This is a genomic window from Streptomyces sp. NPDC051907, assembly GCF_040681075.1.
Classification (GTDB): Bacteria; Actinomycetota; Actinomycetes; order Streptomycetales; family Streptomycetaceae; genus Streptomyces.
Genome location: NZ_JBFAYB010000071.1, coordinates 1 through 46,962, shown reverse-complemented (window position 1 = coordinate 46,962; position 46,962 = coordinate 1). Strand labels below are relative to the sequence as shown.

42 protein-coding genes are annotated in these 46,962 nt (G+C 71.2%); 21 read left to right on the top strand and 21 right to left on the bottom strand.

What is annotated here, in order from left to right; translation table 11 throughout:
* Positions 1–418 precede the first annotated feature (418 nt).
* The 3 genes from AB0M39_RS29575 (at position 419) to AB0M39_RS29565 (ending at position 3,726) form a co-directional block, all read left to right on the top strand.
* Positions 419–1,198: an alpha/beta hydrolase gene (locus tag AB0M39_RS29575; RefSeq protein ID WP_365369017.1), complete on the top strand. Its 780-nt coding sequence runs from the start codon at positions 419–421 to the stop codon at positions 1,196–1,198.
* Positions 1,199–1,267: 69 nt separating this feature from the next.
* Positions 1,268–2,062 carry an SMI1/KNR4 family protein gene (locus AB0M39_RS29570; protein ID WP_365369016.1) on the top strand — a complete coding sequence of 265 codons (795 nt, stop codon included), beginning with the start codon at positions 1,268–1,270 and terminating at the stop codon, positions 2,060–2,062.
* A 206-nt stretch (positions 2,063–2,268) separates the two neighbouring features.
* Entirely contained in the window at positions 2,269–3,726 is a 1,458-nt protein-coding gene (locus AB0M39_RS29565) for a DUF1996 domain-containing protein (protein WP_365369015.1), read from the top strand.
* Positions 3,727–3,824: 98 nt separating this feature from the next.
* On the opposite strand, the gene AB0M39_RS29560 is transcribed toward AB0M39_RS29565, so the two are convergent.
* The 3 genes from AB0M39_RS29560 to AB0M39_RS29550 all read right to left on the bottom strand — a co-directional run bounded on the left by AB0M39_RS29560 (position 3,825) and on the right by AB0M39_RS29550 (position 6,258).
* On the bottom strand, positions 3,825–4,427 hold the full coding sequence (locus AB0M39_RS29560; RefSeq protein ID WP_365369014.1) for a hypothetical protein: 603 nt from the start codon (positions 4,425–4,427) through the stop codon (positions 3,825–3,827).
* An 88-nt stretch (positions 4,428–4,515) separates the two neighbouring features.
* The gene (locus AB0M39_RS29555; RefSeq protein WP_365369013.1) at positions 4,516–5,382 is read right to left on the bottom strand and encodes an AraC family transcriptional regulator; all 867 of its coding nucleotides are present in this window, start codon (positions 5,380–5,382) and stop codon (positions 4,516–4,518) included.
* A gap of 111 nt (positions 5,383–5,493) precedes the next feature.
* Complete coding sequence (locus AB0M39_RS29550; protein WP_365369012.1) at positions 5,494–6,258, bottom strand: class I SAM-dependent methyltransferase; 765 nt, start codon at positions 6,256–6,258, stop codon at positions 5,494–5,496.
* Positions 6,259–6,416: 158 nt separating this feature from the next.
* Here AB0M39_RS29550 and AB0M39_RS29545 point away from each other — a divergent pair, with 158 nt between their 5' ends.
* Positions 6,417–7,016: a TetR family transcriptional regulator gene (locus AB0M39_RS29545; RefSeq protein WP_365369011.1), complete on the top strand. Its 600-nt coding sequence runs from the start codon at positions 6,417–6,419 to the stop codon at positions 7,014–7,016.
* Between the two features lie 56 nt (positions 7,017–7,072).
* Here the strand turns inward: AB0M39_RS29545 and AB0M39_RS29540 are convergent, their stop codons facing one another.
* Entirely contained in the window at positions 7,073–7,573 is a 501-nt protein-coding gene (locus AB0M39_RS29540) for a hypothetical protein (protein ID WP_365369010.1), read from the bottom strand.
* 159 nt (positions 7,574–7,732) lie between these two features.
* Here AB0M39_RS29540 and AB0M39_RS29535 point away from each other — a divergent pair, with 159 nt between their 5' ends.
* Positions 7,733–8,353: an L-threonylcarbamoyladenylate synthase gene (locus AB0M39_RS29535; protein ID WP_365369009.1), complete on the top strand. Its 621-nt coding sequence runs from the start codon at positions 7,733–7,735 to the stop codon at positions 8,351–8,353.
* A 144-nt stretch (positions 8,354–8,497) separates the two neighbouring features.
* Here the strand turns inward: AB0M39_RS29535 and AB0M39_RS29530 are convergent, their stop codons facing one another.
* Positions 8,498–9,694, bottom strand: coding sequence for a DUF418 domain-containing protein (locus tag AB0M39_RS29530; protein WP_365369008.1), 1,197 nt, complete (start codon positions 9,692–9,694; stop codon positions 8,498–8,500).
* Between the two features lie 415 nt (positions 9,695–10,109).
* Between AB0M39_RS29530 and AB0M39_RS29525 the strand changes: the two genes are divergently transcribed.
* Complete coding sequence (locus tag AB0M39_RS29525) at positions 10,110–11,525, top strand: DUF2079 domain-containing protein (RefSeq protein ID WP_365369007.1); 1,416 nt, start codon at positions 10,110–10,112, stop codon at positions 11,523–11,525.
* Between the two features lie 41 nt (positions 11,526–11,566).
* On the opposite strand, the gene AB0M39_RS29520 is transcribed toward AB0M39_RS29525, so the two are convergent.
* Both AB0M39_RS29520 and AB0M39_RS29515 read right to left on the bottom strand, forming a co-directional pair.
* Complete coding sequence (locus tag AB0M39_RS29520) at positions 11,567–12,400, bottom strand: SGNH/GDSL hydrolase family protein (RefSeq protein WP_365369006.1); 834 nt, start codon at positions 12,398–12,400, stop codon at positions 11,567–11,569.
* Positions 12,387–12,977 carry a PadR family transcriptional regulator gene (locus tag AB0M39_RS29515; protein ID WP_365369005.1) on the bottom strand — a complete coding sequence of 197 codons (591 nt, stop codon included), beginning with the start codon at positions 12,975–12,977 and terminating at the stop codon, positions 12,387–12,389. The genes AB0M39_RS29520 and AB0M39_RS29515 overlap by 14 nt, the downstream gene beginning before the upstream one ends.
* Before the next feature lie 223 nt (positions 12,978–13,200).
* On the opposite strand from AB0M39_RS29515, the gene AB0M39_RS29510 reads away from it, so the two are divergent.
* Positions 13,201–13,737 (top strand): hypothetical protein, encoded by a 537-nt coding sequence (locus AB0M39_RS29510; protein WP_365369004.1) that lies wholly within the window; start codon positions 13,201–13,203, stop codon positions 13,735–13,737.
* A 32-nt stretch (positions 13,738–13,769) separates the two neighbouring features.
* Positions 13,770–14,318: an HAD domain-containing protein gene (locus AB0M39_RS29505; protein WP_365369003.1), complete on the top strand. Its 549-nt coding sequence runs from the start codon at positions 13,770–13,772 to the stop codon at positions 14,316–14,318.
* 35 nt (positions 14,319–14,353) lie between these two features.
* Here AB0M39_RS29505 and AB0M39_RS29500 read toward each other — a convergent pair whose 3' ends face one another.
* Positions 14,354–14,866: a hypothetical protein gene (locus AB0M39_RS29500; protein ID WP_365369002.1), complete on the bottom strand. Its 513-nt coding sequence runs from the start codon at positions 14,864–14,866 to the stop codon at positions 14,354–14,356.
* Positions 14,867–15,073: 207 nt separating this feature from the next.
* Between AB0M39_RS29500 and AB0M39_RS29495 the strand changes: the two genes are divergently transcribed.
* The 3 genes from AB0M39_RS29495 (at position 15,074) to AB0M39_RS29485 (ending at position 16,611) form a co-directional block, all read left to right on the top strand.
* Positions 15,074–15,457, top strand: coding sequence for a hypothetical protein (locus AB0M39_RS29495; protein ID WP_365369001.1), 384 nt, complete (start codon positions 15,074–15,076; stop codon positions 15,455–15,457).
* Between the two features lie 98 nt (positions 15,458–15,555).
* On the top strand, positions 15,556–15,921 hold the full coding sequence (locus AB0M39_RS29490; RefSeq protein WP_365369000.1) for a DUF4180 domain-containing protein: 366 nt from the start codon (positions 15,556–15,558) through the stop codon (positions 15,919–15,921).
* A gap of 132 nt (positions 15,922–16,053) precedes the next feature.
* Positions 16,054–16,611: a DinB family protein gene (locus AB0M39_RS29485; protein WP_365368999.1), complete on the top strand. Its 558-nt coding sequence runs from the start codon at positions 16,054–16,056 to the stop codon at positions 16,609–16,611.
* A 132-nt stretch (positions 16,612–16,743) separates the two neighbouring features.
* Here the strand turns inward: AB0M39_RS29485 and AB0M39_RS29480 are convergent, their stop codons facing one another.
* From AB0M39_RS29480 to AB0M39_RS29465, 4 genes are all read right to left on the bottom strand, one after another.
* Entirely contained in the window at positions 16,744–17,604 is an 861-nt protein-coding gene (locus AB0M39_RS29480) for a hypothetical protein (protein WP_365368998.1), read from the bottom strand.
* Positions 17,605–17,990: 386 nt separating this feature from the next.
* Positions 17,991–19,781 (bottom strand): immunity 49 family protein, encoded by a 1,791-nt coding sequence (locus AB0M39_RS29475; protein WP_365368997.1) that lies wholly within the window; start codon positions 19,779–19,781, stop codon positions 17,991–17,993.
* A 148-nt stretch (positions 19,782–19,929) separates the two neighbouring features.
* Complete coding sequence (locus tag AB0M39_RS29470) at positions 19,930–21,948, bottom strand: SpoIIE family protein phosphatase (RefSeq protein WP_365368996.1); 2,019 nt, start codon at positions 21,946–21,948, stop codon at positions 19,930–19,932.
* Positions 21,949–22,345: 397 nt separating this feature from the next.
* Positions 22,346–22,894 carry a hypothetical protein gene (locus AB0M39_RS29465; protein ID WP_365368995.1) on the bottom strand — a complete coding sequence of 183 codons (549 nt, stop codon included), beginning with the start codon at positions 22,892–22,894 and terminating at the stop codon, positions 22,346–22,348.
* A 411-nt stretch (positions 22,895–23,305) separates the two neighbouring features.
* On the opposite strand from AB0M39_RS29465, the gene helR reads away from it, so the two are divergent.
* From helR to AB0M39_RS29435, 6 genes are all read left to right on the top strand, one after another.
* Complete coding sequence (gene helR / locus AB0M39_RS29460; protein ID WP_365368994.1) at positions 23,306–25,498, top strand: RNA polymerase recycling motor ATPase HelR; 2,193 nt, start codon at positions 23,306–23,308, stop codon at positions 25,496–25,498.
* A gap of 186 nt (positions 25,499–25,684) precedes the next feature.
* On the top strand, positions 25,685–26,485 hold the full coding sequence (locus tag AB0M39_RS29455) for an N-formylglutamate amidohydrolase (RefSeq protein WP_365368993.1): 801 nt from the start codon (positions 25,685–25,687) through the stop codon (positions 26,483–26,485).
* Between the two features lie 195 nt (positions 26,486–26,680).
* Positions 26,681–27,277: a TetR/AcrR family transcriptional regulator gene (locus AB0M39_RS29450; protein WP_365368992.1), complete on the top strand. Its 597-nt coding sequence runs from the start codon at positions 26,681–26,683 to the stop codon at positions 27,275–27,277.
* A 233-nt stretch (positions 27,278–27,510) separates the two neighbouring features.
* Positions 27,511–28,221: an SUMF1/EgtB/PvdO family nonheme iron enzyme gene (locus tag AB0M39_RS29445; protein WP_365368991.1), complete on the top strand. Its 711-nt coding sequence runs from the start codon at positions 27,511–27,513 to the stop codon at positions 28,219–28,221.
* A gap of 416 nt (positions 28,222–28,637) precedes the next feature.
* Positions 28,638–30,350 (top strand): lysyl oxidase family protein, encoded by a 1,713-nt coding sequence (locus AB0M39_RS29440; RefSeq protein ID WP_365368990.1) that lies wholly within the window; start codon positions 28,638–28,640, stop codon positions 30,348–30,350.
* Positions 30,351–31,384: 1,034 nt separating this feature from the next.
* Complete coding sequence (locus AB0M39_RS29435; RefSeq protein ID WP_365368989.1) at positions 31,385–32,098, top strand: hypothetical protein; 714 nt, start codon at positions 31,385–31,387, stop codon at positions 32,096–32,098.
* A 34-nt stretch (positions 32,099–32,132) separates the two neighbouring features.
* On the opposite strand, the gene AB0M39_RS29430 is transcribed toward AB0M39_RS29435, so the two are convergent.
* On the bottom strand, positions 32,133–32,549 hold the full coding sequence (locus tag AB0M39_RS29430) for a LuxR C-terminal-related transcriptional regulator (protein ID WP_365368988.1): 417 nt from the start codon (positions 32,547–32,549) through the stop codon (positions 32,133–32,135).
* Between the two features lie 705 nt (positions 32,550–33,254).
* On the opposite strand from AB0M39_RS29430, the gene AB0M39_RS29425 reads away from it, so the two are divergent.
* A complete protein-coding gene (locus tag AB0M39_RS29425; RefSeq protein ID WP_365368987.1) occupies positions 33,255–34,301 on the top strand; it encodes a methyltransferase in 1,047 nt (348 codons plus the stop codon).
* A 290-nt stretch (positions 34,302–34,591) separates the two neighbouring features.
* On the opposite strand, the gene AB0M39_RS29420 is transcribed toward AB0M39_RS29425, so the two are convergent.
* Entirely contained in the window at positions 34,592–35,143 is a 552-nt protein-coding gene (locus AB0M39_RS29420) for an RNA polymerase sigma factor (RefSeq protein ID WP_365368986.1), read from the bottom strand.
* 77 nt (positions 35,144–35,220) lie between these two features.
* Between AB0M39_RS29420 and AB0M39_RS29415 the strand changes: the two genes are divergently transcribed.
* Together AB0M39_RS29415 and AB0M39_RS29410 are read left to right on the top strand one after the other, a co-directional pair.
* Positions 35,221–36,684: a serine/threonine-protein kinase gene (locus AB0M39_RS29415; protein ID WP_365368985.1), complete on the top strand. Its 1,464-nt coding sequence runs from the start codon at positions 35,221–35,223 to the stop codon at positions 36,682–36,684.
* 322 nt (positions 36,685–37,006) lie between these two features.
* Entirely contained in the window at positions 37,007–37,633 is a 627-nt protein-coding gene (locus tag AB0M39_RS29410) for a DUF4232 domain-containing protein (protein ID WP_365368984.1), read from the top strand.
* Between the two features lie 64 nt (positions 37,634–37,697).
* Here AB0M39_RS29410 and phzG read toward each other — a convergent pair whose 3' ends face one another.
* The 6 genes from phzG to AB0M39_RS29380 all read right to left on the bottom strand — a co-directional run bounded on the left by phzG (position 37,698) and on the right by AB0M39_RS29380 (position 43,966).
* Entirely contained in the window at positions 37,698–38,348 is a 651-nt protein-coding gene (gene phzG, locus AB0M39_RS29405; RefSeq protein WP_365368983.1) for a phenazine biosynthesis FMN-dependent oxidase PhzG, read from the bottom strand.
* The gene (locus tag AB0M39_RS29400; protein ID WP_365368982.1) at positions 38,341–40,389 is read right to left on the bottom strand and encodes an anthranilate synthase family protein; all 2,049 of its coding nucleotides are present in this window, start codon (positions 40,387–40,389) and stop codon (positions 38,341–38,343) included. The genes phzG and AB0M39_RS29400 overlap by 8 nt, the downstream gene beginning before the upstream one ends.
* A complete protein-coding gene (locus AB0M39_RS29395) occupies positions 40,386–41,009 on the bottom strand; it encodes an isochorismatase family protein (RefSeq protein WP_365368981.1) in 624 nt (207 codons plus the stop codon). Before AB0M39_RS29395 ends, AB0M39_RS29400 begins: the two co-directional genes overlap by 4 nt.
* A complete protein-coding gene (locus AB0M39_RS29390; RefSeq protein WP_365368980.1) occupies positions 41,006–42,244 on the bottom strand; it encodes a 3-deoxy-7-phosphoheptulonate synthase in 1,239 nt (412 codons plus the stop codon). The genes AB0M39_RS29395 and AB0M39_RS29390 overlap by 4 nt, the downstream gene beginning before the upstream one ends.
* 51 nt (positions 42,245–42,295) lie before the next feature.
* Complete coding sequence (locus AB0M39_RS29385; protein WP_365368979.1) at positions 42,296–42,829, bottom strand: PhzA/PhzB family protein; 534 nt, start codon at positions 42,827–42,829, stop codon at positions 42,296–42,298.
* A 432-nt stretch (positions 42,830–43,261) separates the two neighbouring features.
* On the bottom strand, positions 43,262–43,966 hold the full coding sequence (locus tag AB0M39_RS29380; RefSeq protein WP_365368978.1) for a response regulator transcription factor: 705 nt from the start codon (positions 43,964–43,966) through the stop codon (positions 43,262–43,264).
* 22 nt (positions 43,967–43,988) lie between these two features.
* Between AB0M39_RS29380 and AB0M39_RS29375 the strand changes: the two genes are divergently transcribed.
* Complete coding sequence (locus AB0M39_RS29375) at positions 43,989–46,094, top strand: histidine kinase (protein ID WP_365368977.1); 2,106 nt, start codon at positions 43,989–43,991, stop codon at positions 46,092–46,094.
* 548 nt (positions 46,095–46,642) lie between these two features.
* Here AB0M39_RS29375 and AB0M39_RS29370 read toward each other — a convergent pair.
* Positions 46,643–46,962 (bottom strand): asparagine synthase-related protein (locus tag AB0M39_RS29370; RefSeq protein ID WP_365368976.1); only part of this gene is annotated, 320 nt, incomplete at its 5' end.

Sequence of the window (46,962 nt, the reverse complement as noted above, 5' to 3'; positions counted from 1 at the left end):
GGGGTGACACGCCCGCGGGCCCCCGGCGCGGGATCGGGGTCCGGGGGCACCGGCAGCCTGTGGGGGGCGGCCCCTCGCCGGCGCCCGGCTGCGGCGGACTCAGAGTCCACCGCAGCCGGGCGCATGGCCGCGGTCAGCGGCCGGACAGCGGCAGCCCCCTCGTGCTCGGGGCCCGGACGGCGGCGACAACTGGATCGACGGCGTGCCGGCCCGGACGGCTGCTGCGGCGACCCGGACGGCTGCGGAGGGCTGCGGCTGCGGCTGCGCGATGGCAGGCGGCTGACCCGGCCCCACGCCGACAAGGCAGTCGACGCGCTGCCGTGAGGCAGCGGAAGCCCAAGAGCCCCCAGCGGCCCGGTGTCGAGCCGCGCGGCTACCCTCGACACACCATCGATCTTGACTGCAGGGGGAGCAGACTATGCGCAACGCAGCCGTGACGGCCGGCGGCGACCAGATCCGCTGGGTGGAGCTGCCTGGCCAGGAGCCGCCCCGCGTCTACATCCACGGCCTCGGTGCGACGTCCCCGGCCTACTTCGCCGAGGTCGCGGTCCACCCGCTGCTGGCCGGCCGTCGTTCGCTGCTGATCGACATGCTCGGGCACGGCATCAGCGACCGGCCGACGGACTTCGACTACACACTCGAGTCGCACGCGGACGCCCTCGCCACCGCCCTCGACGCCGCAGGCGTCGACGGCGCCGAGCTCATCGCGCACAGCATGGGCGGCTCCGTGGCCATCGTCCTGGCCGCCCGTCACCCCCGTCTCGTCTCCCGTCTGGTCCTGGTGGACGCCAACCTCGACCCGCTCCCCCGCACGCCGGGCTCGAGCGGCAGCAGCGGCATCGGCGCGTACACCGAAGAGGAGTTCCTGGCAGGCGGCTGGGCCGAGGTCCGCGACCGGGTCGGCCCCCACTGGTGGTCCACCATGCGTCTCGCCGGCCGGGAGGCCCTCCACCGCAGCGCCACCCATCTCATCCGCGGAACGGTCCCCACCATGCGCGAACTCCTCGTGGAGCTGAAGATCCCGCGCGCCTTCCTGCTGCCCGGGGCCGACGGCCCGCTCCCGGGCGCGGCCGCGCTGGCCGACGCCGGGGTGTCCGTCGTCGCGATCCCGGACTGCGGGCACAACATCATGCTCGACAATCCGCAGGCCTTCGTACGCGCCACCGCCGCGGCGCTCGCGGACGGTTCCGAGGCCTGAACCGGTTCCGGAAACCCCTCCAGGTCACCGCGGTGCGGCACATGACGGGATGTATGCAGGGTGGATGCCATGTTCGCTGATCATCAGGAGTACGACGTCGTCGTCAAGGCCGTGGCCCCGGTGGGCGCGCTCGTCGACGCGGACGGACTCGAAGGCTTCATCGACCAGGCCAAACACCCCTCGTGGTGGTCGGATACACCGCGCGCCGCGGTCGGCGACCGGATGCGCGCGGTGGTCCTGGACGCCTCCAGGACCCCGGCACGGCTCAGCGCCCTGCCGATCGACATCCGGATCGCCCGGAGCCTGCGCCACACCGATCCGCTGCGGCGCCTCTGCCCACCGCCCGGGGCCATCCGTGACGTGGAGTGGGCTGCCGTGGAGGAGGCGCTGGGCGCCGTGCTGCCCGCCGACTACAAGCGGCTCGTCCAACGGTATGGCGGCGGCGTCTTCGCCGGGACGATCTGGCTGCTGGAGCCCGACTGCCCTGATCCGATGTACGACCTCGTCGTCCAGACCGCGGAGCACGAGGAGATGCTCGCCACGCTCTGGACCCGCGGCGTGGACAGTCCCCCAGAGCTTCGGGAGGGCGATGTCCGGCTGGTGCCCTGGGGGTATGTAGAAGGCGCGGGACACTGGCTCTACTGGCTGGCCCGGCCGGACGTGGAGCCGGAGGAGTGGACCGTCGTCCTCAACGAGGGCCGCGGTCCTCTCTGGGAGGCTCATCCGGCCTCGTGCAGCCAGTTCCTCCTGGACGTGGTCGCCGGCACGACGACGTCGTACTACTTCGCCGACCTCGACGAGGTCGTCGACCCGGATGACAGGTATCGCTTCATTCCCCACTCCGAGATCCTCAGCCAGGAGTAGGGCTCTGCCAGGTGGGTTGTCTGGTCGGGTCCGGGGCCGGGCGCTGCCAGGGACTGCCCAGGTCGGCCTTACGAGACTGTGACGCCTCTGAGTCGGGTGGTGCGGACGGGTCTCTGTGTTGCCAGAGTGACCGGGCAACGGGGGTCCGGCGTCCGGGAGTTCACTCCCGGGGCGTCCGCCGAGCCCATCAGAAAGCGAGCACATTCATGAATCAGCGGCACAAGGTGAACCGCACCAGGCGAAAGGCCCTCATCGCAGTGGCCGGCCTCGTGCTGGGAGGCGGCGGCCTGGCGGCCGTCAACGCCGGGGCCAATGCCACCAGCCCCGGCGGGCAGCAGGCCGCGTCGGTCGTCTGCCCCTCGGTGGAGGAACGCCTGCCGGACATTCCGGCCGAGGCCCGCGCCGAGGTGAGCCGGGATCTGCGGCAGATGCAGCAGGACGTCGAGGCGGCCGACGCACGGCTGTCCTCCGGGAAGGGCGTGTCCTCCCATACCGTCCTCGACCCCCTGTGGTCCAAACGCTCCGCCGCTCTGGAGCGGATCGAGGTCGCCGTGGAACGGGCCGGCTCACCGCGTCCGCAGAACCTCGCGAGCCTCACAGCGTGCACCGTCGGCAGAGCGGGCGCCTCCGAGACGAAGGCCGAGGGCGACCAGCAGCAGGGCACGGGACAGCCGCAGGCCACCCCGAGCGGCCCGGGCGCCGGACAGCAGGGGGCCGGTCAGCCGCCCGCCGGCGAGCAAGGCGCCGGACAGCAGGGCGCCGGTCAGCAGGTCGACAACGGTCCGTCCCCCGAGGACTACGTGGACATCACCACCGTCCGGTGGAACGTCCCGAAGGCCCGCAACGGCCGCTCGGCCTCCACGGGCGCCTTCCAGTCGCTGTGCGGTGTGAACGAGGAGGGGCGGTTCAACTCCGACAACGTCATCGCAGCTCCCGGAGTGGCCAACGGCGCCCACCACAACCACGACTACGTGGGAGCGGTCGGCGTCAACGCGTTCACCACGAACGAGTCGCTGGCGGCAGCCCAGACGACATGCACCAACGGCGACCAGTCCACCTACTACTGGCCCGTGCTGCGCGACCGCGACGGCGTCCAAGAGTCCGACGCCGACCAGCAGGGCGGAGGCGCCGAGGGCAACATCGGCAGGATCCTCACGCCCGTGTCCGTCTCCCTGCAGTTCGTCGGCAACCCTCAGTCCAAGGTGAGCCCCATGCCGCGGTTCCTGCGCATCATCACCGGAGACGCGAAGGCCAACGCGAACGGCGGCGCCAACGCCAACGCCCGCTACACCTGCACCGGCTTCGAGAACCGCGTCGAGCTGAGGGACAAGTACCCGATCTGTCCTGAGGGCAGCAATCTGATACGCGTGGCCAAGTTCCAGAACTGCTGGGACGGACGGAACACCGACAGCGCCAACCACCGCACCCATGTCGCCTTCGCCGATGCGCGCGGCAGGTGCCCGGCCGGCTTCCGGCCGATCCCGCAGCTGGTGCAGCGCGTGGTGTACAGCGGTCTGTCCGGGAGCACCAGCTTCGCCGTCGACAGCTTCCCCGAGTCGTTCCACAAGCCGATCACCGACCACGGCGACTTCATCAACGCCATGTCGGACCGGATGATGAAGCAAGCCGTGAAGTGCATCAACACCGGCCGCCGCTGCGGCTGATCCCTCACCGGCACGGGCCCGGCAGCGCACCGCGCGCTGCCGGGCGCCGGCTGGGCGGCCGACTGCGGGATCGCCTGGGCTGAGGGGAGCAGTCAGGCTCAGCAGCGGAGTCCCAGAAGGCCCCAGCCGCGGCGGTCGGCTTCCACGACGACCTCGCCCCACCCCATGAGCAACTCGGCAAACGACTCGAAGTCGCAGATCCAGCCCTGTGGAACTGCGGCGTGCTGGTCGAACGGCTCTCGCAGGGTCTTGAGTTGGGGCTCCGCCTCGCCCCAGAAACCCTTCAGCGCGGCGACGTCCTCCGGTGGGCGCCACACCAGCAGGCCCCCGTGCCAGGCGCCTTCCCGTTCGGGAACAGCTCCGGCGTCCTCGCCGACGAAGTACTCGAAGCCGTCCCAGAACAGGGGCGCCGTAAACCGGTCCAAGGCTGTACGCAGGCGGGGAGCGGCGTAGTCCCGGATGTGCTCCCACCGCTCACCGGCCCAGAAATGGGGCTTGTAGGAGCCATTTGTGCGACGGAAGGCGTATCTGCCGTACCAGTCGGCATCCGCTGGAGAGGGCCAGATCCAGCCCTCCTCGTCGAGGTCGCCGTAGTCCTCGTCTCCGCAGGCGGCATCGATCAGCATCTCTTCCCGCCGACTGGCCGGCATGGCCTCGACCTTGTCCCAGTCGACGATCATTACCTCGATGCACACTCCCATTGCGGAAGCGTACCCACCGCCTCACAGCCCCCGGGCCTCATGACGCCGGCGACCTCGGTCATGCGTCAGGGTGCGGAGGGGGTTGCCGTCACACCGCCGTCCGCTCCACGGGGATCCACAGCTGCGCGTCCGCCTCCGTCGCGTCCGGCGAGAGCTGCGTCCGCAGGATCTCGGGTCCCGGCCTGCTCGCGTACGGGTTGGAGGGGAACCACTGCGTGAACACGTCCCGCCACAGGTACTGGAGCGCGTGCGGGAACGGTCCGGTGTTCTCGAACACCGCCCATGTGCCCGCCGCGACGACGCGGACGTCAAGGTCCTCCGGGGCCTCGGCGCTGGTCACCACGGCGTGGTAGTAGTCGAGTTCGGCACCCTCTTCACGACTGTCGGAGACAAGCTCCGACACCGAGAGGAGTCCCTCCGGCTCCTGGTCGGACAGCTGTGTGACGCGCTGCACGGTCTCCGCTTCGATGCTTCTGACGAACGCGACGATCGCCGGGTTCATCCCCTCGTGGACGAGGGGGACGCGAGCCTTCTTGCCGACGACGCGGAACTCCTCCTTCTCCACGATCCGGTACGTCATGGCGGTGCTCCCCTCGACGACGAGGCGGAAGGAGATCAGTGGCTGGGCGCGCAGAGCCGCACCCGTACGCCTGGCCTCGCCAGGCCCGATGCCGTGCATGGCGCGGAACGCTCGGGCGAACGCCTCGGCCGATCCGTAGCCGTAGCGCACCGCGATGTCCAGCAGCGTCCGCTCTCCGGCGAGCACCTCGGCCCCGGCGACGGTCAGCCGCCTGCGCCGGATGTACTCCGACAGCGGCATCCCGGCCAACGCGGAGAACAACCGCCGTAGGTGGTACTCGGACGTCAGGGCGATCCGCGCCAGCTCGGCCGCGTCGATGTGCTCGTCGAGGCGGCCCTCGATGTGTTCCATGGCCTGGTTCAGCCGATCCAGCACTCCGGTCTCCTGCCCTGTGGATCACTCATCCTAGGAACGACCCGCCCGGGGCGCGCACACCGCGTCCTCGGCGGGCAGGCCCGCGTCTGCGGGTCAGGCCGGGTCCGCGGGTCAGGCCGTGTCGGTTCGCGCCGCGACGACTGCCAACGTCGCGTAGCGCATCGTGAATCCGCCTCCTCGCGCGTCGACGGCGGCCCCGACTCCCGCCAGCAGCTCCGCCAGCTGGGCCGGCGGGAACTGGCTGTGGTCGCCGGTGGTGGGCAGTTGGTCGAGCCATTCGTCCCGGGTGTAGGACCGCTCCCAGTCGAATCGCCACTGCTCCGGCTCGTCGAACCCGCCTGCCGCTCGCATCCCGTCGGCCGCCCTGGTGCAGAGCGTCGCGTACCCGTCCGAGCCGGCCGTCCACCGGCGGGCGGCGAGCGAGTCGGGCATCACCCGGCGGTAGACCGCGGCGAAGGCCTCCGCCAGGTCCGGCGGCGGCTGGTCCACGTTCCAGAACGCGGCCAGCGTGCCGCCCGGCCGCAGCGCCTCGGCCGCCTTCGCCGCGCCCGCGACCGGGTCCACCCAGTGCCAGGTCTGCCCGGAGACGACGGCGTCGACCGCCCGGCCGCGGGTGTCCCAGGCTTCGAAGGCCGCTACCTCGACCTCGAGCCCGCGGTGCCGCCGCGCCCACTCGGCCATGCGCTCGTCGACGTCGACCCCGAGCACCGTGCAGCCGGCCGCCTGGAACTGCCGGGCGACGATTCCGGTGCCGATGCCGACGTCGAGCACGTCGGAGCCGGGGCCGGCGGCGACGATCCGGTCGACCAGGGCTTGGGGATAGCGGGGACGGGCGCGGTCGTAGCGTTCGGCCTGCGAGCCGTACGACTCCGCCACTTCGCGGTGTCGGTGGGGCTCAGGCCGGGGGTCAGGCTGGGAGTCAGGGGCAGGCAGCGGTGACCGCTCCGGAGGTATAGTGGGCATGCGCCCACTATTAGTGGGCACATGCCCACTCGTCAACCGAGTGGAACCGGCCAGCGAAGGAGGAGCGCAGGGTGCCGACGGGAGTAGCCATGCGCGACGCACGGGAGCAACTGTTCGACGCCGCCGAGCGGATCCTGCTCCGGGACGGGCCGAGCGCCCTGACGAGCCGCGCGGTCACCACGGAGGCAGGCTGCGCCAAGGGCGTCCTGCACCGGCATTTCGCCGACTTCGACGCCTTCCTCGCCGAGCTGGTGCGCAGCCGCGTCGCCCGGATCGACAGCCAGTCCGCGGCCCTGAGCGCGTCCGCGGGGACGGGCACGGTCGCCGGCAACCTCACCGGCGCGCTGACGACCCTGTTCGAGTCGGTCGCGGTGGCGATCGTCGGCCTCGTCACCTCCCGGGACGAACTGCGCGCCCGGCTGCGCGAGTCCACGCCCACCGGAGTCCCGGTGCTGACGGAGGCCGCCGCCATGATCGCCTCGTATCTCGCCGCCGAGCGCGAACGGGGCCGCATCGCCGGGGACGCCGACGTCGACGCGCTCGCCCCCACGCTCATCGGGGCCGGCCATCTGCTCTTCGCCGACCGGGAAGCCGCCCCGCCGGACACCGGCGCCGTCCACAAGATGGTCACCACGGTCATCGCCGGCGCCGTACGAGAACCGCGGCCGTGAGACACGCGCCGTGAGCACGTCGCCGTGAGCGCACATCCGCCGGCGCACCTCGTCGCTCAGTCGAGGCCGAGAGAGAAAACGTCGTCCCTCGCTGGCCCGGCGGCCCGGAGAACCAGTCGGCGGGCGCGTCCAGAGTCAGCGATCAGGACTTCCGGGACATCGGATTCGTAGAAGCGCAGACAGCCGATCGCGCCGATGGTCGTCGTCCGCGACGCGAGCCAAGCCAGCAGGCCCTGAAGGTCGTCGAACTCGTCAGGGTGCACCTCCTGCCGGGCGGTCAGTGCCCAGCCTCGGGGTCCCCGGCACAGTTCGCCGACCAGGGCGCCGCCGACGCGGTGGGCCGCCCCCTTCGAGGACAGCAGCGGATACGCCTCCATGGCCGCCGCCTCGTCCGTCTCCTCTCCCTCGCCTACCCCGTCTACCTCGTCTGTCTCGCCTGTCTCAGTCGAGGCGGCGTCTCCGCCTTGGCCGAGATGCCAGCGCAGCAGGCCGAGGTCAGCCTCGGGAAGGGAGTCGGGGAAGTCGAGTGCGAGCTGCAACTCGTAGAGATCACTCATGCCGGAAGACTACGTCCGGGCGTGCCGCACAGCGCCTGGCGGGTGAACTGACGCATCAGCGCTTGCAGCTGGCGCCGCCATCGGCCCCAGGCGTCGACGGGCGCGGACAGCGCGTCCGCACCGCCCGGCCCAGGTGTCCCGATCACGTACGCTCGACGGATGGCGAAGTACTTCGACGTGCACCCCGAGAATCCTCAGCGGCGCACCATCAGCAGCGTGGCCGACAGCATCCGCTCCGGTGCGCTCGTCGCGTACCCGACTGACTCCTGCTTCGCACTGGGATGTCAGCTGGGCAATCGCGACGGGCTCGACCGGATTCGATCCATCCGCAATCTCGACGACCGTCACCACTTCACCCTCGTGTGCCAGAACTTCGCACAGCTGGGTCAGTTCGTGCAGGTCGACAACGACGTGTTCCGCGCGATCAAGGCGGCCACCCCCGGCAGCTACACCTTCATCCTTCCCGCGACGAAGGAGGTGCCGCGCCAGTTGCTGCACCCCAAGAAGAAGACGGTGGGAGTGCGGATTCCCGACCACGTCGTCGCCCAGGCCCTGCTCGACGAACTCGGCGAGCCGCTGCTCTCCAGCACGCTGCTCCTGCCCGACGAGGCCGAGCCGCTGACGCAGGGCTGGGAGATCAAGGAACGGCTCGACCACGTGGTGGACGCCGTCGTCGACTCGGGCGACTGCGGCACCGAGCCGACCACCGTCATCGACTTCTCCGGCGGCGAGGCCGAGATCGTACGCCGAGGGGCAGGCGACACCGCGCGCTTCGAGTAGCCGCTCCGGGGAGGCGCCTCGCCAGGGGACGGGCACGGGCGTGTGCCCGGGCGTATGCGCCCGTCGCCCACGCCCTGCTCGGCCCGGCGACCCGCCTGCCGTCCGCTTCACGGTCCGCGACCGCCGGCCACCGGCTGTGCGGGTTCAGCGCCGCAGCGCCCACTTCTGCACGTACTCCAACGGGCCGTGGGAGAAGCGGCGCAGCCACAGCGTGGAGCCCACCATCAGGACGAGGGACACCGCCGCCCAGAGCCCCATCACCCACCAGGGGCCGGCCGAGTCTCCGAGCCGGGCCGCGAGGCCGAGGCCGATGCCGTACGCGACGAGGACGCACAGCACGTTCTGGAGCACATAGCCGGACAGCGCCGTCCGGCCGACGGAGGCGAGTCCCGTGGTGAGCGGGCCCGGGCGTGACACCCGGCTGACCACGACGCCGATCAGGCCGATGTAGCCGACGGCCGTCAACGGGGCGGCGCAGTACCTGCCCAGCAGAAAGAAGTCCTGGCCTCCGAGGGCGACGAGCGCGGTGAGCGGCAGTCCGAGGCCGAGGCCCCAGCCGAGCATCCGCGCACGGATCCGCCGTCCCGTCTCGTCCGCGCCGAATGCACCCGCGCGGAACAGCCGCACGCCCAGCAGGAAGAGGAAGAGCAGCAGCCCGAAGGTGAGCACCGGCTCCAGGCGCAGCGCGACGGCGTTCTCCAGCCGGAAGGAGACCTGCTCCCAGTAGCCGCCGTGCGCATACAGATCGACGACCCTCTGGGACACACGGTCTCCGCTGCCCGTGCGGCTCTGGCCCGCCTCGACCAGTACCGCCGTGAGCGCGCCCATGAGTGCCAGATGCAGCCCGGCGGCCCACCACATGACCCGCCGTCGGGCCCGGTCCGACCGGGTCAGAAGCCAGGCGGCGACCAGTGCGGTGACCGCGTACCCCATCAGTACGTCCCAGGCGAAGACGAGCACGAAGTGGACGGTCCCCTCGGCGAACAGGAACAGCGCCCGCCACCGGTAGCGGCCGGGCCAGGGCTGTCCGCGCCGGGCTGCGGAGTCGTACTGGATCGCCAGGCCGACGCCGAACAGGATCGTCAGCATCGACAGGAACTTCCCGTCGGCCACCAGCCGGAAGAGGCTCTGGGCTGCCGCGGAGACCGACCCGAAGCCGGCGTTGCCGGTGCTGCTGCTCTGCAGGATCCCCCACTCGGCGCCTGGACCGGTGAAGACCCATACGTTGGTCATCAGCGTGCCGAGGATCGCCGTCCCCCGCAGTACGTCGAGCAGGGCCAGTCGGCCGCCGGGGGCGCCCGCGGTGGATTGCGTGGTCGGTGTGCGCAGGGTCTCAGTCACATCTTCATCGTCGACGCGACCCGGTGGGCATTTCCTCGTGACCACAGATGAATCCCGCTACATCGAAAGATGCACCCGCCGGCGGACGGCATGGTTCCGTGGACGGACCGGGCTTCGGCCACGGCGGCCTGATGCGGGCGGCCGGGCCGTTCACCTCGGGGCGAAGGAATCGAGCGGTCTCGATTGCGTTGCGCCGCCTGAATTCCAGGCGAAGGAAGCAGGGGGGGGAAGCGGCCGAACTGGTCGAGTCGGGTGACTTTACGGAGGCCGCATTCCCAGACGAGTTCGATCGAGAAGGAGATCTATTTCCTCGGATATATCTTCCTTCTGTGATTCCAGCCAGACATCGCCCGTTCTCCGGGGGCCGGCAGGCGGTTCGATCGGCCGCCGCGACCTGCCGTGGCGAGGGCGGCAGGTGACTCGGCTCCGATTCCGGCCCAGCGCCGGCTCCGGCGCGTGGTGGGGGTGGGCGGGTGCTCTGTTCATCCTGTACGCGCTCTTCGCGCTGGCACGGCATCACAATCTCGGCACGTCCGGATTCGACCTGGGAATCTTCACCCAGGCGGTGCACGGCTACGCCAACTTCGGCGCCCTGCGGTCCGATCTCAAAGGCTGGGGATTCAATCTCTACGGGGACCACTTCCATCCGATTCTCGTCCTGCTGGTCCCCTTCTACTGGCTGCGCCCAGGCGCCCAGACCCTCCTCGTCGCGCAGGCCGCCCTGCTGGCGGTAGCCACGGTTCCGCTCGCGCGGCTTGCGGCCCGGCGCTTGGGAAGGGCGGGCGGGCACGCCGTCGCCGCCGCGTACGGCCTGTCGACAGGTGTGCAGGGCGCCCTCGCCTTCGACTTCCACGAGGTCGCGTTCGCGGCGCCGCTGCTGGCGTACAGCCTCACCGCGCTGGCGGAAGGCCGGTACCGGGCCGCGACCTGGTGGGCGCTGCCTCTGCTGGCGGTGAAAGAGGAGCTCGCCCTCACCGTCGCGGTCATCGGCTTGGTCCTGGTCGTCCGGCGTCAACGCCGCCTCGGGCTTGCCTTGTTCGGCGCGGGTCTGCTCTGCTTCGCGGTGGTGGTGGGCGCGCTGATTCCCGCCTTCAACCCGAACGACGCCTATCCGTACTTCAGCGTCGCCTCCGGGGAAGGGGACCTGAGCGATGTACGGGGTCTGGCCCAACGACTGGCCGCGGCGCCGAAGCTGATGTTCCTGCCGTCGGAGAAGACCACGACGCTGCTCCTGCTCGGCGCTCTCACCTGCGGTCTCGCCGTGGGTTCGCCGCTCGCGCTGGTCGCCCTGCCGAACATCTGCGTGCGCTTCCTCTCCGACAGCCCTCTCTACTGGGGCACAGGGCTGCAGTACAACCTCACGCTCATGCCGATCCTCTTCGCTGCCGCGCTGGACGCCCAGCCGAAGTGGGCGCGCAGCACTAGGCCGCTCGTCCGCGGACTGGGCCGGCACACCGCCGCCGCGCTCCTCGTGGCGGCGGCGCCCCTCGCCCCCACCGCCCATCTGCAGAACTTCCTGCTCCACCCGGTCACCGCGTTCACCACCACGCCTCACGCGCGAGCCGCGCACGCGCTGATGCGCAGGATCCCCGACGGCGCAGTCGTGGAGGCGACCAACAACCTGGCCCCTCATCTCGCCCACCGCACCCGCGTCTTCACCTGGCCGCTGACCGATCACCCGCCCCAGTGGGCCGTCATCGATCTCGATATGCCGTGGCCGGTCTCGCCCGATGCACACCACGCACGCGCGGACGACCTCATCGAGCGCGGCTTCCAGCTCGTCGACGCGCAGGACAACGTCGCTCTGCTGCACCACCCTGGAGCGCCGTGACGGCGAGTGCGGACCGACGGCGTGTACGGCTCGACGGGCCGCTACAGACCGGCTGTCCGCCTCTCACCGTCGCCCGCACCGGTGCCGGGCGACTGTACGGGGAGTGGTTGTGGGCGTTTGGCGGTGCGGCCGTCGCCGGACGAGCGGCCGCGCAGACGTCTGCCCAGCCAGGGGCCGAGGAAGGCGGCGGCCCAGCGTAGTTCGGCGGCGGTGGCCCGCATACCGGTGGGTGGAGGCGTCGTGGGCGCGGGCAGGGGGTGTGTCCATGTGTCGTCGCTGCCGGGCAGCGCGAGGGCGTGGGCCATGGCGGCGGCGATGCGCTGATGGCCGAGGGGGCTGGCATGGAGCCGGTCCGGGCTCCACAGGCGGGGGTCGGTGACCACGGGGTGGTGGCTGGTCTCCGCGACGGTGACTCCGTGCCGACGGGCCGCGTCGCGGATGCGGTCGTTCAGGGCGGTGACGCGGGAGCTCAGCGGCCGGGCGAGCGGGGTGATGCGCGCGACGTCGGGGAAGGTGACGGTGGCGACGCGGGCGCCCTGCGCGGTGAGCGCGGCGAACATCGCCTCCAGGTGGCCCGCGACCTCGTCGACGTCGAAGCGCGGCCGCAGTAGATCGTTGACTCCGGCGACCACGGTGGCCAGATCGGGGCGCAGTGCGAGGGCGGGAGCGAGTTGCTCGGCGTGGACTTGGCGGACGACGCGTCCTCGCAGGCCCAGATTGGCGTACGTCATCGCGGGGTTGTGCTGGGCGAGGTGCTCGGCGAGCCGGTCCGCCCAACCGCGCAGCCCGCTGGCGTCGTCGCCGTCGCCGAGGCCCTCGGTCTGGCTGTCGCCCAGGGCGACGTAGCGCAGGTACTGCGGATCAGCGCTGGCCATGGACGTCTTCTCTCTCCCGCAGGACGGCGGCTCTCTCCCGCAGGACGGCGGCGGTGCTTTCGCACCACTCACGGTTGCCTCGCTCGAAGGCGAGGCCGCGCAGGCACGTCAGATAGGGGCCGATGCGTTCGCCGTGGCGCAGGAACTCCGCCTCCGTGCGGTCGCCTCGCATGGTGTGCAGCAGCTTGCCGAAGAGCTCAATCTTGGTCTGGGCGAAGGCGGCGCGCTCGGCGAGCTGCGCGATCAGCGTCTGGGGGTCGACGTGATCCGCTGCCTGGACCTTGACGACCAGGTCGTCGCGGATGAAGGAGGGCTTGACGGCGGTGGCCGTGAAGCGGTCGAGTTCGGCGAGCCCCGCGTCGGTGACCTGGAACAGGCGCTTATTGGGCCGGCTCTCCTGGACCACTTCCCGGCCTGCGATCAGCCCGTCCTTCTCCAGCCGGGTCAGCTCGGCGTACAGCTGCTGCGGCTGGGCGTGCCAGAAGTTCGCCACCCCGAGGTCGAACGCCTTGACCAGCTGGTATCCGCTCAGCTCCTCGTCGAGCAGCGCGGCCAGTACGGCGTGCCGCAATGCCATCGGATCGTCTCCTCCTCGCCTTCGTCCAGGGACGCCCTCATCATACTCATGAATAAGACTAGTCCTCATTCTGACTATCAGCTACCGGCTGCGACGAATCGCTTCCGCGTCGCCGCCGACGGGGGCGCGGACTCACGGCCGTGGACCACTCGTTCGCCGACGCCCATCCGCACCCACCGCCTCCGTGCAACCCTCGACGCAGCCACCGTAGGAACGAGGAGCAATGAGCACCCACCGGGATCGCGAAGAGCCGAGCAGCGATATCAGCACCTGGACGTTGGAGCGCCTCCGGGCCTTCGCCGCCGTTGCTCAGGACCAGGACCTCGAGGCAGTCCGCTGCGTCGCGCAAACCCGCGCGGGCTGCTCCGACCAGCCCCGCGAAGTCCGCCTGGAGTGGGCCAAACTGGCCTTGCAGGCCAGCTGGAGCAGGCATGTCGAAGGGCCCTGGGCTCGAGCACGAGCCGCCCAGCACTGCTTCATGCTCCGAACCCGGATGATCGACGAGCTCGGTCCCGACGACGACCCGGACTGGAGTCCGCAGAGGCTGGCGGCCGACACCGTCGCCGAGCTCACGCTCTCCCCCGCCGCGGCCCGCGCCCTCGCCGAGCACTGGCGCGACCTCCCCATCGAGCGGATCGGCGAGCTGCGCAGGCACAAGAACATGACAGCCCATCTGGACACGCTCCTCGACCACCTGCGCCCCGGTCCGACACGGGATCACCTTCACCTCTGGCGGGAGACCCGCCGACACCTCCCCTGACCGTCTCGCCGGCGGGCGGCTATCGTGCCGCCGTGAACGAATCCGGACAGCGTCCACTGCTCTTCCTCGATGTCGACGGACCACTCATCCCCTTCGGTGCGGTGCCGCCCCGATATCCGACCTACGAGACCGGTTCCGATACATCCGATACCGGGGACTCGAACCACCATCCGCTGCTGGCCAGACTCAACCCCGCGCACGGTCCGCGATTGGCGGCGCTGCCGTGCGACCTGGTCTGGGCTACGACGTGGATGGACGATGCGAACGAGTGCATCGCCCCACGCCTCGGGCTGCCGCGGCTGGAGGTGGTGTCCTGGCCGGAGCCGTCCCCCTCCGACGAGCAGGACGAGCGCAGCGGACTGCACTGGAAGACCCGCGCCCTCGTCGACTGGGCAGCCGAGCGCTCGTTCGCGTGGGTCGACGACGAGATCGCCGACGCCGACCGCGCCTGGGTCGCCGCACACCATCGTGGCGACGCCCTGCTTCTGCGCGTCGACCCCCGTCAGGGCCTGACCGACGCCGACTACGCGACTCTCGCCGAATGGCTCCGCGAGGCTTCCCGCCCGGCCGAGGCGAAGTAGCGGCCCCGGACCGGCGTTGGGGCTCCAGGCGGCGTCTACGGTCCGGACGTCTCTGCCTGGAAAGCGGCACGGTCGCGGCGTTCCGATGCGACGGCCGCGGCGACCGCGAGGGCGACGGCGGAGGCCGCCGACGCCAGCATGGCGGGGTTGACGTACCCGGGGACGGCCGCGGTGTAGCTGCCGCCCTCGTCGATGCGGCACACGTAGCGGATCGGCAGGTACTCCACCTCGTACCCGTCGACTTTCGCCGCCTTCTCCGCCCCGCCTGCGTCGAGGCATTCCTGGAACGTGGTCGCGCCCATGCCCTCCGTGTCCAAGAAAGCGCCCAGAAGGTGCAGACTTCCCCAGACGTACAGGGCGGCTGTCGCGGCGCCCGCGAAGGCGGCGAGGCTGCGGAGCAAGCCCCCCGTGCCTGAACGCCCGTCGCCGCGTCGGGCCAAGGTACTGCCGCCGTAGCCGAAGAGCCCCGCTGCGGTGATCAGGCCCACCAGGATGATCATCAGCAGGATGTGTGAGGTGCCCTGCGAGGCACCGGCCGCTATCACCATGGTGACAGGATCTCAGCCTTGCGAGGCAACCGTAGGGGAAGGGGCCCCGCGGCCCTGACAGATGCCAGTACCGCGAACGCTCGGCAGGTCCCTGGGCCACAACTCCGTTTCCCCGGAACCGGACCTGCAGTACGGTCGCTCTCATGACGAGCAACCGAAAGGGCGATGCCGCGTAGGCGCCCATCAGACGTGCGGGGCGACCTTCCCGTGCGGATCCGCAGCCGCCGTCGGCGCTACCCGTCCATCGACCGCCTGTCCGGAGCGTGCGCGGCGGACATACGCCGGCTGGAGCGCACCCGTTTCTGGCCCGAGGCGACAGCCGAAGCCTTCTGGCACTGGGCCGCGTTGGCCCACGGTCCGCTGAGGCGGATCGCCGGCTCGTTCACGGCCACTCGATGCGGCATCCCCGAATGCGGCTGCGATCCCGGGTACTTCCGCGACCATCTCGAAGAGGTGCTGCACGCCTTGTCCAAGAAGTCCGCCCGCGAGCTGCGCACACTCGTATGGGCTCTCGACGCCCGGATCCTGGCCAGAGCAAAGACCATCCGCGCCGACGCTCCCGACGTCGTGTGGTGGCCAGACCAGCTCTAGGCGGCGATACGGCCCTGGCTGCCGGTGCCTGGGGCCTGGGCCCGGGTCCTCGGTAACTGCGTGGACCTCGTCCGGGCAGCGAATTAGCCTTGGCTGCCATGAGCACCCTGCAGAGCATCCATGACGTCCCCCTTCTGATGTGCGCCTCCGAGGGCGAGGCCATCGGCAGCGAACGCGACGCTCTGGACCTCATCGGCGATGCCGGCTACCAGGGCGCCCACTGGGTCGTCGTCCCCGCCGAGCGGTTCGACGAGGAGTTCTTCCGGCTGCGCACGCGCGTCGCCGGCGACATCATCCAGAAGTTCGTCAACTACCGTATGGGGCTGGTGATTCTCGGCGACGTCTCCCGGCACATCGAGGCCAGTCCCGCGCTCCGGGACTTCGTCCGGGAGTGCAACCGCGGGCGGCAGACCTGGTTTCTGGCCGACGTCGAGGAGTTGCAGGAGAGGTTGAAGAGCCAGTGACGGCTGGACCGACCGCTCACACCCGTCGCCAGGACCGAACTGCCGACCAGATCCTCGAGAACGCCGACCGTGGAGAACCCTTCAAACGCGGGCGCTGGCGAGCCCGGGCCCTCACCAACGGAGTTGGAACGTATGAGTGACCAGCCTGCACGATGGACCCAGGCAACCGTCTACCCCGATATGTGGGCCGACCCGGACGACGACCCCCGCGAAGGGGCCGGCAGCCCCGACGGCGAGCTTGCCACGCTGCAGGACTTCCTGACGAACTACCGCATAACCCTGCGCATGAAGTGCGAGGGCCTGGACGCGGAGCAACTGGCCCGTCGGTCGGTTCCGCCGTCGACGATGTCGCTGCTCGGCCTGCTGCGGCACCTCGCCGAGGTGGAACGGGACTGGCGCAACTGGATCACCGACGGCGATCCGCTGCCGAAGCTGTACGGCGTGCGCGACGGGGACTTCGACGGCGCCGTCGCCGACGAGGCCGTGGTCGACGCCGCGTACTCCGATCTGGCGCGCGAACAGGCCGCGACGGACGCCGCACTGGCAGAGCACCCGGATCTGGGCGAGCGCCTGGGGAAGGACGACATCGCCGTTAGGGAGCTGATGGTGCACAGGATCGAGGAGTACGCCCGTCACTGCGGGCAGGCCGATCTGCTGCGCGAGTGCATCGACGGCAGAGTAGGCCAGTGACCGAGGACCGGGACGGGGCGCTCAAGCCCCACCGGCGCATCGAGACGACCTAGGCGCAGGCTTTATGCACACCACCCTCGCCGAACACACTCGGTGTTCGGCGCAGTCGCAGCCGTGCGGCGACCGTGTGCGTCAGTCTGCAGCTGCGTCTCCCAGCAGGGTTGCGAGCGGGAGGGCCGCGATGTCCTCCGCCGGCCGTGACAGATGCAGCGCGGTGTGGAACCAGCCCTCGGTCTCCTTCCCTGCCGGGTCCTCGCCCGCGGCCGTCACGGCGTCGACGGCGTACCGCTGTTCCGTCGGGCCGGTGAAGCGGCGTTGCGGGTAGGTGGGTTCAGCCGACTTCTCGGTGGTGAGTCCGTAGGGCAGCAGGCCGTCGGCGATGGGCTGGTAGGAGCCGGTGCGCAGGACGAACGCGGCGACCCACACTGGCGCGTGTGCCGCGGCCAGGAGGGGTTGGAAGGTGTGGGGAGACAGGAAGCTGGCGCCTCCGGTGACGGTGATCAGCCGGGTGTGCTGGGCTGCCCGCAACAGCTCTTTGCTCGGCGGCCCCGCCTCCAGGTTCTCGGCGAAGCCCTCGTCCAGCAGGCCGGCGGCACGCGCGTAGGAGACGGCGTTGCCGGCGGTGTCGAGTCCGATCACTGGGACGGCGTCGGGGCGCCGACGGTCCGCGTAGTAGGCCCGGTCCCGCTCGATCAGCTCGGCCGTGGTGAGGGCGGCGGCCAGCGGGGAGCCGTAGTGGGCGTACAGGTCGTCCAGGGTCAGGTCGTGGTTGAGGAGGGCCGCGTTGACGCCGTACGAGCAGCAGATGTCCAGGACCGTGACCGGTTCGGCGGCGCCGGCGGCGGGTTCGGCACTGGCGGCTGCCGCGCGGGCGGCGACCAGACGGCGGAACACCGGCTGGGCGTGGCGCGGCGTCTGGTAGTCCCAGCGGCCGAGGCTGCGGAAGAAGGCTCTGGGGTCGGGCTGGTCGTAGATGTCGTCGAACGACGTCATCCTCTCCTGACGGGAGCCGCCCGTCCGTCCTCCGCGTCCGCCGACTCCGCGCTCGTGCCCACCAGTGCTCCGCGTATGCGTCAACGCATCCGACCCTTCTCGTCGTGGCTCCGGGCTCCGGGCTCCGTCGGGTCAAGCAGTAGCGCGTGGGCGTGCGGCTGAGGAACAGGGCCGAGACGAAATCAGCCATTCGGTGGTCGGGGCAGGTCGGGGCAGGTCGTGGACGTCCTGGTGCCGGACGCTCCGGTTCCGGACCGTCCGGCTCCCGTCCGGCTCCCGTCCGGCTTGTCACGCTCTGCCGTCGGCGGCCGGGGCCCAGGAAGCCTTCCCTGGGCCCGCAGCGGCCTCCAACACGCCCGCGCAACGTCACGGGCGACGCGCGGGGCTCAGGTGGGGAACTCTCCGCACCAGGCCCGGCTGATCAGGTGCTTGGGCAGGTACGGCGAGGTGGTGTCGATGGGGAAGTCGCCGTCGTGCGCCAGGCACGCCAGGGCGAGGGGGCCGAGTGCCACCTGGCGCCGCGGGTGGATCGAACCGCTCCAGTAGCGCTCGTGGTGGTCGAGGGCCTCGGTGAGAGCCTGGGCGAAGGCCTCGTGGTCGTTCGTGATGAGGCGGTGGAAGAGGGCGATGGGCTGGTAGTCGATCAGGTTCAGGAAGTCGCTCGGGGTGCGGGTCGCCACGTCGGGGTGGGAGGTGTTCATGGCCTCGAGCAGCTTGGGGACGATGACGTCGCCCATGGGGCGGCGGAGCCAGTAGCTCTGCAGGGTGTCGATCCAGTGGAAGAGGTAGTCGTCCGCGGCACTGGCACGGCGCAGGTCGTCCAGCGGCACCTGGCACAGGCGCGTCAGCCGGTCCCGCTCACGGCAGACGAGGGCGAGCCAGAAGGCGTCGAGCCAGGCGCGGCCGTCGGCGTACGGTGCGGGGCCGGTGGCGGGCAGTGTCAGCACGCGGTCGCCGATACGGCACTCCACCGCGCCCTCCTGGGCAAGGGTGGTATCGAACAGCGCGGCGCCGACCTGCATGGCGCCGACCCATGCCTCCCAGGTCTCCAGCATGCCCGAGTCGGGGTCGGCCGCGCAGCGTACGTAGCCGAGTGTCAGGGCCGTCTTGAAGGCATCGCCGAAGCTGCTCGGGTCCTGCGGGAGTCGCGAGGTGAACTCTCCTACTGCGTGGGCGAGTTGCTCGGCGTCGGCCGGGGCGGCGCTCGCGTCCGGCTGCGCCTGCCGGCCCGTGTCGGCGCCGCTCTGGCCGGCAGCGCCCTGGCCCGTAGCACTCTGACCGGCAGTCCCCTGGCTGTACAGGCTCTTCATCAGCTCCATCAGCTCCGGCGGGGGCACGATGGAGAACACCTTCGTCTCGCGGTCGATCGACGTCAGGGAGACCAGGCTCTCCTTGTGCCACCAGTACAGCCGGGGCGAGAGGGCGCCGGGGCCGTCCTCGTAGGCGCCGAGGGCATACGCTCCCAGGTCGTTGACCGCGTCCACCACGGTGCCGTCCACGATCGGGTGGAACGCCAGCAGGTGCCTGGTCGGCATGACGACGAGCGCTCCGGCCTCGGGCAGCTCCCGGCCGGTGACGGACCGAGCGAGGTCGGACAGTGCGAGCGCCTTGCTGGAGACGAAGTGGGAGTCGCCGTAGACGGAGTGCAGCAGCGCTCCCTGCGGCCCGCGCACCTCGTCGTGCTCCACTGGCTCGGCCAGCAGGTTCGCCCGGCCCGCCGCCCACAGCTCCTCCAGGCCGACGCGTGCCACGTCGCCGTCGTGCAGGATGCGCACAGAACTGGGCGCGTCCAGCGCGAGAGCCGCGACCAGTCCCTCGGCCACTGGCCGCACGTAAGCGAAGCCGTCCGTCGCGGGCGCGGGCGTGAAGTCGTCGGGCACCAGCCGCAGATAGGCGTGACGCAGCATCTCCTGCGCGTTCTCCCCGCCCTGGGACGCGGTCTCCAGTCGGGCGAAGTGCTGCTCGACCATCTCGGGCCAGTACTCCTCGGCTACGGTGCGGCACCGCTGCGCCAAGTTGGTCAGCGGGTTGACATGGCCGTCGTACTCGACAGCCGCTCCTTCTACCGTCAGGCGCACACCGCGCCGGGCGGAGAAGTAGTCCGCCGTCAGGCTTCGCAGGCGTGCGGCCTGCGGCACCGTCAGCATGGGCAGGTGGGCGTCGGAAGCGTTGGTCATCCAGTGACTCTACGAAAGTCGTCCGGGCCCGATCACCTCGGGTGGCGATCACGGGCTGCTCGCGGCGATCGCAGGACCGCGCAAGTCGGCGGTCGGCGGGGCTGGCTGACGGTTCCGGAACCGCTCACAGGCGCCACTTTTGGACCGCTCAGGGGCCTGCGGTGGGTGGAGCAGCTCGGCGGACCTGGGCGAGGACGATCACTGTGTCGTCGGTCGGCGCCTCGGGCAGCAGTGCGGAGAGAATGTGGTCGGCTGTCTCCTCCAAGGTGCCTGACGACGCGCCCAGTTGGGAGCGGAGCGCCTCCACGCCCTCGTCGATGTCCTGGCCGCGCGCTTCGATGAGGCCGTCGGTGTACAGGACCAAGGTGGCGCCCTCAGGGAGGTCTGTCTCTATCGTGCCGAACGGGACGCCGCCGACGCCGAGCGGTACCCCCAACACGTCGTCGAGGGTGTCGACCGTGCCGTCGGGGTTGCGTACCAGGGGTGGCGGGTGGCCGGCGTTGGCGATGCGGGCGCGGCCGGTCGTGGGTTCGTAGAGGATGTACAGGCAGGTCGCCAACTCGATGCCGGCCTCCTGGGCGCAGACGTCGAGCTCCGTGAGCAGGTCGCCTGGCTCCCGGTTGTGGCGGGCCAGCGCCTTGGCCGTGATGCGCAGCCTGCCCATGGCCGCCGCGGCGGGCACTCCGTGCCCCATCACGTCGCCGACGACGAGCGCCACCCGGTCGCCGGGCAGGTTGATCACGTCGTACCAGTCGCCGCCCACCTCGGTGACGTGGCTGGCGGGGAGATAGCGGTGGGCGACGTGTACGAAGGGGCTGGTCGCCAGGGCGGTCGGCAGGAGTGCGCGCTGGAGGGTGAGGGCGATGTCCTGGGCCCGGCTGTACAGACGCGCGTTGTCGAGGCACAGCGCGGCGCGGGAGGCGAGCTCGCCGGCGAGGGCGACGTCCTGGTCGGTGAAGGCGGGGCGGGCCGCGGAGCGGCCGAACATGGCGAGTCCCTGGACCGTTCCGCGGGCGATGAGCGGGGCGATCAGCAGGCTGGTCAGGCCGCTGTCCAGGAGCAGCCTCACCCGGTGCTGGTGGACGACGGTCCGGGTCACGAAGTCGTCGTTCACGGCGACGACGACGGGACGGCCCGTGCTCAGGATCTCGTGGACGGTGGAGTCCGGCGGGTAGGTCACGTTCTCCAGGCCGCTCACGAGTTCCGGGGCGGGAGGCGACAGTGTGGTGCCGGACGCGATACGGCGGGTGGACAGCGGCAGCTCCGGGTTGAACACCTCGGGCTCGTCCATCCACTTCACCACCTCCACGACGGACGCGTCCGAGAACTCCGGGACGGCGGCTTCGACCAGCTCGCGGGCGGTGACGTTCACGTCGAGGGTGGTGCCGATGCGGGATGCGGCCCGGTCCAGCAGAGCCAGTCGCCTACGGCTGGCGGTCGCCTCCACGATGGCCTGCTCCCGGTCGGTGACGTCCACGAGCAGCCCGCCCACTCCGGGCCGGGTCCCTACCGCCTGGCTCAGCGGGAAGAAGCTCACCGAGCGCGCCTGGACGCGATCGGGATGTCCTGGGGTCCGCAGACCCACCGTGGCGCCCACGACGGACCGGCCCTCCGAGGCGACGGATCGCAGCATGCGCTGGAACTCGCCGCCGTCGGTCGTGATCATGAGGTCGGTCGCGCGCCGCCCGATGTGGTCCGCGATCGAGACGCCGTCCATGTCGGCGAGCGCCTGGTTGAGGTGGACGTACCGCAGCTCCTCGTCGAGCATCACCAGGCCGATCGGGCAGGTCTCGAAGAGGGCGTCGAGGAAGGCGAGGTTGGTCTTCACCCGGTCAAGCTCGTCGCTTCTGCTGGCCAGGGCCATCACTACGGACCGGCCCTCTTCGCCGGTGACGAGGAAGGACCGGAATCCGCAGTCGAAGACCGTGCCGTCCTGGTGTCTGGCGGCCAGTCGCCCGCGCCAGTACCCCAGGGTCCGGGCTCGCTCCGCCAGGTGGGCCGCAGCGCCGGGGACGTCTGGGGGCGGCTCGGGAAACAGGAACGCGGCGGGCCGGGACAGCACTGCCGCGGACTCGTGCCCGAAGAGCGTCTGCGCGCCGGGCCCCCAGAAAGAGACGCGGTCGTCCTGGTCCAGCCCGAGCACGGCCACCGACACGTGCTGGAGCAACGTCCCCGGCTCCGACAGGAACGGACCAGGAGCCTGCTCGCCCCCCGGCCGGTCCGATAGCACGAGACGTCCCCTTCCACGCGAGGCACGCGGCGACTGAGGCCGCGCCCGCACGGCGGCAGACGGGCTTCATCAGCCATGATGCCCGTCTTCCGCGACCGGGACATCACGGAGGTCTGAGGGCTCGGGCGCATCTCGCCTCGCCGCCCGTCTCACTGGTCACGTTGCGAACCTGTCACCCTACTCTCCGTGTCCTGTGCCGGGTCGAGTGACGTCTCTCGGACTCGCCGCGCTGGGTGCTTCTTGCCGACAGACCCGCCCCATACCTCACCGTATGGGGGAGTCCGTTTCTCGCCGCCCTTTCGAGCGTCGGCGCTCCCGTCAGGGCAGACCTCTGTCAGGACGAGTCCCGCCAGCGCGGCGCCTGGTCGTCGGGCTCGTCGGGGCTGGCGAAGTGGAACGGCACGCCGAAACGCTCGGCCAGCGCCGCGCCCGTGCTCATCGCCTCCTGGGCCTCCGGCCAGGGCGGCACCTGCCCGTTGAACACACGCATGTCCGACCCGTGACGGATCGTCGCCAGAACAGCTTCGCTGGGTGGCGCGTCGAAGACCGCCTCGAGCACCACGAACCAGCCGTCCGTGTCCCCGTCCCATACCGCCTCCACCGCGGCGAGCCGCCCGGGCGACTCGCTGATCCGGGCGGACAGGGTCTCCACGTCCCGCGGGCGTTCAGGCTCGCGCACGATCTGGTCGGCGAGGGCCTCGTACCGAGCCATCACCATCGTCTGGCACTCGTATACCTCCGGGCTCGGCTGCCGGGCCGCCTCGGCCATGGCGCTGGTCGCCTCTCGCAGGGCCCAGATCGCCTCTATCCGACGGTCCTTGAGCACCAAGCCGTCCACCCGCTCGCGCAGCTGCTCCGGCAGCCCGTCCCACGCTGTCTCCACCACGGCATTACAGCCGACCGCCCGACGGCGGGCCTCACCGGGGCTGGCTCACCGGGGCGCCGGGCCGAGCGCCGTCACCGCCAACTGGCGCCGCCGCTGCGCGAAAAGGGTGTCTGTCCAGAACGGACGATCAACGAAAGGAGGAGTACCCACTCCTTTCCACTCTCAACTTATAGCGCACAGGGGGGCTTGCGGCAAGGCCCCGGTCGTGCCGCAGAATCACTCGCCTAAGCCAGGACCTGCGGAAACGGGAGATCCACGAAGTGCATGTGTTGTTGTCGGTCAGTTGGTCGTGCGGTGACATCGAGCCGGAGGTGGGACTCGTACCGCCGTTGCAGCAACTCGGCGCGGAGGCACCGGCATACGTGCCGCTGGACTTCGCGGGCGCGACCTCGGATCGGAGCTGATGACATGAATCCCCTGACCACCAGTGCCTTCGACCTTCCCGACCGCCTCGCCCCCAAGGCCGACCCGGCGCTGATCGCCGGCGACGAGAAGCACTTCGCGGCCATCGCGGAGAGCCTCGAGCAGGCGATCGCCGAACTGTCCGACCGCCTCGACGAGGTACGCAGGGCGCCCGGCGGCCTGGGCCGGGAGGCGATGGACCGGGATACGGAGATCCACCGGCTGACCGCTCGCCTGCGCGCCCTGCGACGCTTCGGACTGGACCTGTGTCTCGGACACATGGTCAGCGGGGACGACCCCGAGCCCGTATACGTCGGACGCCTCGGCCTCACGGACAGCACCGGTCGTCGGCTGCTGATCGACTGGCGCTCGCCCGCAGCCGAGCCGTTCTTCGCCGCGACCCACGCCAACCCGATGGGCCTGGAGAGCCGCCGTAGGTATCGCTGGACCCGCGGCCGGATCAGCGACTACTGGGACGAGGTGTTCGCCGCTGACGGATTCGCCGGGCACGCCGCGCTCGACGACCAGTCCGCCTTCATCGCCAGCCTGGGCAGCAACCGGTCGTCCCGGATGCGCGACGTACTCGGCACCATCCAGGCCGACCAGGACGCCATCATCCGCGCGGGCTCCCGTGGCGCTCTCGTCGTCGACGGCGGGCCGGGCACCGGCAAGACCGTCGTCGCTCTGCACCGCTCCGCCTACCTCCTCTACTCCGACCCGCGCCTGGGCCACCGTCGCGGCGGTGTGCTGTTCGTCGGTCCACACCAGCCCTACCTGGCCTACGTCGAGGACGTCCTGCCCAGCCTCGGAGAGGAGGGTGTGCAGACCTGCACCCTGCGGGATCTCGTCGCCGAGGGCGCCGCGGCCCCGAGCGAGACCGATCCGGACGTGGCCCGGCTGAAGTCGTCCGCGGACATGGTGAAGGCGATCGAGAAGGCCGTCAGGTTCTACGAGGACCCGCCCGCCCAGGGGATGACCGTCACGACCTCCTGGTCCGACATCTGGCTGAGCGCCGACGACTGGGCCGAGGCGTTCCAGGCGCCGGGACCGGGTACCCCGCACAACGAAGCACGCGACCAGATCTGGGAGGAGCTCGTCTCGATCCTGCTGGACAAGTACGACGGCGATGTCCCGCCCGAGCTGTTCCGGAAGTCGCTGCTGCACGACAAGGAGCTGGTCGAGACCCTCAACAGCGCGTGGCCGCTGCTCGAAGCGGCCGATCTCGTCGGGGACCTGTGGTCGGTACCCGCCTACCTGCGGATGTGTGCTCCCTGGCTCAGCCCCGACGAGGTGCGCCTGCTGCAGCGCAAGGACGCCGCCCAGGCCTGGACGGTGTCCGACCTGCCGATCCTGGACGCGGCACGGCAGCGGCTCGGCGACCCGGAGGCGGCACGGCGCAAGCGTCGGCACGACGCCGCCGTCGCCGCCGAGCGCGAGCGCATGGCCGGCGTCATCGACAACGTGCTCGCGGCCGACGACGGCGAAGGCGCCGTGACGATGCTGCGCGGACGGGACCTGCAGGACACTCTGATCGACGAGACGGCACTGCCCACCACCGAACCGGACCTGCTCGCCGGCCCGTTCGCGCACATCGTCGTGGACGAGGCTCAAGAGCTGACCGACGCAGAGTGGCAGATGCTGCTGCTCCGCTGCCCGTCTCGGAGCTTCACTATCGTCGGCGACCGCGCCCAGGCCCGGCACGGGTTCACCGAGTCGTGGCAGGAACGGCTCGAGCGGGTCGGGCTCGACCGGAGCAACGTGACCTCCCTGAGCATCAACTACCGGACGCCGGAAGAGGTCATGACGGAAGCCGAGCCGGTCATCCGGGCAGCGCTCCCGGACGCCAATGTGCCCACCTCCATCCGCAGCAGCGGCATCCCCGTCGTACACGGATCAGTTGCGGATCTGGACTCGATCCTCGAAGAGTGGCTCGCCTCGCATGCCGATGGGATCGCCTGCGTCATCGGCACTGGCGACATCAGCACGGGCATGATCAGCAATGGCGACATCGAAGCGGGCGCGCTCCCGGCGTCGTCCCGCATCCGGTCGCTGACCCCGGAGCTGTCGAAGGGGCTCGAGTTCGACCTGGTCGTCCTCGTCGACCCGGAGACGTTCGGCGCCGGGATCGAGGGAGCGGTGGACCGCTATGTCGCGATGACCCGGGCGACCCAGCAACTCGTCATCCTCACCAGCTCCTGACGTCGACAGCCGGGACGATGTGATCGCCGCCCGGCGGACATGAGATCGCCGTCGACGTCGTCTGCTCGCGGGTCCCGGACGCCAACCTGCCCGGCGTCCGGGCCCGCGTCGGCATAGACGGCGTCCGCGTCGGCGGGCTTCTGAGATCATCTCGAGGACCAGTCCAACCCCACGGTGAGGAACGACATGAGCGATACGCCGGCCTCCTTCCAACTCCTTCGCGGCGCCCCCGACTCACCCGTGATCCTCCATGTCCCGCACTCCTCCCCCGCCCTGCCCGCCGACGTCCGGAGCGACATCGTGCTCGACGACAGGGCGCTGCAACTGGAGTTGGATCACATCACCGACTGGCATACCGCGGCGATGGCCGAAGCGGCGGCTCAGGCGGCGCCCGTCACGCCCTGGCGGTTCGTGAACCAGCTCTCACGCCTGGCCGTCGACCCGGAGCGCTTCCCCGACGAGCGTGAGGAGATGCTGGCCGTGGGCATGGGCGCCGTCTACACACGCACCACACACCGCGAGCGGCTCCGCCCGGACGAGTTCGACGCACAGCCGTTGATCGAACGGTACTTCCACCCGTACGCGGAGGCGATGACCGAGGCCGTGGCGGAGCGGCTCGAAGCGGTGGGGCGCGCTGTGATCCTGGACGTCCACTCCTACCCGTCCGAGCGGCTGCCGTACGAGTTGCACGGCGACGGGCCGCGCCCGCCGATCTGCTTCGGCACGGACTCCTTCCATACGCCCGCGCCTCTGCTCGACGCCGCACAGAAGGCATTCGCGGGCTTCGGCGGGACCGGACTCGACAGTCCCTTCGCGGGAACGTACGTGCCGTTGCGCTACTACGGACACGACAGCAGGGTCAGCGCCCTGATGGTCGAGATCCGGCGCGACGTCTACATGCGGGAGCCGGGAGGGCCGGCAGACCGCGGGATCGACGCTCTCGCGGACGCGTGGGCCGCGCTGATCGCCGCCGTCGACGCCATGTAGTGCTCGGTAGGCCTCTGTTGCATCGCGGCGGCCGCCGTCGACGGCCCTCGCGGATCCTGTGAGTGGCCGGATCCGTACCCCGTCATGGGTCGCTCAAGGCCCCCGCCGAGCGGGTGTTATGGAGGGTATTTCTTATAGTTCCTTGTAGTTCTGATTGCGCTACGCTGTCCGCCATGACGTCGACGGGACCTGAGCATGTCTCCTAAGCAACACCGTGGCGAGGTCACCGTCGACCGTCTTCTGACCGCCGCGCTCCAGGTGTACGCCACATCCGGCCAACAGGGCTTCACCGTGAACGCGGTCACCGCGGCCAGCGGAGTGAGCCTGGGCAGTCTGTACCACCACTTCGGCAGTTTCGACGGTCTCGCCGCCGGCCTCTACATCCGCTGCATGGGGCAGCTGTGCGACGAGGTGTTCGCCGATCTCTCGCGTACCCGAACTGCCCGTACCGGCGTCCGCGCGCTCGTCAAGGCGTATCTGCGTTTCACGGAGGAGCACCGCGACGCCGCCCTCTTCCTGCACGCGTCCGCCTACTCGGGCTACCTCGCCTCGCACGCCGAAGAGATCCGCGCGTTCAAGGCGGAGAAGTTCGCGGCCATCGCCGAGTGGCTGGGACCGCGGATCGCAGCCGGCGAGATCGCGGCGCTTCCCACTCCGGTCATCGAAGTCCTGGTCATGGGACCGATCGAGGAGACGGCGCGGCGCTGGCTGTCCAGCACCTACGACATGGACGTGAACGAGGCGGCACGCATCCTCCCCGACCGGATCTGGCGATCCCTGCGCGCGGACTGAGGAACACACCAGGCAAGCGGTGGGGCCATCCTGAGGACCGGCCTGCGCATGCCCATCAGCGTCCGGGCGCCGCGCGGCTTCGGAGAGCACGATCCGCTGCGCGAGCTGTTCGTGACCGAAGCCTCCGGACGCATCGTCAAGGTCACGGTCCACTGAAGGGGGCACCCCGTGTCCGGGTGTGTCTCGGACACCGACGGCCGGCGTCGATCACTCCCCCGTATGATCGTCCGCCCATGGACGTGAACCCACGATTCGAGATGATCTCCGTCCCGGCGGGGCAGGTGACGCTGTCGGATCGCCGGACGCAGCGGAGCTGGTCCGCTGAGCTCGCGCCGTACCGGCTGGCGCGCTTTCCGGTGACGCAGGCGCAGTACGCGCAGATCACCGGCGAGCGGCCGAGCAGCGCGCAAGGCGACCGACTGCCCGTCGAGGGGGTCTCCTGGTGGGACGCGGTCCGATTCTGCAACGCTCTGTCCGAGCACGAGGGACGGACGCCCGCCTACCGCTTCCACCCTGACGGCGAGGACGGCGAGAGTGTCGAAGGCCTCGACGGCGTCGACGCCGTCGTATGGGACGCGTCCGCTGACGGATACCGGCTGCCGACCGAGGCCGAGTGGGAGCGCGCGTGCCGTGCCGGTACGTCCGAGGCGCGTTATGGGCCGCTCGACGACATCGCCTGGCATCGTGCCAACTCAGCCGAGCGCATTCACGACGTAGGCGGCAGGCAGCCCAACGCGTGGGGCCTGTACGACATGCTGGGCAACGTCTGGGAGTGGTGCTGGGACGTCTACGACGCCGAGGTCTACGGCGCCTACCGGGTGCTGCGCGGCGGCGGATGGTTCGACGAGCACTGGAGCTGCCGGGCCTCGGTGCGGCGCCGTAGTCACCCGACTCTGCAGATCGACGACGTGGGGTTCCGCATCGCGCGTTCCGGCGCGGGCTGACCGCGACTGGCGGGGACTGGGACTGGGGCTCGGGCTTGGTCTTGGTCTTGGTCTTGGTCTCAGGCTCGGGCCTGCGCGAAGACGTCGACCGCGCTACTGGGCACGACCGCGCACCAGTTCGGGAATCGGTCGTGTGGCAGCGCTTCACGCCGACCGTCCCTGCTTGTACCGCATCGAGGCGCATGTGAGGGCGCCATGTGCCGACGTCGGCCGGAATGTCGCTTCAGCACGACTGCCTTTCGGCCAACGATGGGCGACCGCCTGTCGCCAGACAACCCAACAGGCCGTCTGGCGCCTCTCACTGGCAGGAGACCGCTTCGCGATCGAGTCCGCCGTGCCCGACCAGCCGGCCGGACGCTTCGCGAGCACCGCTGTTGCCTCCACCGTCCCGTCAGGCACTGGGAGAACGAGGAATCATGACCAGATCCCACCAGGCTCGACTCAGGCGCTCGGCACTCGCCGGGGCCGCGGCGATCGCGATCGCCGCCGGCCTCATCGCCGCCGCACCCGACGCCGAGAAAGCCCAGACTACGCCGAAGTTCAGCCTGATCGCCGCCTCCACGTCGGTGACCCTCGAATCGTGGAAGGACGACCCGGGCGTCTATCTGGACCTCGGGACGTACCTCACCGCCGAGAACGGGCCTCTCGAGCTCAGGGTGACCCGCAAGTCGTACAAAGACCCGGTCGTCGCCACGCAGATCATCCGCGACGGGAACAAGACCCGCACCAAGACCCTCCCCGCCGGACTGGTGAAGGACTTCGCGGGGCTGCCGGGCTTCGCCCAGATCACGGTGAAGGACAAGGCGGGCAAGACCGTCCTGCAGAGGGAGGAGTCCTTCTGCCCGAACAACGCGTCCGGGCGCGTGCGCCCCGATGCGCCGAGCACGTCGAAGTACCCGCAGAGCTGTCCGGTCAACCCGTTCACGCTCGGCTCGGTGTGGGGCGTCGAGAACGGCTGGGCGTCCAACACCTACGCGGGCTACTACGCCACGCCGGTCCAGCTGGCCCCGGGGAGCTACACCGCCGAGGTGTCGGTGACCAAGCGCTACCGGGATCTGTTCGGCATCGCAGACAAGCCTCAGACGATCAATGTGACCGTACGCGAACGCGGCAACGAGGAGCCTCCGGGCGCGGCCGCCAAGCAGGGTGACCACCACACCGCCGGCCACGGGTCCCACCACGCGGCCGGGAAGTCCGGACACGGCGCGATGCGCTCACCCGCGCCGGCGGCCCCGACGAGCGGAGCGGGCCCCTCGTACAACGTCGGACACGGACCCCACACGCCCGCGCCGCCGGCCCTGCCCTGGGCGCTCAAGAAGGCCGACCTCAAGGCGCAGCGCGTAGGCGACGCACCCGGCCAGACCGACGGCTCACGGAAGGCCTCCGCGCTCAAGCCGAACGCGAGCCGGCCGACCGGCAAGGCCGCCGTGCCCGACGTGCCGAAGCCTGACCTGAGGTCGCTGCCCGCCTACGGCATCACCATCAGCGACGGCCAAGGCGACGTACCGGGCAAGGACTACCTCGCCTTCAGCGCCAACGTGTGGAACGCGGGTCCGGCCCAGCTCGTCGTGGACGGGTTCCGCTCGCCCGGCAAGCAGCTGATGGACGCGTACCAGTACTTCTACGACGCCAACGGCAAGCAGGTCGGCTACACGCCCACCGGCACGATGGAGTGGGACCCGCGGGCGGGCCACGAGCACTGGCACTTCACCGACTTCGCCAGCTACCGCCTCCTGTCAGCGGATCAGAAGGAGACCGTGCGCAGCGGCAAGGAAGCCTTCTGTCTGGCCAACACCGACGCCGTCGACTACACCGTCAAGAACGCCAACTGGCACCCGCAGAACACCGACCTGTCCACCGCGTGCGGCCAGGAGAACTCGATCTCTGTCCGAGAGGTGCTCGACGTCGGCTCCGGCGACACGTACACGCAGGACCTCCCCGGCCAGTCCTTCGACATCACGGGCCTGCCGAACGGCACCTACTACATCCAGGTGCTCGCCAACCCGGAGAAGCGACTGAAGGAGACCAACCTCAACAACAACAGCGCCCTGCGCAAGATCGTCCTCGGCGGCAACCCCGGCGCCCGCACGGTGACGGTCCCGGCGCACGACCTCGTCGACGCCAACTAACCGGCAGTCCTGGCGCCGGCCAAGCGGCGCCTCAGGCTGACAGCAGCGACGCCCCGGAGCCCTTGGGAGCCGGGGCGTCGTGCTGCTCGGACTCGGTGGCTGCTGCGGGTCGAGCGTGTGCGGGATGGCAGGCCAGCACATGACTCCTCGCCACAGACGCGCCCATCGCTCGCTATCGTCGTGGCATGTGCTTCTACGCCGTGAGTCACTACAAGCTGCACTACGCATGCGTGACATGCCGTGTCAGCTTCAAACGGCATGCCGATCCGGAACGTCAGCAGCGGTGTCCGAACTGCGCCGGGCCCCTCGTCTGTGCCGGGCACGACTTCGCGCCGCCGCGTAGGCGTGATGTGCGCGGGTGGTCGGTGGTGGCCGCGGTGCTGGGCGAGGGGCTGCGGTATGAGGGGCGGTCCGTGTGCGGGTGCGGCAAGGAGCCGAAGTTCCGTCCGCGTACGCGTGCTCAGCTGCGGGCGCGCCGGATCGTCGCCGCACGGGCTGGGCTTCCGCTGGCGGAGACACTGTCTCGTGTCGACCCGCTCAGCGCAGACCTCGTATGACTAGTCACCACTGCGGGTGACGTCCCGGTTGGCTGTGGCAACCCTGGGGAGGTTGGTCGTGCTCAGCACGACCAACCGCTTTTGGGGGCCCACCGCAGGGCTGATCCGCGCATGTCGCTCGATACGCGGCCGCTCGCAGCTCCTCGCCGACGTCCGCCGGTGTGCCCCGTCACCTCTCCAATTCGCCGACCATCGCGGTGATCTTCATTCGCTTGGCCGTCACTCGATCGAGGGGCAGCCAACCGTGGACCGCGGCCCGTTCCACCTCTGCGGGGCGGTGGTCGCCCCGCCCTTCGATGCGCAGTGCCGCCCAGACTCCGCGGAACTGTGCACCACCGTACGAACACACCTCTGACACCTCCCCTGACCTCCACCGGGGTTGGCCAAACCATCAGACCTGGACCACAAAGTGGAAGGTGTGAGTAGCATCCCTCATCAACACCGCAGCATCAGCACCTATGAGGAAAGCGAGTTGCCGTGACCAACGAGTCGGACAACACCAACATCCAGGATCGCTATGCCGCGCGCTTCGCGGCCGATCTGGAGAGCAACACGCAGGAACAGAAGGACATCCGCTCGCAGATGGCTTCCCTGCAGGACCGCCTCGGACAGCTGGAGGCCGAGTACGCGTGGCTGTCCGGCATGCAGGGCACGCTGGGCGCGGAGCCGGGCGCATCCGAGGAGGGAGAGGCCGCCGCGGCGGAGGGGCCGGCCAAGTCGTCGACAGCGGACGTCGGTGTGGACACCACCGCAACGCAGGAAGCCGCGCCGAAGGCAGTTCCCCGGCCCCGGCGGGCGAAGAAGGCGGCCAGCACGGCCGGTCGGAGCCGGAAGGTCGCGAAGTCCGCCAAGGCCGCTCAGGCCAAGCCCGCGGACGAACCGAAGGCGCGCAAGGCCGGCGGTGCGAAGAAGAGCGGAGAGCCCACACTCCGTGAGCTCGTCCTGAGCCTCCTCGCTCAGCACCGCGAGCCGCGTATGGCCGCCGAGGTCGTCAAGGAGCTGACGGAGAAGCACCCCGAGCGCAACGCCGCGACCCAGGTAGTGCGCAACACCTTGGAGGCGCTCGTCGCCAAGGGCGATGTGGAGCGGGAGCGCAAGCAGGGGTCGGTGTTCTACACGGCGCCCACGACCGGCGCCGCCCCCGAGGCGACGCCCGAGGAGGCAGGCGCCGAAGCCGCGGCGAAGGTGTAGTCGGGAGCGGGCGGCACAGGTGCGCGGCGCCGACTCACCGAGCGCCCTGCCGCAGTGCGTGGGCGACGGCGTGGGTGCGGTTGCGCAGGCGCAGTCGGGTCAGCATCTCGTGGATGACGTTCTTGACCGTGCGTTCGGGGAGTTCGAGCCGCCGCGCGGTCTGGGCGGTGCTCATACCGTCGGCGAGGAGCCTCACGACCTCGGTCTCTCTGCGGAGCAGGCCCGCGGCGGTCAGTTCGTGCGGTTCCAGCACATCGCGCTGTACGGCGCGTAGGTGGTCGGTCAGCCAGCCCACGGCGACCGGCGGCAGTTCGGGACGGCCGTCGCGGGCGCCGGCGACGGCCTTGACGACGCGCTCGCGTACGGCCTCCCGGCGCGGTGCCACACTGACCAGCCCGCAGTGCACGGCGTGCACGAAGTGGTGCTCGCTGATGGAGTCGGCGATGAGCACCGTCCGGCAGGCCCGGGTTCGCCGACTCCCGCGCCGCCTGCTCCATGCGGAGCAGCGTGGCGCGTGGGTGAACTCACCGTCGACGACGACGTGTACGTCCGCTGCGGAGCATCCCTCGACGGGCAGCAGCCGCAGCGCCGGGCTGTCCTGTAAGCAGGACGCCTGCCTGCGCCCGGCAGCGGGACGGTCCGCGGCGCATAGGGCGCGTGACTGAACGCCGTTGCCGGCGCCGGCGTTCCCCCGCGAAGCACAGGCGGCTCTGTGGCTGGAAAGTCTCTAGCCGCTCACGCCATGGAACTAGAAAATAGTTCCAGAAAGGGGCTACGGGGGGAGCCTCTGCACGACCGTTGGCTCAGGCATCGGTCGTGGCCACTCGTTCCCGCGGCGCGGCTTCGACGGCGCGCCGCGGGAACGTACGGCGGCACGACAGCAGAGTCCGCACCCGTTGCCGACGCGTGGTGGGACGGACTCCGGCGGCCACGCAGGGGAACCTGGGACATCCACGGGGGATGCCCGAGGTCGCAGCTGCGAGGCCGCACGACGAGGCGGCGCGGTCACCGACTTCAACGCGGTGCGCGGGCAGTTCGCGGCGCCCCGGCAGCCCTGGCCGAGCCCGGGGCCGCCGGCCCTGAGGTTGGACGGCGGCATCCACACCCGGAGCAGGACCCGGGTTCGAAGGCCGCCAGGAGCGGGAAGCGAGCAACCATGGTGAACGACAAAGCACAGCCTCCGGGCAGCGCGGAACGCCAGGGAGTCGTAGAGCTGCTCTTCGGGAGCATGAAAGCCCATACCCTGCGCGCGGCCATCCGGTTGAGGATCTTCGAGACGGTGGGCGAGGCGGAACGGTCGGCCGACGACATCGCCGCGGAGGCGGGAACACAGCCTCAGGCCACTCTCCGGCTCTTACGCGCGCTGGCGAGTCTGGGCCTCCTGACGGAGGGCGCCCCCGGTGCCTTCTCCGCCACCGCGCAGGGGACGCTGCTGCGCTCCGACGTCCCCGGCTCGCTCGCGTCCCTGATCGCCATGCTCGGCGAGCCGACGATGCAACGGGCGTGGGAGCATCTGGACGACAGCGTGCGCAGCGGCGACACCTCCTTCGGCGCCGTCTTCGGCAAGGACTTCTTCGCTCATCTGAGAGAACACCCCGAGCTGTCCGCGCTGTTCAACGCGGCGATGAGCCAGGCCACCAAGTCCACCGCGGCCGCGCTCCCGCACTCCTACGACTTCAGCAGGTTCACCACGGTCGCGGACGTCGGCGGCGGCGACGGGACTCTCCTCGCCGCCGTCCTGGGCGCGCACCCGGCGCTGAGCGGCATCGTCTACGACTCGCAGGAGGGGCTCGCGCAGGCGCCGGCGACGCTGGAGCGAGAAGGCCTCACGGACAGGTGCTCGCTCGTCGCCGGTGACTTCTTCCGCTCCGCGCCCGACGGCGCCGACCTCTACCTGCTCAAGAGCATCGTCCACGACTGGACCGACGAGCAGGCGGCGACGATCCTGAGCCACTGCCGCGACGTCCTGCCGCCCGAGGGGCGCGTCCTCATCGTCGAGCCCGTGCTGCCGCCCGTCGTCGGCCCGGAGGCGGACGCGGGCACGTATCTGAGCGACCTCAACATGCTCGTCAACGTCGGCGGGCGCGAACGCACCCGGGCCGACTTCGAGGCGGTGTGCCGCCGCGCAGGACTGGCCGTCACCTCGATCTCCTCGCTGCCCGCGCCGAACACGTTCTGCCTCATCGAGGCTCGGGCCGCCTGACGTCAGGCGTGTCCACAGGGGCAGGGATCCATGTCCGAACGGGCAGTCCTGCCCCCCATCGCCGATCCACGACGGCACGGTGACGACGTGCCGTCAGCTCCCCCAGCCGGGCGGCCGTACGCGGCCTCGGAGCCGGAGGGCGGAGGGAGGACGCCGACGGATCCGAGGCCGCCGCATGCCAGCGGCGGGCAGGCGTGGCCGTCACGCGCCGCGGTGACGCCCGGACCGCGGACGGAAGAGCGCGACGGCCTCAGCGGCGGCGCATCGTGATCATTTGGCCTCCGACACCGTCACGAGGTGTCGGCGAGCAGGAGCCTGACCTCCTTGCGGGCCTGGTTCAGCCGGGACTTGAGGGTTCCCAGCGGGATTCCCACGCGCTCGGCGACCTCCGCGTACTCCAGCTCGCAGATGTCCCGGTAGACCAGCGGCGCCACCAGATGGGGGCGCTCCCGCTCGAGCCGTTCGAGCGCCTCCAGCAGGTCCACCCGGGAGCCGGCGATGACGCTCGTCGTCCGGGGGTCCGCCTGCTGCAAGTCGTCGACGACGACCGGCTGCTCGGCCGCCCGCCGCTTGAGATCGCGGTACTTCTGGCGCGCGCAGTTGGCGACCACCGTGTACAGCCAGGTACTGAAGCGGCTGCGGCCCTCGAAGGTCCTGATGTGGCGGGCCACTTGCAGAAGGACGTCCTGCGCGGCCTCCTCGGCGTCCTCCCGGCACGGCAGGAACCGCCCACAGCGTCGTACGACGTCCGGCCGGATGGTCTGGAGCAGCATGTCGAGAGCCGCCTCGTCACCGGCGGCCGCACCCAGGGCGAGCTCCTCGGTCCCTGTCGGATCGTGCACAGGAAACTCCCCTCGTGTGGATCAGAGGCCAACTCGTGTGGACCAGAGGCCAAGCAGAGGCCAGGCATGATAATCGCATGTACTCCCCTGAGCGGATCGGCCGCTACCGTCTACAGCGCCGCCTGGGCGCCGGCGCCTTCGGCGTGGTGTGGCTCGCCCGCGACGACGTGCTCGAAGCACCCGTCGCGGTGAAGGTGCTGGCCGAGAACTGGGTGCACCGGATGGACATCCGGGAGCGGTTCCTCTCCGAGGCGCGGCTGCTGCGGCAGGCCGACTCGCGTCGGGTCGTCCAGGTCTTCGACATCGGCGAACTCGGCGACGACAGGCCCTACTTCGTCATGGAGTACGCCGACGGAGGCACTCTGGAGGAGAGGATCGCCGACGGGCCGCTCCCCGCGTCCGAGGCCCTGCGGCTGACGGCGGACGTGGCGCGCGGCGCGGCGGCACTGCACGAGGCCGGTGTCGTCCATCGGGACATCAAGCCGTCCAACGTGCTGATCAGGACGTCGGCGGGCGGCGCCGAGCGGCTGCTGCTCGCGGACCTGGGCCTGGCCAAGAGCCTGGCGCAGGCGTCCGGTCTCACCATGGCGGCGGGATCCGCCGGCTATATGCCGCCCGAGCAGGCGGAGCCCGGCACGGGCATCGATGTGCGGGCCGACGTGTACAGCCTGGGCGCTCTGGGCTACCACCTGGTCACCGGCTCGATCCCCGGTCCGCCCGGGAAGGTCGTCCGGCCCGACCGGCTCGCTCCGGGCCTCCGCCCAGAGGCGCAGCGGGCGCTGTTGCGCGCCATGGAGCCGGACCGCGAACGGCGCTGGCCCACGGCGCTCGGCTTCGCCGAGGAGCTGGAACGACTGGCGGCTCTGGCTTCGTCGGGCCGCGGCGCCGTCGATGCCGACGACGCCGGAGCCCGGCTCGCGCCGGACGCCGCCGACGAGCCCGGTGTGCGCTCGCGCCGCCGGCGGGCCGTGGTCGTGGGCCTGGTCTCCGCGACCGCCGTGGCCTGCGCGGCGGGAGTCACCGTCGCGCTGGTGAGCAGTCACCGCGAAGACTACGCGACCACGACGGTGAAGGACGCCACCGGCAGGATCGCCGCCGAGGTCCCCGCCGACTGGAGCCGCCAGTTGCAGGACTCCGGATGGAACCCGGGGGCTCTGGGGCTGCGCGACGGGCAGGAACCCGGCCTGGTCGTCGCGGATGCCGTGACGAAGTGGCAGGACCTCCGGTCGGAGGTCAACGGAGTCTTCGTCGGGCTGAGCGAGCAGGGCGACGTCGTGGCCAAGGTCCGCGCCCTCGGCCACGACGGCTGCCGGTACGAGGGCGGGCGCGGCTTCACGAGTCCGGCCTGGCAGGGTGACATCCGTACCTGGACGCACTGTCCCGGCAGCGGCGGCTCGGTCACGGAGGCCGGGCTCGTCCCGGCGGACGCGGAGGCCGGCGGCGGCGCGCAGCCGCAGCTGTATGTGCAGATCCGGCAGAGCGGCGACGCGGACGGCGAGGCGACCGATCGGATACTGGCGTCGGTGACGGTCGGGGACTGAGCCGCTGAATGGGCCGAGGAGCAGCCAGCGGAAGTCGCCGAAGACGGCTGGACGCGCTCGCAGCCGGCCGCCGTGCGGGGCGCCCGCAGGAGCGGGCCCTGCGGAAACCCACGCGAACTTTCTCGGCCGAGCGCGCATCGGATTGAGGTGGCGGCGCACCACGGCCCGCCGTTCGCCCGTGTCCCCCAGCGGGCAGCGACTCTCAAGGAGCATGAAGATGACGACGATTCGGCGCGGCTCGGCGGAGCGGAACACCTCCCGTGAAGCGGATTCCCCTCCCTTCAGGTCGGGGCCTGCCCGGCGAGGTGTCTGCCGAGCGGGCATGGCCGCGGGCGGCATCGTCCTGCTGAGCCTGCTCACCGCCTGCGGCGCCGACGGCAACGGGCCCGGCTCCCCCGAGAAGCTGCCCGGCGCCGCCCAGCCGGCCGCGGGAGACCCGACGAGCGCCGCCGCCGGCGCCGCAACCCCTGCCCCCGCCTCGTCGACGCCCGCCGCGCGCCCCTCGGCCTCCGACGGCGACGGCGACGGCGCCTCCTCCACCCGCTGCCACACCTCGGAGCTGCGCGCGTCGATCGGCGAGAACGACCCCGGCGCGGGGCGGCAGAACTTCCCCATCGTCCTCACCAACCGCTCGGGGCGCACCTGCACCCTCGTCGGCTACCCGGGCGCGGCCTTCGTGGACGCCTCCGGCAAGCAGTTGGGGGCGGATCCGCAGCGCGGCTCCGGTCAGGCGCTAAAGGTCTCGCTGGCGCCGGGGAAGAGCGCCAGGTCCGCTCTGTCCTTCTCCAACCCGCGGATCAGCGGGGCGCGTACGGCGACGCCCGCGTCGGTTCTCGTCACGCCGCCCGACGAGAGGGACCCGCTCACCGTGGAGTGGTCGGGCGGCGAGGTGCCGACGTCGGGCGACTCCTCGGAGGTCTCGGTGGCGGTCGTCAGCGCCGACGGCTGACCAAGGGGAGCTGTTCGGTTCGCTCCGCGGTCACCTCTGGATCCTCTCGGGGGGGGTCGGGGTGTCAGGGCTGGAGGCGGGTGGTCCGCCAGCCGTCGTCGCCGCGGTCGTAGCGCAGCCGCTCGTGGAGCCGTCCTTCGCCGTTCGCCCAGAACTCCAAGCAGTCCGGTACGAGTTCGAGCCCGATGTAGGACGCGGGGCGCGGCTGCGGTCCCGCGTCGGCGAGCCGCTGGGCGCGGGCCCGCAGCTCGGCCACGTCGTCGAGGGGGTCGCTCTGCCGGGAGGCCACCGTCATCGCGTGGGTGAAGACCGGACGGGCTGCCCACAGGGCGTCCGTCTCGGTGTCGGCGAGCCGTCGCACCGGGCCGCCGACGCTGATCTGCTGGCTGGTCTCGCGCCAGTAGAGCAGGCCCGACGCCCAGGGGTTGCGGCGCAGTTCGCGTCCTTTGCGGCTGCCGTCGTGGGTGGCGAAGACCAGGCCGGTGTCGGTGACCTGGTTCAGTACGACGATGCGGGTCGAGGCCCGCCCCTTGTCGTCCGCGGTGGCCAGCGCCATGGCCAGCGGCTCGCGGACGCCGAGTTCGGCGGCGCGGTGCAGCCAGTGGCGCAGCAGCCCGAGCGGGTCCGCGGGCGGAGAGGTGTACTCGGGGAAGTCGACGTCGACGGTCCCGGTGAGGCTCTCCGAGCGGCGGGCGCCCTGGGTGCGTTCAGACATGGATGGTCCCCTCTGTTCTGTCATTTCGGTCATATCTGTCACTGCGGTGGTCGTTGGGTCCGGCTCGGTGTGCGTCTGGGCCCAGCGCCTCCCGCACGGTCCGGGCGACGATGCCCGGGCCGTCCTGCGTGAGCAGGGACTCCGCGTGGAACTGCAGGGAGGCGAAGCGGGGGCCGCGCAGGGCGTGGATCTCGCCGGTCCGCGGATCGCGGCAGACCTCCACCACGCCCACGCCGTCGATCTCGGCCTTGTCGTCCGGGCTGCGCGCGGCGAAGGCGTTGTAGAAGCCGACTCGCTCGCGGCGGCCGAAGAGGTCGATCTCCTTCTGCACTCCTTGGTTGGGGACGTCCCTGCGCTCCAACGGGAAGCCGAGCTGAAGGCTGAGGATCTGGTGGCTGAGGCATACGGCGACGAACGGCAGCCGGCGGTCGAGGAGCGTGCGCACCGCGGAGCGCAGGCGGTCCATCCTGGGGTGCCCCCTCTCGCTCGGATCGCCGGGTCCCGGTCCCATCACCACCACGTCGTACCCGTCGAGGGTGTACTCCTGGTCGAACCGGCGCACCGTCACCGCCAGTCCGAGCGAGCGCAGCTGGCAGTCGATCATGGCGGTGAAGGCGTCCTCGGCGTCGACGACCAGGGCGGTGCGCCCGGCCAGTTCGGGCCGGGGCAGCTGCCGCTCCTCGCTTGTGCGCAGCCAGAAGCCCGAGACGGTGTCGTTGCGCCGCTCCAGGACGGCGCGGACGGCTGGGTGCGCGGCGAACGACCGACGGCGGCTCGGCGCGAGGGCGCCGGGGGCCTCGGGCGCGTCCGTGGCCTCCGGGTGCTCCGCGCGGCCTGGGCCCGGGTCGGTGAGCGCGGAGAGCAGCCCGGCCGCCTTCGCCCTGGTCTCGGCGGCCTCCGAGTCCGGGTCGGAGTGGCGTACAAGGGTGGCGCCCACGTCGATGCGCACCCGGCCGCCGCTGTCGACGTCGGCGGTGCGGATGAGGATGGCGGAGTCGAGTGTGCGCGCGCCCTTTTCGTCGCGGCCGATGAGGGCAGCGAATCCGGCGTAGTAGCCGCGGCCCTGCGGCTCGTAGGCGGCGATGACGCGGCAGGCGCTCTCCAGCGGACTGCCGGTGACGGTGGGGGCGAACATCGTCTCGCGCAGGATGTCGCGCACCTCGCGCGCGGTACGCCCCTCGATGAGGTACTCGGTGTGGGCGAGGCGGGCCATCTCCTTGAGGTAGGGGCCCCTGACCTGGGCGTCGCCGTCGCAGATCCGGGTCATCATCTTCAGTTCCTCGTCGACGACCATGGACAGCTCGTCGGCTTCCTTGCGGTCGGCGAGGAAGGCCAGCACGCCGGGCAGGGTCGGTCCGCCGGGCGGGTAGCGGTAGGTGCCGCTCACGGGGTTCATCGAGGCGACGCCGTCGCGGAGGCTGACGTGCCGCTCGGGGGACGCGCCCACGAGGGTGCGGGTGCCCGTGTGGATGAGGAAGGTCCAGTACGCGCCCGACTCCCGCTCCAGCAGGCGGCGGAAGAAGGCGAGGGCGCTGTGCGGGGTGTAGTGGCCGATGTCCGCGGTGAACGTGCGCTTGACGACGAAGTTCGCGCCCGCGCCCGCGCCGATCACCTCGTCGACGAGGCGGCGCACGGTCTGCGCGTACGCGTCGTCGTCGAGGTCGAAGCCGCCGTCCGTCAGCGTGGTCGACGTGTGCGGCAGCCGGTCCAGTGCGTCGCGGACCCGTACCGTCTGATGCCCGGTGACGGACATCGCGATCAGGGGCGATCCGTCGTCGGCGCAGCTGAATCCGCGCTCGCTGATCTGGCGGTACGGGACGACGACGAGCGTCTCGTGGCGGGCGGCGCGGCCGTCCGCCGACCCTGCGGGCGAGACAGGCGAGACAGCCGGGGCAGGCACGGGTATCTGGGCCAGCGTCAGGGGCAGCGACACCTCGCCCACCAGCACGTCGAGGCTGTCGGGGCCGGCCGACGCGGGGCGGTGCAGCAGCGCGTACGCGGCCGGCGGGGCGTTCAGCACCTGGTCCAGCAGGTCGTTCATGGCAGGACCTCCTCGGCGGCGACGACCATGGCGCAGCGCTCGGCCGCGTAGCGCAGGGCTTGCTCGTGGTACTCCCGGGAGAAGTCCGCGACGGCGTCGGCGACCAGGAACGTCTGGATGTCGTTGGCGAACGCGTCGACCGCGGTGGCCAGCACTCCGACGTGGGCGTACACGCCGCACAGGACCAGCTGGTCGCGGCCGCTGCGGCGCATCCGGCGCAGCAGGCCGGAGCGGAAGAATGCGCTGTAGCGCCGCTTGACGAGGAGCCAGTCGCCTGCGGCGGGCGCGAGTTCGGGGACCACCTGCCGGTCCTGTGGCGCGGCGCGCATGCCAGGGCCCCAGAAGTCTTTGAGCAGTCCGCGTTCCCGCTCGCTCATGCCGCCGCTCTGGGCGGTGTAGGCGACGGGGACGCCGCGGCCGGCGCAGCGCTCGCGCAGCACTGCCGTGGCGGCCACCAGCTCGTTGCGCACGGGGGCGGGGAAGGGGGCGAGGAAGTATCTCTGCATGTCGTGGACGAGGAGCACCGCGCGGTGCGGGTCCGCGGTCCAGCGGGCGGTGTTGGCGGGCAGGTCGCGGGGGGCGGGAAGGGCGTAGCGCTCGATGCGCGGCAGGCCGGTCATGGTGCAGTACTCCCGTTCGCGGTCGCTGGGACGCGGTTGTCGGTCTCCGGTGCGTCCGCCGTGCCGCGCCAGGCCGCGACCACGGCCAGCGCCTGCCACGGGTTGAGACGGGGATCGCACAGGCTGGTGTACCTGCCCCGCTCCTGTTCGAGCTCCGCCTGGTCCGCGGCGCACTCGGCGACGTCGTCCGGGGTGGTCTCCAGATGCAGTCCGCCGGCGACGCCTCCCGCGCTGTGGACGGCCTGCTGGAACAGGGCGACCTCGCGCCGGACCGTGTCCACCAGGCGGGTCTTGCCCCCGTCGCGCGCGGTGACGGTGTTGCCGTGCATCGGGTCGGTCAGCCAGGCCACCGGATGGCCGGCGGCGCGGACGGCCGCGACGAGCGGCGGCAGCAGTTCGGCGACCTTGTCGGCGCCCATGCGGGCGATGAGGGTGAGCCGGCCCGGCTGCCGGTGCGGGTCCAGCCGCTCGCACAGGGCCGCCAGTCCGGCGGCCGACATGTCCGGGTCGACCTTGCAGGCCACCGGGTTGGCGATCTGGGCGAGCAGGGCGACATGGGCGCCGTCGGCCTGGTTGGTCCGCTTGCCGATCCACGGCCAGTGCGTGGAGCCGAGGAACAGCCGCCCCTCCTCGTCGCGGCGGAGCATGGGCCCCTCGTAGTCGAGCAGCAGCGCCTCGTGGCTCGTCCAGACGGGCGTCGCCGTGCCCCGCCGGGGCGGGTCGTGTCCGCGCCAGCCCAGGTGCTCCATGATGTCGCCGGCCGCGAGGTAGCCGAGCAGCATCCGCAGCGGGTCGGGCAGGCGGCTCTGGAGGTCCGGCTCCGGCCCGTTGACCATGTGCCCGCGGTACGAGGGGAGTTCGAGGCCCCCGACCCGCTCGACGGCACTGGAGCGGGGCTTGGCGAACTGGCCGGCGATGCGGCCGACGCGCAGGACGGGCTTGTCCGTCGCCGCGCGGAGCGCTCCGGAGAGCAGCTCCAGTACGGCGATTCGGCGGCCGACGTGGACGGGCGCGCGCTCGGCCGGGTCCTCGGCGCAGTCGCCGCACTGGACGACCAGGGCCTGGCCGGCGGCGACCTGCGCCAGGCGGCCGCGGAGCGTGCGCAGGTCCGCGGGCCGCACGAGCGCGGGGCGGGAGGCGAGGGCTTCGGCGACCCGCCGGACCTGCGTGGGGTCGGGCCAGTCGGGCTGCTGCATGGCGTTGAGGGAACGGATGTCGTGCAGAACGTCTTCCATGGCTCTCTCCCTGTGCGGCTCGCTGCGGCTCTTGGCGTGTGCGGAGCGCGGTCAGGTGGGGATTCCTTCGCGATGGATCGTGGGCACCGGGATGCTCAGGGCGCGCAGCTGCTCGAAGGGGTTCATGAACTCGCGGTTCTGCTTGATCTTCCCGTTCTCCAGCTGGAAGGAGTGGAGGAAGTGGTTGGTGTAGTGCCCTTCGGGATAGCCGGGGAAGACGATCCTTCCGCTGCCGTCGCATTCGACCCAGAAGTGGTTCGGGTCCTGCGTCTCGAAGATCCGGATGTTGTACCACTGCCAGTCGGGGAAGCAGCGCAGCGACCAGACGGCGTGCTCGGCCAGTCTGTCCCTGCCCTTCACGACGATCGGGACCCCGGTGTCGGTGGTCCACAGGCCGCCGCTGCCGTTCTCGGCGAACAGCTCGTGGCGGCGCAGCCGGTCGGGCCCGCGGGTGTTCATATACGCCTCGACCGTCGCGCGGTTGAGGTCGCGCAGTTCGGCCGTCTCGTTGTGCCTGCGCTCGCCGAATCGCCGCCGGCGTTCGGAGCGCTGTCGTGCGGTACGGCGGTATGCGGTGCTGAACATGCCTGTCCTCCCGTGATTCCGGCGGAGCGTGTCTGCGGCGGCGCGTGTCGCGGCGTACCGGGATGCCGGCGTACCGGATGCGCCGAACCGGTGGTGCGGCGATATGCCCCTCACTGTGGGCGGCCCGCCGACCCGGGCGCCTGAGCAGGCCGCCCTCCTCTGCTCCCGCCCGGGGCCGGGGCGCCGCCTGGGTCGCGGCCCAGGGCCCGACCGGGACGGGGATGGGGCACAGGGGGGCCTGCTGCCTCATGCTTCTGGTGCACCGGGCCGGCGAGACTGGCTCTCTTCGGCGGGGGCGTGTGCGAGGAGGCAGCCTTGAGCGTGGACATCCACAGCACCGCCGGCACTGGCGAGCTCGGCGCCCGCCGCGGCCCGCCGCGCTCCGGCCGGGCAGCGGGCGGGGACCGTCTCGCACGGCCCGGCGGACCGGGGTCAGTCGTGGCCGGGCAGCGGCGCCTCTCCCGCGCCGAGGCCCGCGTTGCGGGCCCGGACGATCGCCTGGGCGCGGTCGTTCACCTGGAGCTTGGTGAAGATGTTGGTGACGTGGTTGCGGACGGTCTTGTCGGAGATGGTCAGCCGTCTGGCGATCTGCCGGTAGTCCAGTCCGCTGGCGACCAGGTCCAGGATCTCCAGCTCACGCGGAGTCAGATCCGGGAACACGCTCCGCCCCGGGGCGGCCGCGAGCGCCCCGAAGAACGACTGGAGACGCTCGGCGATCCGCGGTCCGAACACGGCGCCGCCGCCGGCCACGGTCCGGATCGCCGCGAGGATCTCCTCGCGGTCGGCCCCCTTGACGAGGTAGCCGCCGGCCCCGGCCCGCATCGCCGCCAGGACGTTGTCGTCGTCCTCGGACATGCTCAGGACCAGCACCCGGACCTCCTGGCGGTCGCTCAGCAGCCGCCGGGTGACCTCGATGCCGGAGGCGTCGGGCAGCCCGAGGTCGAGCACGACCACCTGCGGCGAGGTCTGCAGGCTGAGCGCGATGGCCTCCTCGGCCGAGGACGCCTCCCCCACCACACGGAACCCGTCCTGCGGGAGCAGGGCCCCGCGCAGCCCGTCCAGGAACATCGGATGGTCGTCGACCAGCAACACCGTCACGGGCGCCGCCTCGGGTCCCCCGGAGGTTTCTTCGATCATGTTGATTACTATAGGTAAGGAGATGACTTCACGGAGTGAGCACAGTGAGCGGACGCTGTTCGGGGCCCGCTATGCGGAAGGCGAGGGGCAGCTCGCCGCCGCCGCGCTGTGCGCCGCCGCCACGCTCACCCTGAGCGGTCTGTGGATCTGCTATCTGCTCGCCAACCTCGGATCGCCGGGCGTGGCCGAGAGCGCCCAGGGCCTGCGGGTCCTGCTGTACGGCCTGCCGACGGCCGCAGCGGCTGTGCTCATCCACGCCCACTGGCCCGGCGCAGCGCCCTTCGGATGGGCGCTGCTGGTCTACTCGATGGCCGTGATCCTGCCGTCCGTGGCCGCCGCCCCCATGTGGCTGGAGACGCCGGGTCCCGGGTGGCGGGGAGCGGTCATCGCCTTCGAGGCCGTGGCCAACCTGGTCAAGGCCACGCTCTGGTACTCGCTGCCGCTGTGGTTCCCCGAAGGACGGCTGTCCAGGGGCTGGTGGATCTATCTCGGCGCCGTAGCCGTCTGGCTGGTGCCGCAGGTGTTCTCCTACGCGGCCTTCGCCGAGGGCTTCGGCGCCGCGAACCCGCTGGCCGAGGGCTGGTGGGGCGAGCAGGCAGCCTGGCTCAGCAGCCTGTTGGCGCCCGCTCAGGAGGTGGGCCACTTCCTGCTCATCGGCGTGAGCACCGCCGTGCTGCTGACGCGGATCCGCCGCGGCGAGCCGCGCCACCGCCGCCATCTCATGCTGCTGCTGGGCACATATCTGCTGTGGGCGGGCGCGCAGCAGCTGTACTACCGCTTCGCGGACCGCTACTACTGGCCGACGTACACCGTGTTCACGGCCGCCTCGGCGCTGTGGGCGGCGACGGTGGTCTACGTGGTGATGCGCACCGGCTCCTGGCGCATCAGCCGGTCCGCGCGGCGGATCCTGGCCGGGCTGCTGGTGGCCACGGTGCTCACGGCCGTCTACGTCGCCGCCGCGGCGGTCCTGGCGGGCGGGCTGACGCCGAACCGGGCAGCCGACGCGGTGGTGCTGGTGGCGCTGGCGTTCCTGCTGGGCGCCGGGCTGCGCCGCACCAGGGGCTGGGCGATGGGGATGGTCGACCGGCTGTACTACGGAGACCGGACGCATCCCTATCAGGTGCTGCAGACCCTCGCCGAGCGCATCAGCCATGCGGGCAGTCCTCAGGACATCCCGGCCACACTGTGCACCACCGTCGTGGAGACGCTGCGGCTGCCGGGCGCCGCGCTGGCCGTGCACACCCGCGCCGGTCCCAAGACGCTCGCGCGGGCGGGACACGCGGGCGCGGACCGGCAGCACTTCGAACTGCTGCACCACGGCACGGTCATCGGCTATCTGTCGGTCAGCCCCCGGGAGGGCGAGGAGACGCTCGACGACCAGGACACCGGCATTCTGTCGTCGCTCGCCAACCAGGCGGCTCCGGCCCTCGCCTCGCTGCGTCTGCAGGAGGACCTGCAGACCAGCCGGGAGCAGATCGTCACCGCGCGCGAGGAGGAGCGGCGCAGCCTGCGCCGGGACATCCACGACGGGCTCGGCCCGGCCCTCGCCGGGCTCCGGCTCCGCGTCGACAACGCCGCGGCGCGGATGCCGTCCGAGGACCCCATGCACGAGGCCCTCAGGAAGGTCTCCGGCGACCTCGGCATGGCGATCAAGGAGGTACGGCGGATCACCGATCAGCTCGGTCCCGCCCCGCTGGCGGAGCTCGGCCTCAGCGCCGCGCTGCGCCAGCTGGCCGCCGCCTTCGACAGCCCGGGGCTCGCCGTCGGCTTCGAGCTCGTCCCCTCGCCGCTGCCGCCCCTTCCGGCGGCCGTGGAGGTGGCGGCCTACCGGATCGCCGCCGAGGCCCTGAACAACGTGCTGCGCCACGCCCGGGCCCGCCGCGCCGACGTCCAGGTGCACGTCGACAGCATGGCGCTCACGCTGACCGTCCTGGACGACGGGGTCGGCATCGAAGGGACCTGCGCCGACAGGGGCCCGGACGCCGGCGGGATGGGCCTGCGCTCCATGGCCGACCGGGCGTCGGAGATCGGCGGCTGGTGCACCGTCGGCCCGCTTCCGCACGGCACCAGCGTCCTCGCCGTACTGCCCCGGCACTCGGGGCCGGTGCTGGGCGACGTCGCCGGCTGACGGCCGACCTCGGCCCGTCCGGGGCGGCGCGGCCGTTCTTCGACCGCAGCTTGTTCAGCAGCAGCTGGTGCAGCCGATCCCAGACGCCGGCCTCGTTCCAGGCCACCAGACGCGGCGACCTGCCCGCCGCTGGTCCGGGGCCGGTTCGGATCCCTCCCCCGTCCATCGGCGTGGAGCCGCGGACGCATGCGGCGCCCGCTGCCGTAGTCGGCAGCGGGCGCCGGGAGCGATGCTCCGTCAGTTTCGGCGGAACGCCTTTGGGCATGGGGGGCAGTTGCGGACCCACACCCCCAGCCTGCTCAGAGGCGTGGACCCCGGTGTGGCTCCTCCCTTGTCCCGCGATCCGATGACCACGGCTGCGACGACTGCCGCGCAGGTGGCGAGTGATGCGATGACCTTGGACTTCATCCGTGTTTCTCTTCCTGCTCCGGGTCACTCCGCCCACCCCGACGGCCGTGCGACCATGCGAACGATTACGAGACGAATGTTCCATCTCGGGTGTCCCGCACGCATGAGTCCCCAAGCTCACCGGGACCCCGCGCACCCGCCTAGTACGCGACCAGCCTGCGGCTGAGCACCGGCAGGTCCGCGGGAGCCGCCGCCCGGCGGGGCAGACGGGAGGCCAGGCGCGCGACCCCGTACTCCTCGCGCCACAGCTCGAACATCAGCAGCGACCAGACGGCCGTCGCGAGCCGGTCGGCGGGCCGGGCGAGCTGGGCGGTCAGCAGGCGGTCCACGGCCGCCGGGTCGAACATCCCGAGGCCCTTGAGCCGGGCCGGGGACAGGATGTCGCGGGCGAGTCCGGTCAGCGCGGTTCCCCGGGCGAGCAGGGCGGTGACCGGCAGAGCGGCCTGGACCGGCTGGGCCG

Excerpts from the sequence above, each read along its gene's own strand:
- AB0M39_RS29510 (WP_365369004.1), top strand. The coding sequence starts at position 13,201 with ATGAGCACCCACCGGGATCGCGAAGAGCCGAGCAGCGATATCAGCACC.
- AB0M39_RS29400 (WP_365368982.1), bottom strand. The coding sequence starts at position 40,389 with ATGAACGACCTGCTGGACCAGGTGCTGAACGCCCCGCCGGCCGCGTAC.
- AB0M39_RS29385 (WP_365368979.1), bottom strand. The coding sequence starts at position 42,829 with ATGTTCAGCACCGCATACCGCCGTACCGCACGACAGCGCTCCGAACGC.
- AB0M39_RS29485 (WP_365368999.1), top strand. The coding sequence starts at position 16,054 with ATGAGTGACCAGCCTGCACGATGGACCCAGGCAACCGTCTACCCCGAT.
- AB0M39_RS29415 (WP_365368985.1), top strand. The coding sequence starts at position 35,221 with ATGTACTCCCCTGAGCGGATCGGCCGCTACCGTCTACAGCGCCGCCTG.
- AB0M39_RS29390 (WP_365368980.1), bottom strand. The coding sequence starts at position 42,244 with ATGGAAGACGTTCTGCACGACATCCGTTCCCTCAACGCCATGCAGCAG.
- AB0M39_RS29475 (WP_365368997.1), bottom strand. The coding sequence starts at position 19,781 with ATGACCAACGCTTCCGACGCCCACCTGCCCATGCTGACGGTGCCGCAG.
- AB0M39_RS29395 (WP_365368981.1), bottom strand. The coding sequence starts at position 41,009 with ATGACCGGCCTGCCGCGCATCGAGCGCTACGCCCTTCCCGCCCCCCGC.
- AB0M39_RS29380 (WP_365368978.1), bottom strand. The coding sequence starts at position 43,966 with ATGATCGAAGAAACCTCCGGGGGACCCGAGGCGGCGCCCGTGACGGTG.
- AB0M39_RS29410 (WP_365368984.1), top strand. The coding sequence starts at position 37,007 with ATGGCCGCGGGCGGCATCGTCCTGCTGAGCCTGCTCACCGCCTGCGGC.
- AB0M39_RS29455 (WP_365368993.1), top strand. The coding sequence starts at position 25,685 with ATGAGCGATACGCCGGCCTCCTTCCAACTCCTTCGCGGCGCCCCCGAC.
- AB0M39_RS29520 (WP_365369006.1), bottom strand. The coding sequence starts at position 12,400 with ATGGCCAGCGCTGATCCGCAGTACCTGCGCTACGTCGCCCTGGGCGAC.
- AB0M39_RS29490 (WP_365369000.1), top strand. The coding sequence starts at position 15,556 with ATGAGCACCCTGCAGAGCATCCATGACGTCCCCCTTCTGATGTGCGCC.
- AB0M39_RS29445 (WP_365368991.1), top strand. The coding sequence starts at position 27,511 with ATGGACGTGAACCCACGATTCGAGATGATCTCCGTCCCGGCGGGGCAG.
- AB0M39_RS29540 (WP_365369010.1), bottom strand. The coding sequence starts at position 7,573 with ATGAGTGATCTCTACGAGTTGCAGCTCGCACTCGACTTCCCCGACTCC.
- AB0M39_RS29480 (WP_365368998.1), bottom strand. The coding sequence starts at position 17,604 with ATGACGTCGTTCGACGACATCTACGACCAGCCCGACCCCAGAGCCTTC.
- AB0M39_RS29440 (WP_365368990.1), top strand. The coding sequence starts at position 28,638 with ATGACCAGATCCCACCAGGCTCGACTCAGGCGCTCGGCACTCGCCGGG.
- AB0M39_RS29570 (WP_365369016.1), top strand. The coding sequence starts at position 1,268 with ATGTTCGCTGATCATCAGGAGTACGACGTCGTCGTCAAGGCCGTGGCC.
- AB0M39_RS29500 (WP_365369002.1), bottom strand. The coding sequence starts at position 14,866 with ATGGTGATAGCGGCCGGTGCCTCGCAGGGCACCTCACACATCCTGCTG.
- AB0M39_RS29425 (WP_365368987.1), top strand. The coding sequence starts at position 33,255 with ATGGTGAACGACAAAGCACAGCCTCCGGGCAGCGCGGAACGCCAGGGA.
- AB0M39_RS29515 (WP_365369005.1), bottom strand. The coding sequence starts at position 12,977 with ATGGCATTGCGGCACGCCGTACTGGCCGCGCTGCTCGACGAGGAGCTG.
- AB0M39_RS29575 (WP_365369017.1), top strand. The coding sequence starts at position 419 with ATGCGCAACGCAGCCGTGACGGCCGGCGGCGACCAGATCCGCTGGGTG.
- AB0M39_RS29560 (WP_365369014.1), bottom strand. The coding sequence starts at position 4,427 with ATGGGAGTGTGCATCGAGGTAATGATCGTCGACTGGGACAAGGTCGAG.
- AB0M39_RS29565 (WP_365369015.1), top strand. The coding sequence starts at position 2,269 with ATGAATCAGCGGCACAAGGTGAACCGCACCAGGCGAAAGGCCCTCATC.
- AB0M39_RS29375 (WP_365368977.1), top strand. The coding sequence starts at position 43,989 with ATGACTTCACGGAGTGAGCACAGTGAGCGGACGCTGTTCGGGGCCCGC.
- AB0M39_RS29535 (WP_365369009.1), top strand. The coding sequence starts at position 7,733 with ATGGCGAAGTACTTCGACGTGCACCCCGAGAATCCTCAGCGGCGCACC.
- AB0M39_RS29450 (WP_365368992.1), top strand. The coding sequence starts at position 26,681 with ATGTCTCCTAAGCAACACCGTGGCGAGGTCACCGTCGACCGTCTTCTG.
- helR (WP_365368994.1), top strand. The coding sequence starts at position 23,306 with ATGAATCCCCTGACCACCAGTGCCTTCGACCTTCCCGACCGCCTCGCC.
- phzG (WP_365368983.1), bottom strand. The coding sequence starts at position 38,348 with ATGTCTGAACGCACCCAGGGCGCCCGCCGCTCGGAGAGCCTCACCGGG.